60 protein-coding genes (2 of these 60 running past the window's edge) are annotated in these 57671 nt (G+C 44.8%); 3 read left to right on the top strand and 57 right to left on the bottom strand.

All coding sequences use genetic code 11. The features are described from left to right. The 9 genes from msrB to ACDJ59_RS13655 all read right to left on the bottom strand — a co-directional run. On the bottom strand, positions 1–153 hold the beginning of the coding sequence (msrB, locus tag ACDJ59_RS13615) for a peptide-methionine (R)-S-oxide reductase MsrB (protein WP_413409433.1). The gene continues 930 nt to the left of window position 1, outside the view; 153 of the gene's 1083 nt are visible here — the first part of the coding sequence; the start codon lies at positions 151–153; its stop codon lies off the left edge, out of view. Between the two features lie 16 nt (positions 154–169). Beyond that, entirely contained in the window at positions 170–751 is a 582-nt protein-coding gene (locus tag ACDJ59_RS13620; RefSeq protein WP_413409434.1) for a redoxin family protein, read from the bottom strand. Between the two features lie 18 nt (positions 752–769). Further along, complete coding sequence (locus ACDJ59_RS13625; RefSeq protein ID WP_413409435.1) at positions 770–1495, bottom strand: cytochrome c biogenesis CcdA family protein; 726 nt, start codon at positions 1493–1495, stop codon at positions 770–772. 34 nt (positions 1496–1529) lie between these two features. Further along, positions 1530–2570 carry a sensor histidine kinase gene (locus tag ACDJ59_RS13630; protein WP_413409437.1) on the bottom strand — a complete coding sequence of 347 codons (1041 nt, stop codon included), beginning with the start codon at positions 2568–2570 and terminating at the stop codon, positions 1530–1532. After that, positions 2567–3271 (bottom strand): response regulator transcription factor, encoded by a 705-nt coding sequence (locus ACDJ59_RS13635; RefSeq protein ID WP_074094715.1) that lies wholly within the window; start codon positions 3269–3271, stop codon positions 2567–2569. Before ACDJ59_RS13635 ends, ACDJ59_RS13630 begins: the two co-directional genes overlap by 4 nt. Positions 3272–3348: 77 nt before the next feature. After that, positions 3349–3828, bottom strand: coding sequence for a hypothetical protein (locus ACDJ59_RS13640; protein ID WP_413409438.1), 480 nt, complete (start codon positions 3826–3828; stop codon positions 3349–3351). A gap of 166 nt (positions 3829–3994) precedes the next feature. After that, a complete protein-coding gene (locus ACDJ59_RS13645) occupies positions 3995–6544 on the bottom strand; it encodes a beta-mannosidase (protein WP_413409439.1) in 2550 nt (849 codons plus the stop codon). Between the two features lie 247 nt (positions 6545–6791). Next, entirely contained in the window at positions 6792–7823 is a 1032-nt protein-coding gene (locus ACDJ59_RS13650) for a LacI family DNA-binding transcriptional regulator (protein WP_413409441.1), read from the bottom strand. Between the two features lie 189 nt (positions 7824–8012). Then, positions 8013–8960 carry a DMT family transporter gene (locus ACDJ59_RS13655; protein ID WP_413409442.1) on the bottom strand — a complete coding sequence of 316 codons (948 nt, stop codon included), beginning with the start codon at positions 8958–8960 and terminating at the stop codon, positions 8013–8015. A 164-nt stretch (positions 8961–9124) separates the two neighbouring features. On the opposite strand from ACDJ59_RS13655, the gene ACDJ59_RS13660 reads away from it, so the two are divergent. Beyond that, positions 9125–10000: a LysR family transcriptional regulator gene (locus ACDJ59_RS13660; RefSeq protein ID WP_413409808.1), complete on the top strand. Its 876-nt coding sequence runs from the start codon at positions 9125–9127 to the stop codon at positions 9998–10000. A gap of 42 nt (positions 10001–10042) precedes the next feature. Here ACDJ59_RS13660 and ACDJ59_RS13665 read toward each other — a convergent pair whose 3' ends face one another. The 5 genes from ACDJ59_RS13665 to ACDJ59_RS13685 all read right to left on the bottom strand — a co-directional run bounded on the left by ACDJ59_RS13665 (position 10043) and on the right by ACDJ59_RS13685 (position 13770). Continuing rightward, positions 10043–10240, bottom strand: coding sequence for a hypothetical protein (locus tag ACDJ59_RS13665; protein WP_340032744.1), 198 nt, complete (start codon positions 10238–10240; stop codon positions 10043–10045). Between the two features lie 30 nt (positions 10241–10270). Continuing rightward, a complete protein-coding gene (locus ACDJ59_RS13670) occupies positions 10271–10753 on the bottom strand; it encodes a tetratricopeptide repeat protein (protein WP_413409443.1) in 483 nt (160 codons plus the stop codon). Between the two features lie 426 nt (positions 10754–11179). Further along, positions 11180–12037 (bottom strand): heme o synthase, encoded by an 858-nt coding sequence (gene cyoE, locus ACDJ59_RS13675; protein WP_413409444.1) that lies wholly within the window; start codon positions 12035–12037, stop codon positions 11180–11182. A 156-nt stretch (positions 12038–12193) separates the two neighbouring features. Further along, the gene (locus ACDJ59_RS13680) at positions 12194–12760 is read right to left on the bottom strand and encodes a hypothetical protein (protein WP_036609022.1); all 567 of its coding nucleotides are present in this window, start codon (positions 12758–12760) and stop codon (positions 12194–12196) included. Positions 12761–13416: 656 nt separating this feature from the next. After that, positions 13417–13770, bottom strand: coding sequence for a DUF3243 domain-containing protein (locus tag ACDJ59_RS13685; RefSeq protein WP_036609024.1), 354 nt, complete (start codon positions 13768–13770; stop codon positions 13417–13419). A 246-nt stretch (positions 13771–14016) separates the two neighbouring features. Here ACDJ59_RS13685 and ACDJ59_RS13690 point away from each other — a divergent pair, with 246 nt between their 5' ends. Next, the gene (locus tag ACDJ59_RS13690; protein ID WP_076216209.1) at positions 14017–14232 is read left to right on the top strand and encodes a hypothetical protein; all 216 of its coding nucleotides are present in this window, start codon (positions 14017–14019) and stop codon (positions 14230–14232) included. 115 nt (positions 14233–14347) lie between these two features. On the opposite strand, the gene ACDJ59_RS13695 is transcribed toward ACDJ59_RS13690, so the two are convergent. The 13 genes from ACDJ59_RS13695 to ACDJ59_RS13755 all read right to left on the bottom strand — a co-directional run bounded on the left by ACDJ59_RS13695 (position 14348) and on the right by ACDJ59_RS13755 (position 30183). After that, complete coding sequence (locus tag ACDJ59_RS13695) at positions 14348–15265, bottom strand: NAD(P)/FAD-dependent oxidoreductase (RefSeq protein ID WP_413409446.1); 918 nt, start codon at positions 15263–15265, stop codon at positions 14348–14350. A 387-nt stretch (positions 15266–15652) separates the two neighbouring features. Next, positions 15653–17284, bottom strand: a complete 1632-nt coding sequence (locus ACDJ59_RS13700) for an S-layer homology domain-containing protein (RefSeq protein ID WP_413409448.1) — start codon at positions 17282–17284, stop codon at positions 15653–15655. A gap of 94 nt (positions 17285–17378) precedes the next feature. After that, positions 17379–17978, bottom strand: coding sequence for a nitroreductase family protein (locus ACDJ59_RS13705; RefSeq protein WP_017688964.1), 600 nt, complete (start codon positions 17976–17978; stop codon positions 17379–17381). Between the two features lie 148 nt (positions 17979–18126). After that, positions 18127–18381 (bottom strand): hypothetical protein, encoded by a 255-nt coding sequence (locus ACDJ59_RS13710; protein WP_413409449.1) that lies wholly within the window; start codon positions 18379–18381, stop codon positions 18127–18129. 136 nt (positions 18382–18517) lie between these two features. Then, complete coding sequence (locus ACDJ59_RS13715) at positions 18518–19366, bottom strand: AraC family transcriptional regulator (protein WP_413409809.1); 849 nt, start codon at positions 19364–19366, stop codon at positions 18518–18520. 80 nt (positions 19367–19446) lie between these two features. After that, a complete protein-coding gene (locus ACDJ59_RS13720) occupies positions 19447–19995 on the bottom strand; it encodes a glutathione peroxidase (protein ID WP_076216217.1) in 549 nt (182 codons plus the stop codon). Positions 19996–20182: 187 nt separating this feature from the next. Further along, positions 20183–21079 carry a carbohydrate ABC transporter permease gene (locus ACDJ59_RS13725; protein ID WP_017688969.1) on the bottom strand — a complete coding sequence of 299 codons (897 nt, stop codon included), beginning with the start codon at positions 21077–21079 and terminating at the stop codon, positions 20183–20185. A 17-nt stretch (positions 21080–21096) separates the two neighbouring features. Then, positions 21097–21978, bottom strand: a complete 882-nt coding sequence (locus tag ACDJ59_RS13730) for a carbohydrate ABC transporter permease (RefSeq protein WP_036670532.1) — start codon at positions 21976–21978, stop codon at positions 21097–21099. A gap of 208 nt (positions 21979–22186) precedes the next feature. Next, on the bottom strand, positions 22187–23500 hold the full coding sequence (locus ACDJ59_RS13735; protein ID WP_413409452.1) for an ABC transporter substrate-binding protein: 1314 nt from the start codon (positions 23498–23500) through the stop codon (positions 22187–22189). A 164-nt stretch (positions 23501–23664) separates the two neighbouring features. Continuing rightward, the gene (locus tag ACDJ59_RS13740) at positions 23665–24516 is read right to left on the bottom strand and encodes a response regulator transcription factor (protein ID WP_413409453.1); all 852 of its coding nucleotides are present in this window, start codon (positions 24514–24516) and stop codon (positions 23665–23667) included. Between the two features lie 184 nt (positions 24517–24700). Further along, positions 24701–26521 carry a cache domain-containing sensor histidine kinase gene (locus ACDJ59_RS13745; protein ID WP_413409454.1) on the bottom strand — a complete coding sequence of 607 codons (1821 nt, stop codon included), beginning with the start codon at positions 26519–26521 and terminating at the stop codon, positions 24701–24703. Positions 26522–26719: 198 nt separating this feature from the next. Further along, positions 26720–29053: an endo-1,4-beta-xylanase gene (locus ACDJ59_RS13750; RefSeq protein ID WP_413409455.1), complete on the bottom strand. Its 2334-nt coding sequence runs from the start codon at positions 29051–29053 to the stop codon at positions 26720–26722. Between the two features lie 362 nt (positions 29054–29415). Next, positions 29416–30183 (bottom strand): helix-turn-helix domain-containing protein, encoded by a 768-nt coding sequence (locus ACDJ59_RS13755; protein WP_036609049.1) that lies wholly within the window; start codon positions 30181–30183, stop codon positions 29416–29418. A 146-nt stretch (positions 30184–30329) separates the two neighbouring features. Between ACDJ59_RS13755 and ACDJ59_RS13760 the strand changes: the two genes are divergently transcribed. Then, entirely contained in the window at positions 30330–32579 is a 2250-nt protein-coding gene (locus ACDJ59_RS13760; protein ID WP_413409457.1) for an FAD-dependent oxidoreductase, read from the top strand. Between the two features lie 60 nt (positions 32580–32639). On the opposite strand, the gene ACDJ59_RS13765 is transcribed toward ACDJ59_RS13760, so the two are convergent. The 30 genes from ACDJ59_RS13765 to ACDJ59_RS13910 all read right to left on the bottom strand — a co-directional run. After that, on the bottom strand, positions 32640–33710 hold the full coding sequence (locus ACDJ59_RS13765) for a glycoside hydrolase family 88/105 protein (protein ID WP_413409459.1): 1071 nt from the start codon (positions 33708–33710) through the stop codon (positions 32640–32642). 35 nt (positions 33711–33745) lie between these two features. After that, complete coding sequence (locus ACDJ59_RS13770) at positions 33746–36253, bottom strand: hypothetical protein (protein WP_413409460.1); 2508 nt, start codon at positions 36251–36253, stop codon at positions 33746–33748. Positions 36254–36306: 53 nt separating this feature from the next. Then, entirely contained in the window at positions 36307–37131 is an 825-nt protein-coding gene (locus ACDJ59_RS13775) for a carbohydrate ABC transporter permease (protein WP_017688979.1), read from the bottom strand. Further along, positions 37131–38036 carry a carbohydrate ABC transporter permease gene (locus ACDJ59_RS13780; protein WP_413409462.1) on the bottom strand — a complete coding sequence of 302 codons (906 nt, stop codon included), beginning with the start codon at positions 38034–38036 and terminating at the stop codon, positions 37131–37133. The genes ACDJ59_RS13775 and ACDJ59_RS13780 overlap by 1 nt, the downstream gene beginning before the upstream one ends. 92 nt (positions 38037–38128) lie before the next feature. Continuing rightward, positions 38129–39400 carry an ABC transporter substrate-binding protein gene (locus tag ACDJ59_RS13785; RefSeq protein WP_413409464.1) on the bottom strand — a complete coding sequence of 424 codons (1272 nt, stop codon included), beginning with the start codon at positions 39398–39400 and terminating at the stop codon, positions 38129–38131. A 22-nt stretch (positions 39401–39422) separates the two neighbouring features. Beyond that, complete coding sequence (locus ACDJ59_RS13790) at positions 39423–40304, bottom strand: helix-turn-helix domain-containing protein (RefSeq protein WP_413409465.1); 882 nt, start codon at positions 40302–40304, stop codon at positions 39423–39425. A 237-nt stretch (positions 40305–40541) separates the two neighbouring features. Continuing rightward, the gene (locus ACDJ59_RS13795) at positions 40542–41342 is read right to left on the bottom strand and encodes a phosphotransferase (protein WP_413409466.1); all 801 of its coding nucleotides are present in this window, start codon (positions 41340–41342) and stop codon (positions 40542–40544) included. Between the two features lie 11 nt (positions 41343–41353). Next, positions 41354–41629 carry a hypothetical protein gene (locus ACDJ59_RS13800; protein ID WP_413409468.1) on the bottom strand — a complete coding sequence of 92 codons (276 nt, stop codon included), beginning with the start codon at positions 41627–41629 and terminating at the stop codon, positions 41354–41356. Between the two features lie 102 nt (positions 41630–41731). Next, a complete protein-coding gene (locus ACDJ59_RS13805; protein WP_413409469.1) occupies positions 41732–42271 on the bottom strand; it encodes a GNAT family N-acetyltransferase in 540 nt (179 codons plus the stop codon). A 204-nt stretch (positions 42272–42475) separates the two neighbouring features. After that, a complete protein-coding gene (locus ACDJ59_RS13810) occupies positions 42476–43663 on the bottom strand; it encodes a glycoside hydrolase family 5 protein (protein WP_413409471.1) in 1188 nt (395 codons plus the stop codon). Positions 43664–43870: 207 nt separating this feature from the next. Continuing rightward, positions 43871–44287 (bottom strand): hypothetical protein, encoded by a 417-nt coding sequence (locus tag ACDJ59_RS13815; protein WP_413409473.1) that lies wholly within the window; start codon positions 44285–44287, stop codon positions 43871–43873. A gap of 26 nt (positions 44288–44313) precedes the next feature. Continuing rightward, on the bottom strand, positions 44314–45342 hold the full coding sequence (locus ACDJ59_RS13820) for an alpha/beta fold hydrolase (protein WP_413409474.1): 1029 nt from the start codon (positions 45340–45342) through the stop codon (positions 44314–44316). A gap of 164 nt (positions 45343–45506) precedes the next feature. Beyond that, a complete protein-coding gene (locus ACDJ59_RS13825; RefSeq protein ID WP_413409476.1) occupies positions 45507–46052 on the bottom strand; it encodes a GNAT family N-acetyltransferase in 546 nt (181 codons plus the stop codon). Positions 46053–46080: 28 nt separating this feature from the next. Then, positions 46081–46350 carry a hypothetical protein gene (locus ACDJ59_RS13830; protein WP_036670508.1) on the bottom strand — a complete coding sequence of 90 codons (270 nt, stop codon included), beginning with the start codon at positions 46348–46350 and terminating at the stop codon, positions 46081–46083. Positions 46351–46400: 50 nt separating this feature from the next. Then, positions 46401–46868, bottom strand: a complete 468-nt coding sequence (locus ACDJ59_RS13835) for an NUDIX domain-containing protein (RefSeq protein WP_413409478.1) — start codon at positions 46866–46868, stop codon at positions 46401–46403. Between the two features lie 155 nt (positions 46869–47023). Then, complete coding sequence (locus ACDJ59_RS13840; protein ID WP_413409482.1) at positions 47024–47482, bottom strand: GNAT family N-acetyltransferase; 459 nt, start codon at positions 47480–47482, stop codon at positions 47024–47026. Continuing rightward, a complete protein-coding gene (locus ACDJ59_RS13845) occupies positions 47479–48048 on the bottom strand; it encodes a hypothetical protein (RefSeq protein ID WP_413409483.1) in 570 nt (189 codons plus the stop codon). Before ACDJ59_RS13845 ends, ACDJ59_RS13840 begins: the two co-directional genes overlap by 4 nt. A 40-nt stretch (positions 48049–48088) precedes the next feature. Next, positions 48089–48649: a GNAT family N-acetyltransferase gene (locus ACDJ59_RS13850; RefSeq protein ID WP_413409485.1), complete on the bottom strand. Its 561-nt coding sequence runs from the start codon at positions 48647–48649 to the stop codon at positions 48089–48091. Positions 48650–48651: 2 nt separating this feature from the next. Next, a complete protein-coding gene (locus tag ACDJ59_RS13855; protein ID WP_413409487.1) occupies positions 48652–49149 on the bottom strand; it encodes a GNAT family N-acetyltransferase in 498 nt (165 codons plus the stop codon). 396 nt (positions 49150–49545) lie between these two features. Next, entirely contained in the window at positions 49546–50013 is a 468-nt protein-coding gene (locus ACDJ59_RS13860; RefSeq protein ID WP_413409488.1) for a DUF2691 family protein, read from the bottom strand. A 133-nt stretch (positions 50014–50146) separates the two neighbouring features. Further along, positions 50147–50689 carry a GNAT family N-acetyltransferase gene (locus ACDJ59_RS13865; protein ID WP_413409810.1) on the bottom strand — a complete coding sequence of 181 codons (543 nt, stop codon included), beginning with the start codon at positions 50687–50689 and terminating at the stop codon, positions 50147–50149. Between the two features lie 128 nt (positions 50690–50817). After that, on the bottom strand, positions 50818–51348 hold the full coding sequence (locus tag ACDJ59_RS13870) for an AAA family ATPase (protein WP_413409490.1): 531 nt from the start codon (positions 51346–51348) through the stop codon (positions 50818–50820). Between the two features lie 12 nt (positions 51349–51360). After that, positions 51361–51846, bottom strand: coding sequence for an N-acetyltransferase family protein (locus tag ACDJ59_RS13875; protein ID WP_413409811.1), 486 nt, complete (start codon positions 51844–51846; stop codon positions 51361–51363). 5 nt (positions 51847–51851) lie between these two features. After that, the gene (locus ACDJ59_RS13880; protein ID WP_413409813.1) at positions 51852–52013 is read right to left on the bottom strand and encodes a DUF952 domain-containing protein; all 162 of its coding nucleotides are present in this window, start codon (positions 52011–52013) and stop codon (positions 51852–51854) included. Then, positions 51986–52510: an AAA family ATPase gene (locus ACDJ59_RS13885; protein WP_413409491.1), complete on the bottom strand. Its 525-nt coding sequence runs from the start codon at positions 52508–52510 to the stop codon at positions 51986–51988. Before ACDJ59_RS13885 ends, ACDJ59_RS13880 begins: the two co-directional genes overlap by 28 nt. 198 nt (positions 52511–52708) lie before the next feature. Continuing rightward, positions 52709–53773: a polysaccharide deacetylase family protein gene (locus tag ACDJ59_RS13890; protein WP_413409493.1), complete on the bottom strand. Its 1065-nt coding sequence runs from the start codon at positions 53771–53773 to the stop codon at positions 52709–52711. A gap of 219 nt (positions 53774–53992) precedes the next feature. Further along, positions 53993–55045 carry an ABC transporter substrate-binding protein gene (locus ACDJ59_RS13895; RefSeq protein ID WP_413409494.1) on the bottom strand — a complete coding sequence of 351 codons (1053 nt, stop codon included), beginning with the start codon at positions 55043–55045 and terminating at the stop codon, positions 53993–53995. Positions 55046–55153: 108 nt separating this feature from the next. Next, positions 55154–56128, bottom strand: a complete 975-nt coding sequence (yjfF, locus tag ACDJ59_RS13900) for a galactofuranose ABC transporter, permease protein YjfF (RefSeq protein ID WP_074094671.1) — start codon at positions 56126–56128, stop codon at positions 55154–55156. Continuing rightward, positions 56118–57161: an ABC transporter permease gene (locus ACDJ59_RS13905; RefSeq protein ID WP_017689007.1), complete on the bottom strand. Its 1044-nt coding sequence runs from the start codon at positions 57159–57161 to the stop codon at positions 56118–56120. Before ACDJ59_RS13905 ends, yjfF begins: the two co-directional genes overlap by 11 nt. A gap of 4 nt (positions 57162–57165) precedes the next feature. Then, positions 57166–57671: the 3' portion of a sugar ABC transporter ATP-binding protein gene (locus ACDJ59_RS13910; protein ID WP_413409497.1), read on the bottom strand. 1006 nt of this gene lie beyond the right edge of the window; the window shows 506 of its 1512 coding nt (coding positions 1007–1512); its start codon lies off the right edge, out of view; its stop codon occupies positions 57166–57168.

Consider the following 57671-nt stretch of genomic DNA (forward strand, 5'->3'; position numbering starts at 1 on the left):
CAAGTACAGGTTACTCAGGTTTTCCTCGGAGACACTCGATGCCTTGACAGGTTGAGTGGATATCGAAGATGAATGGCTCTCAACCCTGTTTCCACAAGCAGACACAACTAATGCTATAACAAGGAGGCACAGGCCCAGCAGCGTCCTTTTCATGACACTTCCTCCCTTCTCACAAAATCTCTTGTAATGATTCCATGATCTGTTCATTGGATGCATGCCCTAGCTGCGATTTCGTTAAAATACCATCAGAGCCAATATAAAAGGAACTAGGATATGCTCTTACGCCAAATTTCTTGGCCCATACACCTTTCTCATCCAAAAGAACAGTTATGTTATCATACGGCTGTTGGTCAAACCATTCGGTAAACGCTTGGGAGGATTTCTCTCCTTTGTAGTCTGGCGTCACAATCGTAATGACTTGAAAATCATTGTTTTGACCAGCCAAATTATTTAGGTCTTCCAAACCCGCAAGACAGATGGAACACCAGGAAGCCCAGTATTTCACATACACTTTCTTGCCTTGAACATCAGAAAGTCCAACCGTGTTTCCTTTCAGATCACGCAATGAAAATTCAGGAGCCGTCTCTCCCTTGTTCATCATGGTTGACGAACTCATATCGGATGTTGATGCTGGGGTTGATGTTGACCCCATTTGTTTTGATTCAGTTTGCTGTGATCCACATGCGCTCAAGATCAACAGGGTTCCAGCAAATACGATTACAGATACCATCCATTTCCGTGCCATCTTCATACCAAATTCCTCCAATGATTATTGAAACCAGGTCACCAAGCTGTTTAGCCGGTCTGTCATTAACAAGAGTCCCATGACAATAAGAATACAGCCGGAAGTTATTTTGATGACACCCATGTACCTGTATAAACGACGTATCCGCTTCATAACATATTCCGAAAAAACAGACAGAATCAGAAAAGGAATCGCTAATCCAAGGGTATACAGGAACATGAGAAACCCGCCATACAGTGGCGAGCCTTCTCCTGCGGCGATACCAAGAATGGCCGCCAGCACAGGCCCGATACAAGGCGTCCAGCCAAAACTAAACGTCAGACCCAACAGGAACGCTCCGACATACCCTCCTCGTTTGGCTTGATCGTTTGACAGCTTTCTCTCCCGTTCCAGCCAGGATAGTCGGATCAACCCGGTTTGATAAATCCCAAAAAGCACCACGATGGCTCCGCAGATCGCAATAAACTCAGGACTTGAGATCAAATTACCAACGATGCCGGAACCAAAACCAAGTAAAACAAATACCAGGGACAGCCCAAGAACAAATAAAAAAGTCCGCAAAACAAGTGTGGACCGCAACCGAACCGAATTAGAGTCAGGCTGCTGCTGATTCGTACCGTTGACCATGCTTCCGGATAGATAAGACACATATACCGGGATCAGCGGCAGAATACATGGCGCAAAAAACGATAACAATCCTGCACCAAAAACGCCGAAAAGGAAAACTAAATCACTGGTCAAGTCATTCACCACCTGAATAAATACTGCGTTTGATTAACCAAGGTTAACGACTGACGTAGATCGGAAGCGTGAACCAGAAGCAGCTTCCTTCTCCTTTTGTACTCTGAACCCCGATCTCGCCACCATGGAGTTCCACAATCGATTGAGCGATAGCAAGGCCAAGCCCGGCCCCACCATTGCTCTTGCTACGTGATTTGTCAATTCGATAAAAACGTTCAAATATACGCGAAGTTTCCTCCGCTTCAATGCCTTCCCCTTCATCCGTAACTAAAATTCGTATAAACGGCCCCTTTTCTTCGGCAGCCAGAATGATTTTTCCTTCAATAGGAGAGTATTGAATGGCATTTTGCAGCAAATTGGAAAGGACCCGCTTCATTTGTGCAGGCATCATGACCGCGGCTGGTAATTTATCGGGCAAATCTATTTCAACGTCCAGCGTTTTCTCGGCGAGATGAAACGAAAAACTCTCCAACGTACTGAGCAGCAACTCATCGACGTGACAAGGCTGAGGGTCAAATACCTCCCCTTGCGCTTCCAGGCTGGATAATTCGAACAAATCTTGAATAAGCCCTCCCAAACGCTTCGTCTCAAGTCGTATCGTGTTCAGGTAACGTTGAAAGGTTTCTTTATCCTTAATGACATCATCCTCCAACGCTTCGACGAATGACTGAATGGATGCCAAGGGAGTCCGTAAATCATGGGAAACATTGGCGATCAACTCTCGTCTGGCGGTTTCTGAGTGATGCAGATGATCAAAGCTTTCCTTCAGCTTGGAACTCATTTCATTAAATTGCTGTGCCAGGAGCTTAAATTCCTGCGTACCGATGAGAGGGACTTCCGTATGGAAATCCCCTTCGGCAATTCGTATTGTCTGCTGTGTAATTCGCGCAATTGATTTCTCTAATGGTTTAGTCAGCAAATATTGAAGAATAAACGAAAGTAAGCCTACCCCTGCCGTTATAGCCGATAACCAATACAATTGTTCGATCGTAAGCAGCATTTTGGAATAACTGATGAACAAACAAATTAATAATACGCCAATGCCTGTGAGACTGGACAACACCAAGTATGTGCGAAGTTTCATGAACTACCACCCGCAAACTTGTAGCCTATACCCCAAACTGTTTTAATATATTTTGGATCAGAAGGATTCTGTTCGATCTTCTCTCGTAATCTTCGAACATGTACAGTCACCGTTGTTGTATCTCCCTCATAGCTAAAATCCCAAATCTTGCTTAACATCTGATTACGGGAGAACACCTGACCCGGGTGACTTGCCAGCAAATACAACATCTCAAACTCTGTAACGGTCAATTCAATGGCCTGCCCACTGATGTGCACTTCACGCTTGGTAAAATCAATCGTAAGCCCTTCATAATTGATCGTATATTCAGATGTTGTTACAGGTGATGCCTGCGCAGTTCGCATTCTCCGCAGGATTGCCTTTACACGTAAGACGAGTTCTCTCGGACTGAATGGTTTGGTAAGATAATCATCCGCCCCCATCGTCAGCCCCATCAGACGGTCCTGTTCCTCACCCCGGGCCGTCAGCATTACAATGGGCACATCCTCAGTTTGCCGAATCTCGTTGCAAACTTCCCAGCCATTCTTATGTGGCATCATCAGGTCGAGCACAATCAAGCTTGGCGTTTGGCTGTGCCACAGCTCTATAGCCTCCAAACCGTCCTTGGCCGTCACGACAAGATAACCTTCCCGTTCCAGATACCTGCGACAAACGTCCGTAATATTTGTATCATCATCGGCAACCAGTACACATTCATTCAAACGAACCCACCCCATATTCCAGAAATTACATTTGAGCCAATCATATCATATGGTGATGGCGATGCTTAGCCCTTAAATCACTTCATTCCCTTGACTGGCATCATGTATTGTTTAATTACAGACTCAGCCGCATACGAATTCCCTTCATGGATGACAGGCATCGATTTCAAGTTAACTTGCATACCGTCTACCATGATTTTTTTCGATCCTATCCACAATTTAATCGTTTTCCCCGCAGGCATCATTGTTTCTTCCATCATTTTGCCATCTTTCATCATTTTGTCGTTTTTCATCTTCATGTCGTCTTCCATCATGTTGTCGTCTTTCATCATCTTGTCGTCCATTTTGCCCATATACATCAAAGTTACAGATCTATCCTTGCTGTCCCACATAATGCTGTAATCATACATTTTCGCTGCCTGTCTCAATTGAACAAGCTCCATGCCATCCTTTTTAATCGTTTTCATATCTGCAGCACTTGCCAATCCAGAAAAGGCCATAGACATCATCAATACCGCTGCTACCATCGCTTTTTTGCTCTTATTTGTTTTCATCATTCTTATCACTCTCCATTCGTTTATTACTTACATGGATTACAATAAGCAAGACAGCTTACGATTCTCTAAGCGAAGTATTACGAAACCATTACGATATATAAATGGGGTCCGGTTTCAATAAAAAAACGGTTGAAATCTCTCTTAAGAGAGACTCCAACCGTTTCTTCTAGGTCAAACGAATAAAATCAATCATGGATCGAACCTCGATCGGTCCCGGATTTGATATCACATCATTAGACTGCAATCCCTCTCTGGAAGTGAACTGCACCTTCACCGGAATTCCAGGAATCAAGTCGAAGAAGTTATCTGAGAAGACACCCTCCACATCCGAAGATAACCATACCTGTTTAGCAAGCACGTCACTTTCCAGTACCAGATGAACGCCGTTCTCATCCGCTCCCCCGCTTACATTGATGTTTGCAGGCTGCAGAGCAAGGTCTTTGGACGGTACAAAATAGTGTTCCTGTACGACATTCGCCGCACCTTCCTGTTTCAGATCCAGACGCAGCAGCGTGTTAGCTGTATCATGACCTTCAAGCCATTCCGCGTTACGTAATGACAGCACTCGATCACCTGTATTAGGTTCCAAGGTCACGTCATGTGTTTCATCACGATGCACCGTTCCATCGAACCCGAGCAAACGAATCTGTAACTGCCCTTTTACAGGTTGTAATTGATCCGAGATGATATATATATCTGTTGTATCTTCTTTTGTTCCATCTACCGATACCAACACATCGCTGAAGCTGCGTTTCGCATAATATTGCAATGCTTTCCAACGACCAAGGTAGTCCATACCTGCCCATGAAGCCACTGGCCAGCAATCATTCATTTGCCAGTAAAGTGTGCCCATGCAAAATGGTTTGCGGCGACGGTGCGCTTCAATGGCTGTCTTCATTGCTTCCGCCTGAAGCACCTGACTCATATACAGGAACGATGGGAAGTCCTTCGATTCATGCATGTACATATCCATGTACTGTTTGATCAGACGATTGCCTGCCCCATTCTTTTGATGAGCCAACATGACTTCCGACTCCAGAGCCAGATCTTCTTCTTCCGCGTAAGTGCGTACTGACTTGTACTCCGGGAAAGACTGGAATCCGTATTCACTCATGAAACGACCCACATGCACGTTGTAGTTCTCGAACGGTTCTACATTGTGCCACACGCCCCAGTAGTGGATATCCCCTTCCGCTGTGGATGGGTGCGCATGTTGCGTCTCATCCCCTGTTAGGGATACCAGTGGTGAGGAAGGCCAGTAATCCACACCTGGCGCATACGCTTCAACGACTTCTGGCAGCAGATCATGGAAGATGGCTTCGTAATCGGCCCAGATGCTTTCACGCTGCTCGGCAGTAAATTCCTTTTTCCAACCCCAGCCACCATTCTCAACATAGTGAGCCCAAGCCGAATCAATCTCGTTGTTCCCACACCAGAGTGCAATACTTGGATGGTTGCGCAGACGTTTCACATTATCAATGGCTTCATGTCTTACACTGTTCAGGAACGCTTCATCTCCTGGATACATGCTGCATGCAAACATGAAGTCTTGCCATACCAGGATTCCGTATTCATCACACAGTTCGTAGAACACATCCTGCTCATAGATTCCGCCACCCCACACGCGTAGCATATTCATATTAGACTGGGCTGCGGATACGATCTCATGACGATAACGTTCATGAGTAATTTCAGTGATGAAGCTATCATTTGGAATGTGATTGGCCCCTTTGGCAAAGACCGCAACCCCGTTTAATTCAAAATAAAAGGATGCTCCCGCTTCATCTTTGTCACGTACCAGCCGAATGGAACGAAGCCCAGTCTTCACTGTAGATTCAGCCACAGCTCGCTCACCTTGAAGCACTTCGGTAAGGAAGGTGTACATATGCGGATCACCAAGTCCACGGCTCCACCACAGTTTCGGTTCATCAATAGAGATTGGAATCTCCACAGTCTGAGTTCCGGGTTGTAGCGATACGGATCTTTCCCATCTCTGTCCATCTGCGCCGATACGAATAATCGTATCTACCGCTTGTGATGTCTCGACTTCCACAACAGCAGTTAATGAAGCTGAGGTAGCGCTTACTTCATTTTGCTGGATATACACATCATTGATTCGTACCTGTGTCCAACCTTCAAGACGTGCTTCACGCCAGATCCCACTGGTTACAAAACGCGGCCCCCAGTCCCAACCATAGTGATACGGGGCTTTACGTGCAAAAATACTTACTCTCTTGTCGCCAAGTCCGCCAACATCGGACTGATCATTCGATGCAGGTAATGCATATCCGAGCTTCTCCAGCTTTGGCAGATCTTCCTGAATTGGTGACCGAAAACGTATTCGGAGAATGTTGCCGTTTCCCTTCAATACAGACTTTACATCTGCCTTCCATACCCGGAACATATTATCTGCTGATAACACATGCACCTCATTCACATACACATCAGCATATGTATCCAGACCATCAAACACCAGTTCCAGATGTTCCTGCGAGAACAACGCATCGGCAACGTCAAATTCCGTCTGATATTCCCAATCTATCTTATCAATCCATTGTACTTCCTTCTCGTTTGTTCCATAAAAAGGATCTGGAATCTTGCCCAGCTTCAGCAAATCTGTATGCACACAGCCGGGCACCTGAGCCGACATCCACTCTTGATCTTCGCAAGCCTTGAACGTCCAATTCTGAAAAACATGTGATTGTATTGTGCTCATGACAGCCTCCATTGTTGTTAGAGTTGGTAAACATTATTTTGTTAGGTTTTGTTATTATAAAAACAAATAACTTACAAAACAAAATTAACACGATATGCTTCTTATAGTCAATCTGTTTTGTAATTTAATTTGTTAAACAATCTCTGCATAACAAAAAGACATGAAGCTCTAACCTCCCCATGTCTTTCACCTGATTTCATTTACCCGTATGATCATTGTTAGAATGAGCCCGTAAGTTCATATCCCATTACTGTATACTGGCGTTATATTCATCACGAATAATTAATTCCGAATAGATCAGCTTGCGTTCATATGGTTCATCCAGGTGTTTGATCCGCCACAATAGCTGATCTACTGCTCTCGTTCCCAGATTCTCTTTGTTAATATGTACCGAAGCAAGAATGGGTTCATCCGTCTGCGTATTGTCAAATCCGGTTACGGCACAACGTTCGGGCACCTGAATGCCTCGACTTTGGAGTGCCTGAATGACAATGACAGCTGTATGGTCATTTGCACACACGATAACTTCAGGGATATCCTCCAGCTCCATTTCAGCAATGGATCTCCGGATCTGATCATACTCGGGTCCCAGCAAGCCGTCTTGCTGTTCCCCCTCCAACTGTTTCTCTTCCAGCACCATACGATATCCAAGCCAGCGTTCTCTAAAACTTGCTGCATCGGGCAGTTGCCCGGCAAACTGGAACCTTCTATACCCTTTACCAACAAGCATGAGAACCAGTTCTTTCATACATTTCATATTGTCCGTAAAAACCGAGTCTGCGTATATGGCAGGGTCTTCATGATCCACCATGACAAGCGGAATACGCAGTCTGTAAATCTCCAGCAATACCGATGTCGAGATGGTGCCCACTGTTATGACTCCGCTGATTGCTTCGGGATTAAGGACCGAGAACATTCGATCTGAAGAGGGTTCTGTCAGCGTTAAAATATCCATTCCCTTCTCATTCAACCTCTCAGAAATGCCATCAAATACAGGCCCCCAGTATAAGGAAGATCGATTCTGAGAACGAATGTTGGGAAACAAAATCAATATGGTGCCTTGTCGCTCCGCTTCTGGCTTCATCTCCGCTGATATCTGTGTCTCCCCCGGATAACGCTTAGGCTCAGTTCTGAAATACCCGAGCTGCCCCGCCGTTCTGACAATCATTTCGCGTGTATGCTCACTCACACCAGGCTTGCCCGTCAGCGCACGGGAGACTGCGAATTTGGACACCCCCGCAGCATCCGCAATTTGCTGCATCGTTACTCTTTTGGTCATCCTACTCACCCGTTTTTCCTAATTTTCCATTCAGTGTAGCATAAAAAACAAAAATCAACAAAACAAGGTTATGTTATTTTGTTTTTGTTAGGTAGTAGTTTATCTGTTTCACAAGGTGTACGACATAACCAAAAAAGGCCCTCTCCCCACCTTCCATAGAAGATGACGAAAGGACCCTTTGTCCCCCAATTATACGCCTGGTGCTCCCTGATCGCCGAGTTCCGACTGTAAAACCGGGCGTTTTCTGCGCCAGAAGATAGGCTGTGGAAGTTTGATCTCTGTGATCAGAACACCAACCAACATCAGCGTTGCTCCTGCATATCCTTGTAACGTTAGCGATTCCCCTTGAAAGGTAAATGCAAAGGCCGCTGCAAACAGTGGTTCGAGTGAAAAAATCAGACTTGTTCTTGTAGGAGAGGCATGACGCTGCGCGAGTGTCTGCAGAATATACCCCAAGCCGCTACACAAAACACCTAAGCCAAGAATGGCTGCCCAGGATTCAGCCGTATCGGGCATGCGTGGCGTTTCCATCATAAATGTAGCTGCAATTCCCCACATCGCTGCAACACCTAATTGAACTGTCCCCAATGTTAGTGGATCATGCTTCGGTGTGAACTTGCCAGCAATCATAATATAGATGGCATACACAAGTGCTGCTAGAATGCACAGAATATCTCCCGTGTGCAGACTAAGCTCATGTTGAAGCGTCAACAAGCCAAGCCCGGTAACGGCAACCAAGATACTGAGCGTTAATCGTTTATCCGGCATACGACGATGCTGGATCGTCGTCAGGATCGGTACAAAAATAACGGCCAAACTTATTAGGAATCCCGCTTGGGATGTCGTGGTTCGTTGCACACCATAGGTGATGAATACAAATGCAGCAAATAAAGCTGTCCCCATAATAGCGCCTGCCACAAGTGTTCTGCGATCCATGTTAAACAACCGCCGATGAAAAAGAAGTCCTGCCGCAATAAAGGCAATTCCAAAACGAAATGCGACCAGATTCAATTCTTGCATGGACTCCAGACCCGATTTCATAAACAGATAGGATGATCCCCATATAACCGTTGCGAGCAGCATCTGTATGTCCGCTCTTCTTGTTGCCTGACCTTGATTAACCTGTACACCATTCATCTTGCTTCAACCTTCATTCTATGTATTCTGATCTGTGTGATCGTGCGTCAAACTAACTCGCCTTGGCAAGTATAAACGATCTCTTTGCATTATAAAAATGAATATTTATAATATATATATGAAATAAATTCATGTATCAAAAATGGAAAGGAACGGAACCATTCATGTCACTGGTCAAATACGAAATATTGAATACCGTTGTGGAATATGGCAGTCTCACCAAAGCAGCAGAAGCATTGAATATCACCCAATCCGCAGTCAGTCATGCTATCGCCAGTCTGGAGACAGAATGTGGTTTTTCCCTGCTCCATCGCAGCCGCTCCGGTGTGCGGGTTACCGCTGAAGGGGAACGCATTCTGGGATACACACGGGAGATTCTGCGCTGGACGGAACTGATGAACCAGGAAATCTCCCTCATTCGCGGCGCGGAGATTGGTACGGTGCGTATTGGTACCTTCGCAAGTGTCTCCACACAATGGTTGCCGGGCATCCTGAAACAATTTCGCCTGCGTCATCCCGGAATTGAGATTAAGCTGTGGGAAGGCGATTATGCTGAGATTGAGGGCTGGCTAGCTGGAGGTGCCATCGATCTCGGATTTCTATCCCTCGGCGATTCATCACCTTTTGAGACGATCCCATTACAAAAAGACAGGATGATGTGCATCCTGCCTCTGGATCATCCTCTCGCCTCAGAGGAGTCTGTTTCGTTTGATGTTTTACTGGAGCAACCCTTTATTCTGCCCAAGTGGGGTGGAGATAACGAGATTGAACGACTGATCCGGCAGCATGCAGCCAAGCTTAATGTCGTCTATGAAGTCGCAGAAGATCAAGCCATCATGGCGATGGTCCGTAACGGCCTCGGCATCAGCCTGCTTCCGGAAATGGTTCTTCAAAATCATACCCATGCACTCGCGCTCGTTCCACTCTCTGGAGATCCTTATCGTACGATTGGCATGGCCTGCCCATCTTTGGGCAATCTATCGCCAGCTACGCGGCGTTTCATTGAAGAGGTACAACAGTGGCTCGGCCAGGTAATGTAAATTTGGAGAACTCACTACCTCTGTCGTTAAGATCGATTTCTCCTATCCGTTACTCACAAATTGGATAACGCCGAGGGTCAATATCAGTACAGATATAATCCCAATCGTGATGCCAAAACCAATCAGGAAGCGCACGCCAGGTGAGCGTTTGTTCTGATGGCTGCCTCCTAGGTTATCCAATTTTTGCTCAATTTGATCCAACCTTTCATTTACCTGTTTCAGATCTTGATTGGAGTTCATTCATCCATCTCCCTTTTCTGTGTATTCGATCTATTCCCACACCCGATCGAGCTGATCTGCGTAGTAACGGATGGCTCTGTTATAGTCATTGATTCTCTTGTCACTTGATGTGTCCGCAAGTTGCACGAGCAGTCGTTGCATCGCTTCTGCATGTTCACCCAGATTGTAGAGCACCATGGCATAAAAAACTTCAAATTCCCGGTACGCCGGGAATTCTTTCATCCCTTTTTCAAACCAAACCTTCGCCTGCTCATACTGCCCAAGCGTTCGATATGTGCTGCCCAACCCGAGTATCGCCCCTGCTCTGTCCTCACCAGAAAGACCAAGACTTAGTGCCTTCTCATAATACGGGACAGCTTCCCGCTCCAATCCAAGCGAATCATGTGCCCAAGCCAGCTGATACCAGACATTTGCATTCTCGGGTTCCTGGACTGTAATCTCTTGCAGTAGTTCAATCGCTTCCTGCACCTTACCTTCTTGTCTCCATCGCACGGCCTGTTCCAAATTACTCATGCTGTCACTTCCCATCTTGCATTATAATTTCCACTTATATAATTCAATTGTTTTATTATACCAAAAAAGCACCCTAGAGAATATGTTGTAACAACCAGAGGTTGTCCAAACGCTATTCCATCGTGTGCTTTTTCATTGGATGCAGCCTGTTATAAAAAATGGACTAAAGCATATTTCCACTGGACACTTCGATGACAGAACCACCTTCCGATCGCTGTTATCCCCGGATTTTTCGAATCATTTTAACAAAGGTGAAAATCCGGGGATAAGCGTATGCTTTCGATGCAGCTTTCTTTCAGAAAGCTTTTAGGCGAACGCTTTCGCTTCTTCAGGTTCTTTCTGTCCTCTCCGTTTTGTGTAAATGTTTAGTTCAATTTATATAGCTTAAGCTGAAATCTCTCTGAAAACGATCTGTTCATCGTTTAATTATGACCATACCGTATTCGCTACCATGACAATAAATACAATCATGAGATAGTTCACCGAGATCAGAAAGTTCACTTTTGCCCATTTCTCATCATCCTGTGTCTTCAGTCCGCTAAGTGTATGCACAAACCAGATCAGTCCACCGACCAAAGATACAATCAGAAATACCAGACCTACGTAGTCGTAATAATACAACAGAAATACAGCAGGAAGCAGCAGAAAAACATAAGGAATCATCTGAAACTTGGTGCGTTTCACCCCTTTAACCACTGGCAACAACGGGAAGCCCGCAGCACGATACTCCTCTACCCGACGAATACCCAATGACCAGAAGTGTGGTGGTTGCCACAAGAATAATAGTGCAAACAGCAACCAGGCTCCTGCATCAATCTCATTGGTTACAGACGTATAACCGATGACAGGCGGCATCGCTCCGGCAATTCCACCGAGCGACGTGCTCCACGTTGAACTTCGTTTCAACCACATCGTGTAAATCACGATGTAAGCGAACCACCCAAGCAGTGCCATCCACCCTGATAACGGATTCACCAGGAGATACAGTACTGCTAGTCCCACAACACCAAGAATAATGCCATAGCCAAGTACAACCCCTGGCTTCAGATGGTTAATGTAATCCATCCTTTTTTTGGTGCGCTCCATCTTTTGGTCCAATTCACGATCCCAATAATTGTTGATAACACAAGCTGAAGCAATAACCAAAGTTGATCCAATCACGACCATGAGCAGAGATAACCAGTTGATATCCCATTTTGAAGCTACCCAGAATCCTACCGCCACCGCAAACACATTTAACCTTAGAAGTCCGGGCTTAGTTAATGCAATCATGTCTTTAAGCATGAGGCTCCTCCTGAACTATGTAAAAACGCCATTCCAATAATGATACATGTACCTACCATTAATTACAATCGCTTTCATGAATTTGTCATAACCAAAAAGCATCCCTCACCGTTCCAATGAACAGGAGGAATGCTTGATGATGAATTTCATCTTATTTTATGGAATGTATTGTTGCACAATTTTAGTAACTTTTCCGTCCTGCACTGTCAGATGATACGGGAATACGGATAGATCAAGAATACGGGTATTCTCATACAACGATTCGAACTTGGATAATGTCACAGGTTCATTCCACTGAATATCTGCGCCCTGCATCGTACCATCCCGATCATACAACTGCATCAATACTTCAGCATTGGCACTAACCTCAACTTGTTCCTGCTCTTTGCTATCGTTGACAATATAGTAACCATCTGGAGCACCGTCTATACCTGCTTCCGGATTGCGCTGTGCAAAAATCGCATCGGCCTCTTCACCCTGATACCAGCCAATCTTGTCCACTGTCATAAACAATTTGCCGTCTTCTATATGCATACCTTCAACATAGGCTGTAAACATCTCGGAGTTTGCAACTTGAGCTTCTTTCGCAGAAGGTTGTTGAGCGTCCGTACTACCTTGAGCATTCGCAGGGGTAAGTAAATATGTAGTCAGCACAATCATGCCAAGTAAAGCAACAACTGCACCGATCATTCCTAGTTTCCATTGTTTTGTCGCGTTCTTCATAGGTAACATCTCTCCTTAATATGAACGTTACTATTCCTTAACCGGAAGTCTTGCTTCTCAAACGCTCATGTGAACTATCGATTCCAACGTTCTTTCTTTTCCTATCATACTTCGAACAGGGATTATAAAAGTATCAGCCAGATTAAAAATAGTTACAATGTGCGTCATCACTCCTGTCTGTAGTCTCCGTAAACGGCAATAACCCCTGAAGGCATCGCCATTCAGAGGTTATTAACTAGGGTGTGTCTTTTAAACTCAGGCAAGTGATACGTTGAAGGATGTCTGTGTCCCAAACATCTTGAAGTCCAAGCTACCTAGTCCTGACGAATGGTCCAGATAACTAAGGAATCGAGGACGTCTTATTTGGTCTTCTGGCGGTCCTTTTATTTTGTAAGGAACATGAGACACGTTATTTGCCAGAATTCCCTGAAAACACGCTATTAACGGCTGTTTGTACTAGTATAACGTGTGTCAGATTCCTTAGATTGCTGCGGGACTTCCAAACCCTTGAATAAGACGTCACAGGTTCGTTAGCGCTCCCTCTATCTGCCCTGATCCAGATATGTTCAAGAGTTACGCTCCAGCTTTTGGCAGGTATTTGGCAGGTTTGAAGACCAGCTCAAAGTATTTCTTATGCTTAGGCATAGACGCTAATCTTAATGATTGGGTGTGGAGCTTTGTGCCAAACGAACGAGCATATGAGCCAACATATGGCGTTCATCTTCCTTGCCAACATTCCACAGCTCCTGAAGCAGTTTTTCTTCACGATTACGGGGTTCCTCCCGAGCTGCCAGATAATCTGCTACTTTCTCAGCAATTTTGGCCATCTGCTCTTCGCTTAATCCGATCGACTCACCCATCGCAATTCGTTTACCCAAGTATTCTTTGAATGCATCAAAGTTCTGTAGGATCTGTTCTCTTTCTTCCGGCGCAATCTTCTCAATTGCATTGTCCACCTTGTCAGTTGAAACTTGGCCATCTTTATGGATTACATGATTTTCTTCATTCATCTGAATAACCTCCTGCATAATAGTTGTTTATTGGTTTCAAGCTTTAAACTTAATACTCATTGGTTATCTATAATATAAACGTATTGCTGAAGTTTAATCAGTACGTTCAATTCTGTATATATCTTCTAGATATGAGCAAGTACACGTTTCAAAAGAACTACAGCGGTTAATCGTTTACATATACGTATCGGTGTTTGGATATGTTAATGAACACCTTATACAATATCGAACCAGGAGGGATTCCCCATGCGTGATAAAACCAAACATGAGAAGACAAACGATGAACTTGAACCAGGAGTGAATACCGTTATCCATCCAGACAAAAATAATCCCGGACCAACCGATATGATCGAAGGCGTGGTTGGTGATATCGTGGACAACATTCGCAAAGATTTCTCCCATGACTCGAAGGACGAGAAGTCTTCCTCCAAGTCAACGGATTCATCAGATAAACAAGCGTAATCCTTTTCTCCCTAGCAAAAGATAGCTCAAAAAGTCCTCCTGCCACATGCATGGCTTGGGAGGACTTTTTGGTAATGAACAATTGAATAATCAACCTCATATCTGGAGGTGAAATTCATCGTGAATCCTTGGTCATCTGCTGTAACGCCTTATGAATCCAGATCGCGGCAATGGAACCTTCACCCATCGCAACGGTTGCTTGTTCTGCGTGCAGGCCCAGATCCCCGGCAATCCACACATTAGTCGCTGCCTGCAAGCTGCGCGGATCGGCTTCCACATGTTTATTATCTGCGATTACAGCTCCAAGCTGCTCCGCCAGTTCATAGTGTACCCGGTTGCCTCCAAATGCGATAAATCCACGCTCCGACTCAAAAATCTGTCCATCTTCGGTCAGAACACCGGTGATATGGCCATCCTCAATCTGTTGTACTTCCTGAACAGCCGCTTCCAGATAACGAACTCCCGCCTCTTTCATGCTCCGATGCAGCTCTGCAGATATGGGAGCCTGCTCATGATTGATATATAACAGATCATTCGTACGCTGAATTAAAATCATCGCCATATTGGCACCTGGTTCGCCAGATCCCAATAGTACCGTACGTTGATTCTGAATCTCATAACCATCGCAATCAGGGCAGACATACACTGTTCGGCCCAGCGTAGGGGTTAGACCCGGAATGTCCGGAACTCTATCCGTGAGCCCCGTTGCCAATAACACGGTTTTGCTCCTATATTCAGATCCGGAAGTACCGAATAATTGAATATGTTCTCCCTTACGTGCCGCTTTAATGATACGGTCTTTCTCAAAAGATACACCGGTCTGCTCTGCCTGCATCCTGCCTCGTTCTCTAAGCTCTTCACCGGATACCCCATCGGGGAAACCGAGGATATTATGATAAGTCCGGCACAACGTCGATCTGCCTTCTCCCGCGTCGATTACCAACACCTGATGAGCTGAATAACGTCCAAGCTGAATGGCTGCCTGAAGCCCTGCGAGCCCTCCACCTACTATTATGCAATCAACCTCTCGCATGCTCCTTCTCCTCCTGAACTATACACATTGAACTAAAGAATATTTACACTAATCACTCCGATGACAGAACAACCTTCCGATCGCTGTTATCCCCAGATTTTTTTAATACCTTTTACAAAGGGTAAATCCGGGGATAAGCGTATGCTTTCGATGCAGCTTTCTTTCAGAAAGCTTTTAGGCGAACACTTCGCTTCTTCAGATTCATTCTGCCCTCTCCGTTTTGTGTAAATGTTTAGCTCAATATATATATATTTTGTCCTTATATACATTAAACCGTTCAGCCAAGCTTAAACGATTCCTCATATTCCTTATCTTATACCAAAATAAACAGGCCCAAACCATCCGTAGGAATCACGGTGAGTTTGGGCCTATAAGATTTATGATTACTTAGAAGTTATAAGATTCAAATCGCGATGCATTCGAGATGGCGTTCCATACATCCGCTGTTTCGCCGCCCATATACCAGTAAGCCAGTCCAGCAATTTGCCGTTGCTCACTCATTAACACTTTGGCTGATAACGAACGACTGTCCTCTGCCCATATATATCTTGGCTTACCATTACTGTTGTACCCGATAATATATTGAACCAGACTTGCATCCCATCGTCTTACAGATCCCGTAGCATGCGCACGCATTCCCTGGTCTGCCAGTGTAATGTCCCAAGAACTGGTTGCCGGATTCACGGAAGACCAGTCTCGTGTATATAACGGAAGGGCCAAAATTGTTTTGGCACGTACCACCTCGGAGAGCATGGTATCCAAAGCCTTTTCTACCCATGGAAGAGACGCCACTGATCCTGCTTTCGGATCACCGTTCCAGTGTTCCTCGTATCCCATCAGCACCATATAATCCGATACAGCGCCCAGTTTGGCATAATCAAATGCATCCGTCCAATCAGTACCAAGGTCGGGCGAAACGTCCACGGACACCACAGCACCGAGTGCGTGCAACGTAGCCGTCAAAGAGGTCACAAATGCCGTCAGCCCTTCACGATCCGCAGGATCAACATTCTCGAAGTCCACATTAATGCCGTCCAATTTATAGGTTTTGACATAAGCGGCTACCTGTGAAATCACTGTCGCTCGGTTGGCCGAACTGGATAACATCTGATGTGTAATTGCCGAATCGGAACGATTACCGAGCAATGGCCATAGCTGCCTGTCGGTGGCGGATGCCCAGGAGATCAATGCCGGGTCCGCGTGATCTGTTACTTTCATACTGCTGTTCAGGAAAAACCAGCGTGGGACAAGTGTATTGACCTCAGACTGTTCCACTTGTTTCTTGAATTCAGTTGTAGTGGAGTTATATTGCCAGCCCAACTGAACACCAAGTTCATCCCCACGTTGTAACTGCTCAGACCATGTTTTCTTTTGTAAAATGGCATCGAGCATTACGGCTGCTTCTTCTCGCGTTACCTGGTCATGTGGTCGGAACACGCCTCCGCTTCCCCGCATTAGTCCAAGTTGATATACCGTCTGAACATAAGGACGTGCCCAGTCCGAGATATCCGCTGCGTCGAAATACGTTGAAGATAAGAGCGAGGTCTCTACGGGTTGTTGTTTTAACATTCGCACAAGGAGGGCAGCCGCTTCTTCGCGCGTAATGGAAGCATTAGGCTGGAACGTTCCCTGACCCTTTCCCTCCAAAATAAAAAGATTCGTCATGGCAGCAACGTTGCCGTAATACCAAGCATTCATGCTTATATCCTGATAGGGATTTATATTATTTTTAACGGGCTTCAAACCTAGCAATCTCACCGCAAACGTCGCAAATTCTGCACGAGTAACGGCTTTCTTCGGTTCAAACGTAGTCTCTGACGTACCTGCAGCAATGCCTTTGTCCACCAGATGTGTAATGGCATCCTTGGCATAACTGGTACGCGTATCCTGAAACTGTTGCTGCACGGTTGCAGCCTGAACGGTAGAGCCGTATCCAGCCACCGATCCAAGTGTTAATAAACCGCATAAAGCCATTTTCCATATCCGTTGGTTCGTTATGTCTTTTAATCTATTATTCACATCAAAAAGCCTCGCTTCATTGGATTACGATCAACTATCATCGTATCAAATTGAAGCGAGGCCGTATGTGGTTAAATGTTGGGAAATGCGAAGCTTACTTGTGTACTTTTACGCGCTCTTCAATGGGTTGGAATTCTTTCTCACCCGGTGCTGCCGTTGGTTTACCAAATGGCATCTGAGCGATCAATCTCCAGTTCTCAGGGATGTTCCATTCTTGCTTCACTTTCTCGTCAATCAACGGATTGTAGTGCTGCAAAGATGCACCCAGACCTTCTTGTTCCAGAGCAGTCCAGATTACCAGTTGCAACATACCGTTGGATTGGTTAGCCCAGATTGGGAAGTTATCTGCATAAGCTGCAAAATTTTGTTGAAGCTGTGCGATCGCATTGTTATCTTCGAAGAAGAGAACCGTACCATATCCGCTGCGGAATCCAGTCATTTTTTCTGCTGTGGATTTGAAGGCTTCTTCATTGCCTACGACTTCACGCAAAATGTCTTCTGTGTGATTCCACAATTTATCATGTTGTTCACCGAGCAATACAACGGCACGGGATGTTTGTGAGTTAAAGGAAGTTGGTGTATATTTCACCGCTTCTTCTACGATTTCCTGGATTTTAGCATCCGAAATTGTAGATTCCTTGCTGATTCCATAATAAGATCTTCTGTTTTTCAACGCATCAAAAAAAGTTGTCATTCTTATTCGCCTCCCAAATTTTTTTTTCAATTGCCAACACAGTAACTATAATATAGTAACATACATTAGTCAACAAACTAATTTATTTTCACTAAATATACATTCACTGAAAATATTTCAACAAGTTTGCCCAACACAGCAATTGGAATTATCCTTCGCCCGTCTTTTTGCGATAATCCGCCCGGTATTTCTCTTCCGTAGACGAGTTACTTTTTGTCTGATCTTTATTCTTCTCTTCCTGAGCTTCCATATTCAGATCTTCCATCGGAATTGGATCTACAGTCTGTTCTTCTTCATGTCGGTCAAGCAGACTTTCGTGCTCTGTCTTATATTGTTCAGGATTGTCATGGGATTGTTCCTGTTGGGTATCGTTGTTATTCTGATCCGGTGTGCGCTGTTTCATTCATATTCGCCTCCTCTGGGTTCATTACCTTTCTTTACCTGTTCTGCGTGTCCTCTAAACACAGTGGGATGCATTCCTCAAACGAAAATCAACAAAAAAAGCCAACCATACAAGCTGGTCAGCTCAAAGACGACTTCTATGATTGGCGATGCAATTGGGTACGGTACAGATCAGGCGAACATCCCACACTTTGTTTGAACATGCGACTAAAATGCGAAAGGCGCTTGAAACCGGACAATCGACTTGCTTCTGTCACGGTGATCTCAGGCTGAAACTGAAACAAAAGCTTCGCCTGATTGATACGACGGTCATACAGGTATTTGAATATCGTCAAACCTGTCATTTCCTTAAACATGCCTGCCAGATATGGCTTGGACAGATGTAACTCCAGTGCCAGATCATCCAGACCAATGTCCTTCATATAATGGGTATCCACATAACGAATAATGTGTTGGACATGTCGCTCCCTCTCCGATGAGGGAAGTTGTTCCTGGACATCACCCTGGCAGATCTCTGCTACAAAATACAACAGATCACACAGTCTGACATTCATTCGCTCTTGCCTGAAATTGCTCTGACTTTGAGACAGACGATGAAGATCATGCAATAGAGCTTCGAATTCAGAGCGGTTATCTCCCTTCAGATTGACCCGGCAATTTCTGAGTTCTTCAAATGGTCTCAGGACCTCAGCCATACGGTCCGGATGCAGGCTGCTGCGGATTGCAGACGGATCAAAATGCAGTGTGCTTCGCTCATAAGCACTGCCTGGCTTCGGATGTGGTCGATGAAGAGTCAAGCCATGCATTAACACCAGATCACCCGGCTCCAGGTTATATACCCGGTCTCCTATGATGTAGGTACTTTCTCCATCATGAAAATAATAAATCTCATAATGTGGATGTGAGTGGAATCCATCTGACTTGCCTGGGTTAAATATGCTGGTGGATCGGTAACTATACTCCAGTGAAGCACTAAATTGCATCATGCTCGGCACATTCATGCACCTCCTGTTCGGAAGAGGGAAACGATTTGTGTCATGCCCCTGTAGGATATATGAAAGTGAAATTATAGAAGCTGTTTAATACTCTCTTGAATCTCGTCGATGGAGTCGATCGGTTCGAAGCGTCTGACCACACGACCCTCTGCATCAATCAGGAATTTCGTGAAATTCCATTTGATTGCATCGCCGTGTAACCATTCTGGTGCCTTCTCAGCCACCATTAATTTCAATAATTTGGCCTGTATATCTGTTTCATCAAAGCCGGCAAAAGGCCCTGATCTTTTCAAAAAGTCGTAGAGCGGGTGCGCCGCTTCTCCATTCACATCCAGTTTGGAGAACATCGGAAATTTAACACCATAGTTAATCTGGCAAAACGATTCCGCTTCCGAACTGCTTCCAGGCTCTTGCTCTGCAAACTGGTTACACGGGAAACCAATAATCTGAAGTCCTTGATCCTTGTACTGGTCATACAGCTTCTGCATGTCATCGAACTGGTGCGTATATTTACATTTACTTGCCGTGTTTACGATGAGCACAGGTTTTCCTTCATATTGATAGAGCGGGAAACGCTCTCCACTGGTTCTGGTTACGGTAAAGTCGTAGATGGTTGGCATAAGTCTAGTGCACCTCGCGATAGTTATGTAGTCATACAGCATCATATGTCATTGTTAATTATATACGAAGTTTGAACTATTGTATCGGGGGAAGATTAATTCTCCCTTTTAACAGAAAACCCTTCTGCCGCGAAAATCTCTTCGTTCAGCAAAAGGGTTATTATATGGGATCACAATGACAGCAGCTTCAGCCCTTCACGGCACTTCCGGCCACGCCCTGGATAATATAATGCTGACCCACGAGGAAAACGATGATCATCGGAATAATGCCTGCCGTGGCAGCGGCCATCATGCCGTTGTAGTCCACATTGTTCTCCAGAATAAAGTTCTGCAGTCCGAGCGGCACAGTGTACAGGTCTTTGTCGATCAGGAACACGAGCGCATTCTCATAGTCATTCCAGTGCCAGGAGAAATCGATAATGGCCAGGGTAGCCAGTGCAGGCTTCGCCAAGGGCAGAATCAACCTGAAGAATATGCGCAGGTGACCGGCACCGTCGATGAACGCCGCTTCCGAGATCTCTGAAGGCACGGACAGGAAGAATTGCCGCAGCATAAACACCCCAAAGATCGTGAACATTCCAGGCAGGATCAATGCCCAATGCGTATTATATATGCCAACCCATTCAAACATCAGGAACTTCGGTACAAAGAGTACCTGCGGCGGCACCATCATCATCGAGAGATAGATCAGGAACAATGTCTCCCGGCCTTTGAATTGAATCCGTGCGAAGCCATAGGCTGCAAAAGCCGAGAGAAATACAGCTCCGATCGTGCTAATTAGCGATATTTTCAACGAGTTCAGATAATATGTGGCAAAGGTATCCGCTCCGCTCCAGACCTTAATGTGATGCTCCCAGTTGAGGCTGGAGGGTATCCACTGGATGGGATAGGTGAATACGTCCGCAGGAGATTTGAACGACGTGCTGATCATCCAGATGAACGGCATAATCATCAGCAGGGCAAACCCGGACATCAGAAGTGTCAGTATGATTTTTCGAATCTGCGTCAAGGACTCCATGCGGACTTTAACTTTAGGTGAATGTGGAGCTGTGGGCTTCGCATTCGCGGCAATTTGTTTCTCCATAACGATCCCTCCCCTCCTTAATAGTGAACCCAACGTTTCTGACCGAGCCACTGCAAAACAGTGAATATCATGATGATGGCAAAGAGTGCCCAGCTTATGGCGGCAGCGTATCCCATCTCGTAATATCGGAAGGCATTCTGGTAGATAAAAAGTGACAGCACGGTTGTACTGTTCCCCGGCCCACCCTGGGTAATTGCTTGAATGATACCAAAGTTTTTGATGGTCATAATCAGCCCGGTAATCAGCAGCAAAAAGGTCGTTGGACTCACAAGAGGCCAAATCACTTGGCGTATCGTCTGCCAAGGACGGGCTCCATCTATCCGTGCAGCCTCAACCAATTCCTCCGGAATTTCCTGCAAAGCGGCCAGATAAATAATCATGTTGTAACCCAACATGAACCAGATCCAGATGATATCAATCGCATACATGGACCATTCGGTTGTTGATAACCATCCGGGTGGATTCGTAATACCGATCCCCCGCAAGAAGCCATTAATGGGCCCCGATGTTGGCTGGAACAGCAGCATCCAGACAAAAGCGATGGCAACGCCGCTGGTGATATAGGGCATGAAATAGAGGGCACGCAGCGTTTTTTGCCAATACACCGACTTGTTCAGCGCCACCGCCACGATAAAAGCCAACCCCATTGATACCGGAACCGCTAACAGAAATACAAATGTATTTCGCAGCGCCACGCCAAACAGATCATCATTCAACATCCGGCGGATATTGTCCAGCCCGACGAAATTCGTCTCCGGGCTCATGAATTTGTAATCAGTGAACATGAGATAGAACGAATAGACAGCCGGTATAATAAAAAACAACAGCACGCCAATCATATTGGGCCCAATAAACAGATACCCGAGCCTGCTCTGCCGTTTCATCCAGGATTTATGCATATGCTCCCCCACTCCTTAACATCTGTTCTGGAATTAAGCATAACAAGATGTCCTCTAACATTTAAGGAACATAACCCTGTACCTGATATCACAGATATATGTATTTCGGCAGTGCCTTTCGGGAGAGAAATAACATGGAATTGTTCTATTGCTTATATAGAAAAAACCGCCCCATTGGGACGGCCTTTGGACTCATTGCTTTTGCAATCTATTGATTCTGCTTCAGCCAGTCATTATGGCGTTTGACCATGTTCTGTACCGTTACTTCGGCAGTCTGGTTACCGAGGAAGAACTTTTCATACTCCTGTGCACGCAGATCGACCACTTCCTGCGCAATGCTGCGGACAAACGTAGGTGTCTCGTCACCGTACAACACAAATTCCAGAGACTCTTTATCATAAGAATCGGCATAATCGCCCAGCAGATGATCGATCGCAGTCTGTTGATCAACCGCATTGGAGGAAGGCAGGCGTCCACCCGCAGCCATCGGCATCATTCCCCCATCGGCGTACCATTTCAGGAACTCCCATGCGGCTTCTTTATTTTTCGACTTGGAATTGATCGCAATAAAGTCACCAAGTCCTCCGCTCTTCACCATATCTTCTTGTGCAGCCAGTCTCGGTACAGGGGCAAAGGCAATTTTCCAATCCCGCGGGAACTCGGTCATATTGTTTGATGTGCGGATCAGCCATTCGCCGATATTAATCATGGCAGACTCACCGCCAAGGAACATGTTCTCCACCGGCATTTTGGAAGTCAGCTGCTCTCCGAGCGGAGGGGTGGTTGCATCCTCCTTCATCATTCCGTTCAAAGTCTCCAGCCATTTAGTGACGAGCGGATCATCTAGGTTGGAAGTGCCGTCTGCCTTAACATAACCGTTCTTCACCAGAACGGAATCGAGCGGGTCTACATAGGAAGCGGTATGCTGCACCAATCCGTACTTGAAGCCAGCCGTCTTCAGTTTGAGTGCATATTCACGGGCTTCATCCCAAGTCCAGGCTGCTGGTACACTCAGTCCCGCTTGATCAAGCGCTTTCATATTTAAAGCGAAGAAGGCAGCGTTTTTCTTGGTTGGCATCCCGTAATATTTGCCGTCCACTTTCCAGGAAGCCGCATCTTCACCCATTTTCTCATCAATGTTGTAATCGGTGAACTCGCCCAGATCCAGTGCTGTACCGCCCTTGATGCGTTTATCCAGATTCGTGAGGGTATAGTTGACATACAGGTCAACGTTTTGCCCGGTGGACAGCGCCGTATCCAGCTTCAGGTTGCCATCATCGTCATTCACAAACCGCACATATTCCACCTGAATATCAGGATGTTCCGCATTCCAGGTATCCACGACTTCCTGTGGACCATTCTCGGGCGGTACCGCGCCCCACATGGTGAGCTTCACTTTTCCGCCTGCCGCTCCACCTCCGTTATCTCCACCGTTCGTCTCATTTTTACCTACACAGCCGGCAAGCAAGCCCAGCATCAGCGCACCTACGATTAATCCCGTTAATCCTTTTTTGATTCTCATCTGGTCACATGACCTCCCTGAATTGAAGTGTACCTTCCGTTACATCGTAGCAGGGACCTTGCTGGGTTCATAAGATACATATCCATGATTCGGATTGAACAAAAATACGGATTTACTTGTGCTTACCGGAGCACTCGGTACACATATTCCTTCTACTCTGTGAGTCACGAACGATGGCGATACTGGCTGGGCGTGCAACCGGTCCAACGCTTGAATATTTTAATGAAATAATTATCACTTCCGAACCCTACCCGGTAACCAATCTCCTGTACGGGAAGGTCTGTCTCGCGCAAGTATTCCGCCGCTTTCTCCATCCGTACCCCATGCAAGTAATGAATCAGGGTATGGCCGGTTTTCTTTTTGAACAAAGCACTCACATAATTCTCGCCCATCATCACATATCGTGACATGGATTTGACGGTAATGTCCTGGTCGTAATGCTGTCCGATATACTGAATTATTTTGCTAATCTCCGGATGTTTCACAATCGGCTCACGAACAGGTGTAAATGGAAGATCCGTATCAGACGGAGGCGCAGAAGAGACCGTAAGAGAATCAGGCGAAACAGGCGTTGATGTGAGAACCGGTGTGGAAGGTGGCACTTGATGATGATCTTTCTCTGTCCGGGCTTCAGTCGAAGCTCCCAGTTCTGCACTTACTTTACGGAGTGTATCACGCAGTGAATTCACACTCATGGACAGTTTCAAAATATAATTGGAAGCCCCGTATTCCATTGCACGGCGTACATATTCGAACTCCCCCATACAGGTGAGCATGACAAATTTGGTTTTTAACCCGGCCTGACGGGTCTGTTTGAGTAATTCCAGACCATCCATACCTGGCATGACAATATCGGTCAGTACCAGATCCGGTGTATCCTGTATAATCATCGCCAGCGCTTCGGTCCCATTACCGGATTCCCCGATGACCGTGAAGCCCAGCTCTTCCCAGGAAATAATCTCTCGTACCGACTCACGTACGAATACCTCATCTTCTACAAGCAATACCTTCCACATGCCAGATTCCCCTCTCCAGTCGTGTAGGACGTGTCTCAAAACTCGCGAAGTGCATCTTTTACCGCCTTTTCGCCCCATGCTGCGTCACTTCCCCTTGACGTGCCCCGGCACGCCTGCGGAAAACTTCCTTGCTTGGAACGAAAATTCAGCAAAATCTGCTTCTTTCGGAGTTTTCAGACACGCCCTAGTCTGACCGCTTCTGTAAGTAAGGCGTCGACAATAAAAAAGGAATACTGAACCTTACTAATGTCCCCGGCTTGGTATCAATCACTTCAAGTTCACTTTGGCCTTTGAACAATAATCGCAATCGTTCCTTAAGGTTAGACAGGCCGATTCCCGGACGTGTGCGGGTCATCTGCTGACGCCGGGATTCCTCCATTCCAATTCCGTTGTCTGCCACCTCCAGCATCAGCTTTCCTGTGTCTTGCCTGTAAATTCCGATGCGGATCTGACCAAGCTGCTCCAGTGGCCCAACACCGTGGTGAATGGCATTCTCCACCAGTGGCTGCAAGCTCAGCTTGGGCACGAGCGCATATTCCAGTTTATCGTCAAATTCACAAGTTACCTCAAAGCTATCGCGGTAACGAATCCGCTGAATATGAAGGTAGGCTTGAACCAACTCGATTTCATCCTTCAGGTATACCAATTCGACCTGTGAATTCAGGCTGACCTCCAGTAATTTGCCCAAGGAAACACACATCTCGGAGATCTCTTCATTCCCGCTGCGGATCGCACTCCATTTCATTGTATTCAATGTATTCAGGAGAAAGTGCGGATTCATCTGGGCCAGGAGCATATGAAAATGTACCGCTTCCTTCTGGCGTTCTTCCGCCTTGAGTCTGGCGATCATCTGATTGGCATCATCCAGCATGGTATTGAACGTACGGGTCAGTTCCAGCACTTCTCCGCGGCTGCGGCCTTCAGGGATACGGACCTTGAGGTTTTTGCGTACAACCTCCTTCATCTGGTTCTGCAGATGTGATAAAGGCCGAGTGAACGTCGCCGAGATCATAAAGGCCATGAGCACAAATGCTGCTGTGAAGCCAAAAAACGTTAAAAAATAGCGCTGCTTAAGCCCCGATATCTCCGTAAACAACACAGCTAGTGGAATACGATTTACCATGTACCAGTCCAGTGACTCGATGTATACGTAGTTAATCAGCGTATCTGAATCATTATCCGTCAGATAGGCCTCTGCCGGATGAAGTGCAATTTCCCTGGTCACGTCTGGGGAAAGTACCGCTTTTTCGGACGAGCGGGCAATCGTTTCCCCATTGCCAGTAATCAGGAAATACTCCTGATTGCTCTGCGAATCCTTCAGCATAGACTGAAACCAGTACGAATAATCGATGCTGATCCGTGCCATTCCGTACCTTTTGCCGCCACTGTCCTTCATATACGCATAGAGGGACAACAGATACGGGCTGGAGGATAGCTCCCGCAGGACATGGTTGGTATCCCGGGCATCCCAGCGGTAGAGCAACTCTTCTGATGGAAACGAGTTTGAATCAGTGTTGCCCTTGATGAAGGTCATTTCTCCAAGATGCTTGCGAAATTGTTCCCGATAAGGGCCATAGGCCAGAGCTTTTTTGGGCAAATACGAAGTGTAAACGTTATCATGAAAATCTAACAGCGTGAAGTACACGGAAGGATTATATAGAAAAAAGCTGTTGTTGATCATCTTGAACTTCTCTTCCACCAACGACTTGTTCTCAAGCGGAGAACGATTGTCTGGAGAAGTCAGGACGTTTCTTACGGCTGAATCCTGTTCCAGAAAAATCAGGGTTTTGAATGCAATACTCATCTGGTCCTCCAGAGAACCATACATCTGCACCAGTTGCTCGTGGCTCTGTTCACTGATTTTTTGCTCAACCAGAGATTCGATCTGGCCATAGTTGTAAACATTAAGTACGCTGAATGGCAGCAGAATCAACACCACAAACGCACCAAACAGCCGATACCTGAGCTTATGCGGCAAAAAGGTCTTCCAGTCGGGCTTTGTCATCCCCTCAGCGCTCCCCCTGCAATTATTGAGATCATTATACCATCAGTTCCCCCGCTTCGGCCGGGGCCGGGCTCATTCGCATGGATATGTGATACCAGTTGCCAGGGACGGGATAGGGATACACAGATTTGTTCTATTGCATTAAAAAAACCGGAGATCTGGGATCTCCGGCTAGGCTAGATATAACGACTTAGCAAATTAGGATATAGGCTCCACTCCCCAGACAAGCTCGCTGTTCCGGTAAAGAGTTACCTTGGTCCAATCGGCAAAAGAGGTCTGCAGCGGGTTAAAGGAATAATCATCCCCTTCGCTGTAATTGGACCAGTCTGCTTTGTGCAACCGGGTATGTATCTCCCCAGAGGTTCCTCCGACCGGGATTACGCCTGCTCCGGTGCCGAACTTCAGTTCCAGATAATGGTCCGCTCCAGGAACAGGTGCAGGCAGTTTCACTATGCTGCCGCTGATCTGACTGCCTCCAAGCTGTGCATAATCACAGAAAAAGGATTGTTGTTTCTCCCCGTCCACTGTATACCAGTAACGAATTGTCAGTTCATTCAGGCTAACTGTGGAGGTACCGTTGTTGTGAATGACAAACTGCGGTTTCATTTGGTTATCGAGCAGATTTGTATCCCCTGCACGATAGGCTAGAGTCAGATGGCCAGCAGGCTCTGGCGGCCCTCCACCCTGGGCCTTTGCGGAAGCTTGAACGGAGTTCACACTCTTCCCAACGCTGTTAACCGCATTCACCACATAGTAGTAGGTGGTTCCAGCAGATACCGCCATATCCTTATAGCTTGTTCCCGATACAGCGGCCACAGATGTATACGGTCCGGCTGCTGTCAGCGACCTGTTTACCGTATAGGAGGTCGCACTTGCAGATGCACTCCAGCTTAAATTGATGCTGTTGTCGCTAACCGCAGTGGCGGTCAGATTCTGCGGAGCGGCTGGTACTGCCTCGACCTGGACCGTCTCTAATACGGACCAATAGGCTGGCTTGGACTGGAGTCGCTCGTCGAAAAGCAGCGGCCAGTTGTTGCGGGCGACTGGGAAGGTTCGTAGCCAGGTATTGGCATCATCCTTGCCCCACAAGGTAACATTTTTGACTGTGTCCGTATGCCTCAGGAAGATCTGGAACAGGGACTTGTACAGCGCTGCCTGCTGTGTCTTCAGTTCTTCTGGGAAGATATCATAAGATTGCGAATCATTGGAATATACACTTACATCAAGCTCAGTAATATGTGTTTCGAGGCCCAGCGCCTTAAATTTGACAATGGAACTCTCAATTTCCGAAAGGGATGGATAAAAGAGGCTGATGTGTGTTTGATGGCCGACTCCGTCAATAGGCACACCCTTGGCTTGAAGGCGAGTGATCAGATTGTAGAGGGCCTGGCTTTTGGCCGGCTCATGGGTATTGTAGTCATTAATAAACAACTTGGCATCCGGGTCGGCTGCATGGGCGAATTCAAATGCTTTCTCAATATATTCTTCCCCGGCAATCTGGTACCACAGACTGCGCCGCAGGCCATCCGGCTCGGAGGTATCAATGACTTCATTCACAACGTCCCAAGCGTAGATCTGGCCTTGATAACGCTCCATTACCGTCTCAATATGCTGCTGCATCCGTTCATACAGCACCGTTTTGCTCACCAGATTGCCGTTGGCATCGTGGAATACCCAATCCGGAGTTTGTGTATGCCAAACGAGGGTATGCCCACGTATCTCTTGTCCGTTCGCTGCTGCAAAAGCGACTGCGGCATCCGACCCGCTGAAATTATACATACCCTCTTGCGGCTCGGTACTGTCCCATTTCAGAACATTGCCTGGTGTCAGACTATCAAAATGCTTCGTAAGCAGCTGCTTGTCCGGTTCGGTCAGCAGTTCATTGTTCGTGAAGGCCGTCCCAATTCGAAACTTGCCCGCAAAAGCATCCTGTAGGGAAGGAATGTCTTCTTCGATCACAATGGGTCCGAGATCCGGCAACTTCTCCAATCGGAAATCATCCACATAAAAAGAAGCTGTGGCACGGTCTGGCACTTCAAAATAAACCGATAACTGATTTGCTGGTTCCAGCATTTTAAACTGTGCAGTAAGCTTGGTCCATCCGCCTGCGGATGCGGTACCGAATGTTAAATTTTCATAATGTGTTGTATCTGGCAGGGTACGTTGTAAAGACATATTGAGGTTTGTGCTGGACGCTCCCGCCGGAAGCTTCACCCAGCCTGTGAACACATACGTCTGTCCCACCTCCAAAAGTTCTGTCACATCCAGCGCTGGCCCATGCCATGTCATAGCACGCCCGCTCACTTCCAGTCCATAATCTCCGGTACGAGCTGCAACGGCGCTTGCATGAAGCGTTTCTACTTCACCGCGTCCGCTCCAGCTCTGGACCGTCCCATCTTCAAAATCATGACTCAGAATCAAGGTATTTTCCCCTTCTGCCGCATGGACAGATGGAGCCGCCCAATACAAAGGAACTAACAAAGTTATCATCAAAACAAATTTAAGCGCTTTCAAAAATATCATTTTTCTCATCGCTTCCATTCTCCTTTATCGAATATTAGGATGAATTCCTTATTCCAAAGGCTAAGGCCATATCCACCTCCTTGGTTTTAGTTATAAAATCAGAGTCCTCATTCAAACGGATACGGGGGGCATACGTTCGGATAAGGACTCCATATGGTAAATTATAGTATAAATTGTCTATGATCTACAACTGAAATGTACTTCCCCCTCTAATTTCGGTTAGAAATGCAGTATCCGTTGCTTCTGCACTCATTCACACCAGCTCCTCCATAATCTGACAACCCGTAACGAAGGTGTATACCTGGTGCTCCGCTGGCTTCAAAAGTTGTCTTTAAAGTAGTCTTCAAAGCTTTCTGCTTACTTCTTTCAGCCTACACCCTGTGTCTCCTGCGATACTCAGATGGACTTATGCCCAACGTTTTGGAGAACACTCTACTCAGATAAAAACCGTTCTCATATCCGCATCGCTCGGCAATTTGGTTAAGGGTCAGGCTGCTGTCAGCCAAGAGGTTCTGCGCTTTTTTCAGACGGACCCGTTTGAGATAGCCTGATGGCGTCTCCTGAAAAGCTTCCCGGAAACGCCTTGTCAACTGAACCGGACTCAAGGCCAGTCGCTGTGCCAATTCCTGAAGGCTGATCTCCTCTTCCGCCCGCTCCTCCAGCAGCGCTGCCGCTTCAGCCATTCGTGCGTCTTCGGTAAATCTCCGCTCCTTTAAGCGATTCTGTCTGCGTTCCACCTGATACAACTGCCACAAATCCATCATAAAATGTGTCTTCCAACGGGCAACTTCCCCCTTATTCTCCTCACTGTCCTGACGTAAATAAGCGTACGTCGAGGCTAACCGCTTCGTGTCATTAATCAGCGATTTTCCGGCTGGTGGCAGAAACTCCTCCTCCTCCTCCAAGCTACTGCTAAACTGTAAATAGTGAAATGTCAGCGGGGTAATGACTGTCCGCCGAAAAGGAACCGCCGGGGGGCACAGCACCAGATCGCCAAAACTCGCTTCTCCGATCTGACCCCCAATCTCATAATGGAATATTCCCTCTTCGACGGCAAAAGCCACCCAAGTCGTATAGATATCTTCCGTAAGAGCAAATTCCCCTTTTTGCTTCCAGTAGATGTGGTTAAGCAGCTCCATGACTTGACCACCCTTTCTGTGAAATAAAGTATATGTTTGATGATAGTATAGTGCATTTAAAAAGTGAATATATAAATCTAAGATGAAATTATAGATATGTAGTTGGAGTCAAGGTGGATCTAACTTCAGTTAAGGAGGTCACAGATATGAAACAAGAGCATGTACAATACGACATCACCGTCATCGGCGGAGGACTTGCTGGTGTATGCGCCGCGATAGCCGCTGCCCGCATGGGGCAGCAGGTGGCGCTGGTGCAGAACCGCCCCGTGCTTGGCGGCAATTCCAGCAGCGAGGTTCGGGTCTGGGTGTGCGGTGCCACCGCCCACGGGATTAACCGTTATGCCCGCGAGACGGGTATCATGGGAGAACTATTTGTAGAGAATCAGTATCGTAATCCGGAAGGCAATCCTTATCTCTGGGACTTGATCATTCTGGAAGCCGTTCGAGCTGAATCCAACATTAGCCTGTACCTGAACACGGATGTACATGAAGTCGAGGCCACTGGGGATGGAGATGAACGCATGATCACCTCTGTTACCGGGTGGATGATGGGTTCTGAGCGCAAAATCCGATTCGAAAGTCAGATCTATCTGGACTGTACGGGCGATGGATTGGTTGGCTTTCTGGCTGGAGCCAAGTTTGCACTCGGTCGGGAAGCCCGCAGCGAATATGGCGAAGAGTGGGCACCAGAGGTGGCTGATCAGATCACGCTGGGCAGTACACTTCTCTTTTATACCAAGGATGCTGGTGCGCCTGTCCGTTATATCCCGCCTTCTTTTGCCAAGGATATTACACAGACCAGCATTCCGATTCGCCGGGTCATTCGCAGCGGGGATTCCGGTTGTCATTACTGGTGGATTGAATGGGGCGGTGAACATGACACCGTTCATGACAATGAGCTGATCCGTGATGAACTGTGGTCCGTGATCTACGGGATCTGGGACTATATCAAGAACTCCGGCAAGTTTGATGCAGATCATATGACGCTGGAGTGGATTGGTTCGCTACCTGGCAAAAGGGAATACCGCCGCTTCACGGGTGACTATGTGCTCACCCAGAACGATATTATCAGCCAGCGGGAGTTCCCGGATGCCGTTGCCTTTGGCGGCTGGTCCATTGACCTGCATCCCCCGCAGGGCATGTACGCCGAAGCGAGTGGCTCGAAGCATATGCATGCCGATGGCGTATATCACGTGCCGTTCCGCTCGCTGTATTCCGCAAATGTGCGGAATATGCTCATGGCCGGGCGCGACATCAGTGCATCACATGTCGCCTTCGGCACAACGCGCGTCATGGCAACATGCGCGGTCATCGGCGAAGCCGCGGGTACGGGCGCGGCGCTCTGCGCGGCCATGGGGGTGTCGCCGCGCGAGCTGCACGCGAGGCATCTGGCGGTCCTGCAGCAGACGTTGCTGCGGCAGGACGCTTCCATCATCGGGGTGCGCAGCCACGATGAGCTGGATCTGGCCCGGCGTGCCAAGGCTACAGCCTCCAGCACGCTGACGGGCATCGTCCTTGAGCAGCCTGGCGAGACGTACCCGCTGGGTACGGATGTTGCCCTGCTGCTGCCTGTGTATCCAGTGCTCAGCGGCCTGGAGCTGCTGCTGGATGCATCCAGCGATACCGCGCTGACGGTAGAGCTGTGGGATACGGGGCGTAAGGAGAACTACGTCCCGCATTTGTTACAAGTTACGGCGACTGTTAACGTTACAACAGGAACTGCGCAGTGGGTGAAGCTGCCGCTCGAATGGCGACCGGAAGAACCGCAGAATGCTTTTATTATCATCCGCTCCAACAAAGCCGTCTCACTCTACCATTCGACAGAAGCACACAGCGGGGTGCTGATCTTCTTCAAAACAGAAGAAAACCACGTGTCCAAAAATCTGGAGGATCATGCCACGGATCAGCCTGTCGTATTATGGTCTATGCAGGGGTTGGCGCGTCAGCCATTCTGCTGTCGTACCCTCTCTGAGACTTCAGCCTATTCATCGGACAACACGATCAACGGTTATCATCGCCCTTACGGTGGGCCGCAACAGTGGATGTCGCAGCCAATGCAGTCTGGCAAGCCGGAATGGGTACAACTGACATGGGAAGAACCACAAACCTTGGCTGAGTTGCACTTGACGTTTAATGATGATGTGAACGAGGATCTGGTTAATTTACATCACCATCACACAACATTCCGTGTGATGCCTGAGCTGGTGCGTGATTATCACGTGGAGGTACTGACTCCGGCTGGCGAATGGACACAAGTCGCAAGCGTGCAAGAAAATCACAAAAGAAAAGTTGTTCATTCCCTGGATGTCCCTGTGTCAGCTCAGGCTCTGAGAATCATAATTGATGCCACAAATGGCAGCAATTATGCCGAATTAATCGAGATTCGAGCTTACTAAAACAAAAAGGAGGATACAGGAAACTGTATCCCCTATCCTCCACACAAAGTCCACCTTATTCTAGTCGGCGGTTGGAACCCGCAAGCCCTCAATCAGAATAAACAACGTAAGTGCTTGTCCATACCCCATCGGACTAATCGGTATATCTTTATAAAACTGAGCATCCTGCCCTACAGGAGTACCGTAAGACACCTGTTGTACAACTCCGTGATCATCAATTTGTTTCAACACCGCTTCAAGCGCTCTCAAGCCATTCTGGTGATAGGATTCATCCAGGTATCCATACCGGATTCCCTTGAGAATGCCGTATCCAATCGCTGCCGTTGCCGAGGTTTCTTTGTAAGAGGTTGGATCATCCAGCACAGTGTGCCACATGCCATCCTCACCCTGAAGCTTGCTCAGTGCTCTGACTTGAGCGGTTGCTGTATCCAATAGATAGGCCTTCAGCCCGTCTTCGATCGGAATGATATTCAGGAAATCCATAACTCCCGCCGTATACCATGCATTGCCCCTTCCCCAATGAACAGCACCATAGTTATGATTTTCATTGAAATCCCAGCCATGATAGAACAATCCGGTTTTCTTGTTATATAGATATTTGATATGCACAAGGAACTGTCGTTTGGCTTCTTCCACCATGTCGGGTTTCTTGAAGTATACCCCTGCCTTGGCCAAAAATAGCACCGTCATAAACAGGGTATCAATCAGAATTTGTCCATCATTGGCGTCTCCAGTGATCATATGCTGAAACGCACCATCTCCGGTTCGCAGCAGTCCATCCATGATCCAACTGCTCCACTCCTCACAAACATGTTCGTACTCTTTGTTTCCGGTCAGCTCGCATAATGAGATCAAAGTAAGGAGCGGAGCACAGGTGTTTACATTTTTTTCTGGTAATCCTTCCATCAGCCTTGCATTGTACCATGATTCCAGAAATTCCAGCACTTTAGGATCTTTCGTCGCCTCATGGAGCTGAAGCAAGCCGTATAGACCGACACCTTGCGGCCATTCCCATAGATGTATGTCGATTAGTCCGATGGGAAACTGTTCATTGATGCTTGTGTTTTTCATAGACTCCATCGCTTGAGATACCTTGCTTATTCTCTCCTGCAGCACCATTTGATTCAGCATGTTGGTTATCACTCCCTTGGTTTCTTGCACACGATTCAGCGCTCCATGTCCAGTAACTTCGATTGTCCCTTTACTCCATAACCTTCGTGTATAATTTCCTCTTCTTTAATAAGAAAAGGCTTGTTCATTCCCCATTGAATTGGACCATATACCGGGTCTGTTAGAGTGAGAGTTAAAGCTTGATTATCGAATTGCGGGTTTGCAGAACAAACTTGGTTGATAAAAGCGTCAAATGACCCGAATTGCTGCTCGCTTCCTGCTCTTATAATCCAGGCGTTACGCAAGCCAGGGGAAATAAGTTCACGCTCTCTTGTCACCCCGCTACTCTCCATACTCGTCCCGTTGGCCGCATATATAGCTGCATAACCCTTATCCAAACGAGCAAAATGCCAATTCTCATGCCTTACCCATTCCGTGAAGAAGTGAGTAGGAAAATAAGCATGTGTCCAGTCAGAGTTGTTATCCGCAGGTATATCAAACATCATCAAAGCGATCCCTTCATGTTGAACAACATCGGGCAATATTCCATTCCCAGCCCAGAAGCAAGGTCGACCATCCCCATGCTTGTATATTTCTGCCGGATGATTCACCCAGATCAGCGCCTCAGGTGACAGAGATAAATGCTGGACATGCTCCTGATAACCTGGCTTGCCTGGACGAAAGCGAATGATTGAGGATAAGGAGTATTCCCTGGTCCGACAATGATAGAGCTTGGCGTAACCTCCCTTGCCCTGCTGATTAGCGAACACCAACTGCTGATTGTCCCCGAGCAACAGATGCTCCTGATATGCTGCTGGAGGACTGTAATCGGATAAACTCAAGGCAACATTGCTTATTGAATAATTGTTTACATTGCCAACGCCATAAGCGATCCAGCACATTGAAGTGGTTCCCGCTGCATAACCACCCAGCAGTTCCTTTTCATAGCTGCGCCCAAACGTTGTGGACAAGACTCCTTGATGCATCTGAACGGTAATATAATAGAATAACAGGTCCATTGCCTTTTTGGCTTGCTGTCTGAGCTGTTCATTATGGGCAAATTCATAGATATGCAACAATCCAACCGCATCAATTGGAATGTATGCACTTGAATTCCATTCTGCCAATCCTTCATCCAAAAAGCGCTCAAACCATAATGCAAGCCTCTGCTCTGCTTTTTGACGGTGTACTTCACCGGATTCACCACTGTTGCTGAACATTTCATCCCCAAACAGCTGTCCGGCTAACAGTTCATTGGTATGGAACAACAAGGCATGGTTCTCACTGAAGAACCACATCACATCATCGCCAGGTTCATCTATCCAATACCGATAGCCCAGAATGCTTGCTTTTACCCGATCCCAGAACGATTCACTAAACAGACCGCTATTTCGCTCATCTCTCCAAAGACGGAACAGTCCCACCAGATAGAAGTCACTGCAATCCTTCCGTTGCTCGATCCCTTCCACACCCTCAAGCAAAATGTTCTCCGCTTCTTGCAGATTGCCTCCTGTTTTCAGCATGGCGATGGCCTTATGAATATTGGGACTGCCCTTCTCGGCAATGCATCGCAGAGCCAAGGATTTGCGGGCTTCAATATCCGCAGCTTGCTGAGCTGCCTCATCATAGCTCGTATCATAGGATTGGCAGCCAAACTTCTTGGTTAGTACAACATTTGAAACTGAAATGGCCAGCGTGAAATATACGTAATGATGACCGAGTTGATTCGTATGTGCCAGGACCAGGTCCGTTTCCTTTTCGGCGATGTGTATCGTCTTATTTTCGGTACCGTCAAAAAAATTGCCATACTGAATATCAACCTCTCTAACGATGTCCGGTAAGGAAATCGGCAGCTTGAGCTTAATCTGCTCACCTCTGAAGAGATCCGAAGGAAAATAAGCCTGTTCGAGGGCTTCCTCTGCGGATTTTACAGACTCCGCCAAATGAGGAGCAATAGGCAGGGAAATCACCAATTCTTCGTCTCCCAGGTATTCCACCGCGAAAGCATACATCGTATCCCGCTCAGCCAGATCCTCCCAGCAGGCATAGATCTCATTGATTCCAGCTACAAGTTCAGCTTTAATAACGATTTCCTGCTCCTTGTTACGCATGAGTGGCGCAAAATCCGTTACCATTTCCCCATTCACCCACAACGTCAGACTGCCATAGGTCTTAATCCGCAAAGAGGCGGTATGAGCAGTTGGAGAAATGAGTCTTGTCGCCGCGTAACTGCGCAGATGTGTCGGTACAAACCAAAATCCTGATTGCTCCACCCGTGGATTATTCCAAGGAGAATACAGTGCCCAAGGCATTCCGTTCTCTTCTCCAACGAAGTCGTCTCCCGGGCTAGGAAACTCGCTCCATTGATCAAAAAATCGGTTCACAGGCTGCGTTCTCCTATGTTCTACAAATTCCTTTCTGCATGGATTCTCATGAATGGCAAAACCATCGATAAGCCAATCATTAATATCTCCCTCCATCGTTGTTGGAACAAAGGCAACAGGCTTTGTATATATGCCGCTGATCATCCAATGATTAATGACCTGATTGTGACCTAATTTCATAGGTTTATAATTCAAGGTATCCATCCCACTCCGGGTGGTATCTGACATTCAACTCATCCTTTCATTCCTGAAGTAATCATACCGCTGACAAAATACCGCTGGAAAACCATAAAAACAATCAGTACCGGAAGCATCGTGATGACGGACATCGCAAGCAAACTTCCCCAATCCACGTTGTATTCACCAATAAAATTAGAGAGTGCAAGCTGAATCGTATATTTCGATGGATCACTAATCGCAATTAACGGCCATACAAAATCATCCCATCTCCACATGAAGGAGAAGATTGCGAGCACCGCAAGAATCGGCTTCGCTATCGGAAGAATAATGCTCCAGTAAATTTTCCATTCGCCCGCTCCATCCATCCGGGCAGCTTCCAACAGCTCGTCCGGTACGGACAACAAATACTGCCGCATAAGGAACACACCTGTTGGGGTTGCTGCTGGCGGGATAATAATCGCGAGTAGGCTATTATACAACCCCAGTGCACTCAGCACTTTGAATATAGGGATCATAATTACCTCAATCGGAATCATGAGTGTTGAGACAAAAGCAATTAATATGATCGCGCTTCCGCGGAAGCGATATTTCGCCAATGCAAAACCTGCCATGGAGTTAATCAATAACAGTAGCAGCGTTGAGCTTACAGTCACGATCGTACTATTCATAAAATACAAGCCAAAATCGCCTTTACTGAATGCCTCCTTGAAATGCTCGAAGGTGATTGGCTGCGGCCATAACTTGGGAGGGAAGCTGTACAGATCGCTATTCGTTTTCAAAGCAGAAATCACGACCCACAGGACAGGCAGGAGCCACACCACTGCGGCAACACTTAACAGACTGTAGATGAAGATTTTGACCATAGGCTTCATTACCATTACGTAGCCCCTCCTTTCGATAGACGGAATTGCAGAGCCGAGAATCCACCAATAAGAATAAACAGTATCACCGACATGGCACTGGCCAGACCGAGCTCCTGTCTGTTAAAGCCAATCTCATAAATATATTGAACAATATAGGTAGTATCTTTGCCCGGACCACCACCTGTAAGCGCAAACATAAGTGGAAATGCTTTGAACGCGTCAATCAGAGTCAGCATTACAACAAGCAAGCTTGTGGGCTTCAAAAGCGGGAGCGTGATATAGCGGAACACCTTCATTCCCGTTGCCCCGTCCAAGCGGGCAGCCTCATAATAATCCGTAGGTATAGCCTGCAAACCCGCGATAAAAATGACCATAAAAAATCCTGCACGTGACCACACTGTCGCGATGATTACTGCCGTATTTGCCCAAAAGGAAGAGGTTAAAAAGCCGACAGGTTCCACACCAACCACGGTTAACAGATGATTCAAGATGCCAAATGAATCTCCGAAAATCCACTTCCAGGTCAATCCTACGATAATGTAAGAAATCATGGTCGGCCAGTAAAATACGGCCCTGAAGAACCCGCGCATTCTAATCTCGCGCGCAAGCAGCAAAGCAATGCCTAACGCTGCTGCATATATTAGCGGGACAACAAACGCTGCATAAATCCCCGTTCGTCCGATGGTCGACCAAAATTCCCGATCCCCTATAATTTTGATATAATTATCCAGCCCGTTGAACTTCATTGGGTTCAATCCATCATAGACATGAAAGGAATAATAGAGGCCCAATAAAGAGGGAAATACGATAAAAGTTCCAAAGATCAGGAGGTTGGGTAGTATAAACAGATAAGGAGCAATAATGAGCTTCCTGTTCTGTTTTGCCAGCGTATTCCTGTTTAATCGTTGTCCTTCACTCATCTGCTTGCCCCTTCCTTATGCGTTATTCCAAAGGGAGGCTTTACAGGAATCGGTAAGCCTCCGTTATGTGAATTAACCAAATGGCTTTACGTTTATTGACTACCAATAGCCTCGTTAATCAGCTTGGCTGTTCGATCCAAAGCCTCCTGCGGAGTTGCCTTATCGGATAAAACCTCAACGATATTATTTTTCAGGTCCGTTGAAATTTTGGATATAATCGTCTGTCTGGACCAGTCATTAGCTGCAAGAGGCGAACTGTTCTTCAGTTCATCTGCGAAAATTTCAAACATCTCCTTGCCGAATTCATAATTCAATACAGAGCTGTCCTTCCTCGGACTCATAAACAATGATTCTTGGTTATATTTTGAATTCACTTCTTTGGACGTTAAGTATTCAATAAATTCTGCTGCCTCCTGCTCATATCCACTGCCTTTGAAAGCCATCAGAAACTTCCCGCCTGGTACTGAAGAACGTTGTGTTCCTTTTGGCATATAGGTGACTCCCCATTCAAAATCGGTGATATCCTTGTAATTGCTGATCATCCAGTTGCCAGCCCAGTGGGTAGCCACCGTCCCGGAACGGAACAGGTTGTTCGGATTTTCCCCTCCGAGCCATACGGATTCGGGCATGATCCCTTCTTGATGAAGCTGCTTGAACTGCTCCATGCTACGGATTCCGGCTTCATTGTTAATCGCTGCTGCAGTGCCATCCTCTGTTAAGATGCTTCCGCCATTCTGATACAAAAGAGTGGACCATCTATGCGGTGTGACATCCCATACCATGCCATAACGTGCTCCGCCTTTGTCCATAACCTCTTTTAACGCAGCTGTGTATTCATCCCACGTCCATACCTGGTCAGGAGAGGTCGGTACTTTGACGCCTGCTTTATCAAATAAGGTTTTGTTATAAATAAGCCCATTCGCTGTAACATCCATAGGCGCCGCTACCAGCTTGTCATTAATAACATAATAAGGTTTAAGTGAGTCAATAAATTGATCCTCGAATTGGTCCGCATTGTCCACGTAAGGTGTCAGATCAACCGCCTGATTAGCAAATGATCCGGTATCCGTGACCCGGCTCAGGGCAGGTGGCTTTCCACCGGATAACATTGTTTTTAATTTGGTTTGGATATCCTTGAAGCCAACTTCAATCAGGTTGATTTTAACCTTGGTATTGGTCTGCTCATAATCTTTAATGATTTCCTTGATGACTTCTCCTTCTTTTCCGTCAGAGAACCACAGGAAATCCAGGGTTGTTTGTTTTGGATTAGCATTGGTACCTGAATTTCCGCAAGCAGTCAATACGATGAATAACATGACCAATACCATGCTAGTGATGAGCTTAAACGTTGTTCTTCTTGTCATATCAACATCTCCTTGGAAGGTTCTAATGAATTTTGGCTTCGTTGAGCAATTCACTTTTACGGAATAACTGTGGTGATACACCCACATATTGTTTAAAGGCCCTGCTAAAATATACAGGTGTGTTAAAACCTAACGTCTCAGATATGGACAAAATCGGTGCATCCGTAGACAGCAACAATTTTTTGGCCTCTGCAACTCTTTTCCGTATAACATAGTTGCTTATGGTATATCCCGTCGTCTCTTTGAAAGAATGACAAATGTAGTATTTATTCAAATGGAGTGTTTTGGACAGTTCATCCAATGAAACATTCTCCGTATAGTTCTGGTTTAAATAATGAAGAACCCGGCTTACGCTTGTCTGCTTCTGGGAAGAACATAAGATAGGATTGGCGGATTGCTCACTGGTTGTTTTCCGGTAAATCCGCAGTAGCAATTGGGTAAGACTCAATTTGACCATTGTTTTGTACCCTGTATTTCCTGCCCCCATCTCCTCCTTGATTCCCTTAAATATAGCTGTGATATACTTACGCTCCTCCGGAGGCCAATGCACCAATAACCCATTGGGATGACGGAATATGGACATCAGATTCTCCAACTGACTGACAGCAAGCATGTCCAAAAGCAATAATTCCGTGAAATTGACAAAACTTCGCTTGTACACCATTTCTCTTGAAGGATTGATTCGGTGGGGCACACCGCCTCTGAATATAAACATATCTCCAGGCAGCGGTTTATATATTCGGTCACCGATTAAAAAGGTTGCATCTCCTTGAATAAAATAATGTATCTCATACCCATTATGCGTATGAACAGGCCATTCATCCTGAAAATTATCTGCTTCTGATCGCACATAAACTTCATTTTCCTGCAAAGCAATATTCGTCGGGGTGTGTATGGTTAGCATCAGTAAGATCTCCCTTCCCAGAATATAAAAAGCAATATAGTTTAATAATTTACAATGATAGCGCTTTACAATGAATTGTATCACAGTTATTTCGATCTAATCTGAACTATATTGCTGTATTATTGATCACAATTGTTGAAAATGATTAGAAAGGAATTTATAGGGATTTGAAAGATGAAAACAAAAAAAACCGCTGTCCAGCCCGTAGGCTATCACGCGGTCCATTAGCATTACCTTTCAAACCCATTCATCCCAATGGTTTTCAAGAAAAATGACTTCTTTCTCATAGTGGGCCAGATGACCCTCTTCGACCATCTTCATAAAAGCGACATCTCCATCAGCCGCACGATCAGTCAGTGTTTTACACATGAAACGGATACGGGATATGACCCAATCCTTCAAATCTGCTGGAACACTCAGCCCGTACGTTGCCATGAATAAGGCAATCCGTTCTTTTCGAACAGTTCCGTGTGCCTGGCTGACGTATGGCATTACACCCTTTCCGTCCATCTCTGGTGAGAAATTTGCGAGTGGAACGGATGTATACAAGACATAGGCGATATCCCACATTCGCGGACCTGGACCCGCCATATCAAAATCAATAATGCCTTGAGGACGGCCATCCTTGTACACCACATTATACGGCGCAAAATCGTTATGACATACAACTTCATCTTCTGTTATGCCTGGATATCTGTTCGTTGAAACTGATGTTGTTGTAAATCCAACGGTCGCATCATGGTAACTTCTCAACAGTTTCGCGACTTCAATCAAAGATTCGTCTGACCACATATACTCTTCTAGATCAGGGTAGTCATTGCCTGGAACGATGCCTTCGAGGTAAGAGAGCGTTTCTCTCCCCTGTTCATCTATTCCCAGAAATCGAGGGGCATGATCATAACCAACTTTTTCGAGATGTAAAAGCAGTTCAACCACATATAAATTTGGTTTCACATGCCGGCGAACCGTCTCACCTATTCTGACGACCTGATTCACATTACCTCCCGATAACACTTCCTCCTGTTGGGCCACTTTCATCCCTCCTCAAGCTAAACTTCCTTGTTATACCCATGATTACGATTTTTCTTATAACTCCCGGGGAATCCCGCCACCAATAGTATGAATCCAACAAAAAACATGAAGTATACGAGTAAACCTGTGGGATGCTCGTTCATCTGAGCAAACTGGGGTACGTTCGTCCCTCCTGACGCATATCCTGCTTCTACTATAGCGTCAGAGACTCGTATTGAAATTCTCTCCATCGTTGAAATAAACACACTGCCAAGCATGAGGACTACACCCAAAATCTTGTTAATATTATTCATTTCATGCCTCCTTGATTAACCGTCCACTTTTTATGTTGTTATCTACTTAATGTCTTTCGATTCTCTAGTCTATATTCCTGCATGTTATATTCACGGTATAAGTTACGTAGCTACCACTTGGTGCAGATCCATACTATTTTGAAAAAAGGCTGACCGTTCAACATAATACAGATCATACATCTGTTCATTCAAATTAATCCGTTGATATACATCTGGATACATATCATTGGCTAACTTCACATAAGGCAGTTTTTGTACTGCTTTTCTGGATCTTATATTCTGCTTGCGTATCTTCATAAATACCGTTTCAATCCCATGTTCCAGAAACAATTCAACAAAAAAGGCTGATTTGGCTTTTTGGCTATACCCATTTCCAAAAAACGGTGAACCAATCCATGTGGCTAAAAAACCGGTTTGATGCTCAATATGATATAGATCAATGGTTCCAATAGGCTGCCCTGTTTCATTCAAAATCGTTCGGGAAATCACCGTTTTTTGCTCTTCTTCGGCCATCAATTGTTTGGTCAGGAATAGATATCCCTCATACGATTGGCATGCATAACGAACGTAGGGAAAAACTGCGGGGTCCATCATTAAGCTGTACAGTGAATGGCATTCCTGCAAATCACGTTTTTTTAACATTCTGTCTACCACCTAGTCCTTTTAGTTCGCTATATCAAGCAAATTAAGTATATAAAAGCTAGTGTGGGATTTAATGAATTCTGTATGTGGCTTATGTAAAACTCATTGGTAAATGTTGTACGACTCCAACTCGGGTAACACAAAAAAACGGCATGTCCCTTTTACAGGAACACGCCGTTTACACGGATACAGCCAGACAGTTATTTATTGCATACCTTGCATGATGGCATTAATGATGTTTTGCTGCGTCACGGTTTTGTTTGAACGGTTAAACAATGCGAATCCATGTTGACCGTTATGCCCGTTATCCCAATAAACAGGAACCATTTTGTATTTTTTAGCTTTTGCGGTAACTGCTTTTGCGTATGCAGCACGATATACATTGTTGCTGGAATCGTAGGACGTTTTATCAATAGAACCGAACTCACCAATCACTACAGGATAGCCCTGAGTCACAAATTTGTCGTACATGGACTTGAACTGCGATTCAAGATAATCCTCTTGTCCCCAAGTAGACTTCTTGGCAGGATTCGTAGAAGTTGCACCCCACTGTGTGATATTACCGTTTTCCTCACCTGCAAAATCCCAAGGAGAGTAATAGTGTGCCGAGATCATGATTCTCTTCTGCGAACTAGGAATAGCCGAGGATCTGTAATTATCTGTCGGAAGAACAAAGCCATAATTACCAACAGTGTAGTCAATATTGGTATTCCAGCCTGGAATCAGCAACCATCTGGCATTGTTGTTGCCTCCAGTCTGACGAACCGTATCCACGAAGATTTGATTGTATGCGTTCAGATTGGCGTAATAGGCCGAGTTTGGATTGCCATAGTTACCATCGAATACTTCGTTCATGGATTCGAAAATAAGACGGTCATTGTAGTTGCTAAACTTGGTGGCAATCTGCTGCCACACCTTCTTATATTTTTCCTTAATGGCAGTCTGATTGCCACCATTCACGAGTAGCCATCCACCCTGTACGGAATTAAACCCATCACCATGAATATTGATGATCACATACAGACCTTCATTGTACGCATAGTCCACAACTTGCTGAATTCGATTCAGCCATGCCGCATTAATCGTATAATTGGGAGCGCTTCCAATGTTGTTCAAATAGGAAACGGGAATACGAATGGATTTGAATCCTGCCGCTTTTACCTTTTTGATTAACTCTGGAGTTACTGTAGGATTACCCCAAGCTGTCTCATTCGGTGTACCGTTCACCGCTGCTTCCAGCTGATTGCCGAGATTCCATCCTGCACCCATCTCAGCCACCACTTGCGAAGCGTCTGCTGCTGATGCTTTAGGGCTCCATCCGGTAAAGGCCACGGCAGCCACTAACACAAGCGCCAAGCTGCTGACGCCAAATCTCTTCCATTTTTTGAACATAACCATACCTCCGCTTATTCTATTATTTTTAACAAGCAGTGCAGTTAATCTATCCATACAGATTGAATGATTCGAGAATACGTGCCTCCTCTCTCTATCGATCAAACAAATGAATTCTTCGTCCACCACCAACATAATAACACATTTATGGAAAATAAAGCGATATCTTTATTGTTTTTTGTGACTATTTACTACAAAATAATCCATCTATCCGTTTAAGTGGATTGCTTGGATTTGTTCTCTATCAAAATCAATAATCATGATGTGATCGCGCAAAATATGATCGCCGCAAGATATTGTTGCGCCGTAGTCGGCTATACTGTTAAATGTGATATCCGCGCGATAGACTTCAATCTCATTAAACCAATTCTGATGTACTTTTTCCCGAAGTTCATTCTCATAATATTCTCGAAAGACAGTCTCACACGTTGAAAACCACTTAATGTAGTCTTCTATTTTATCAACAATTGAAACTAACGGTGTATTAGTGGACACAGATATTCGGACGTCATTTAAATCCTCATCTTGTATGCAATGTTTAAATATTTGTACTGTATTTGGCAGAGTGTAACACCGGTAACTCTCATCACTCTCTTCTTCAAGCTCAATGAATTCACTTAACAATATGATCTTACTCCTCTCAATGCATATTAAAATAGCTCATTTAACCACTTTACGAATTTTTCTTTCTCTTCAAACTGTGGGTAATGCGCCGACTCGTTGAATACAATGAAGTCTTTGATCGGTGCATCCAATACGTCAAAGTAATCACGTGCTGCATTCGCAGTGGTCATATAATCATATTTCCCCGTTACAAAATAGGTAGGAATCTCCAGATGATCAACAATATCAGGTAAATTTTGATCAAATGCTTCCTTCAGTAAGATGTCTTGTGAACTGAACATCCCTGAATAAAAGCGAATCATATCCAGCCCATTGTATTCGGGATTTAAAAGGAATCCTGAAATATAATCTCTATTCTCGTTGATGAGTCTGGCTGCACCACCGTACTTTTGCAACAAAATTCTAGGCGTAAGTTCCTTCCCTTGCTCGATCGAGCTGCGAATTAGCTCCAGTTTTTTAACGTCCTCTGCATTACCGGCTTGTTTCGCTTGCTCGTACGTGTACTCCAAACTTTCCAGTTCGCTCTGAAGTGTATTAGCCATCTGTCCAATGCCTATATAAGCGTGAAACTGAGTGGGTTCTTTAGCCGCAGCTTTCATCCCGATGTATGTACCAAATGAATGACCAATTAATATAACCGTCTCTTGACCTAACTCCTTAGATACGTAATCCCTTAACGCTAACAAATCATCTACTAATACATCTGTTGTCAGATTCGAGTAATCCTCAAAAAAGTGATAGGACTTCCCACTCCCACGTTGATCGTAATGCACCACCGTGAAGTGTTGCTCAAGCTCTTTCTGATACTTCCTTACGTATGGAATCTCCGAGCATCCCGGCCCGCCATGCACAAAAATCAGGATAGGGTTAGTCCGATCAACACCCCTGATCATGACTTCATGCCCTGTACCGTTAATTTCGACCTGCTCTAACATGCTGATACTGTTTTCACCTTTAATTTTGGGTGTCCATGTGGGAAATATCAGAGCTACTATAACCATTAAAATAATACTGAATATGCTGTACTTGAGTGTTTTATCTATTTTTTTGCGCATGTAATGCTCCTTAAATATAAGTTTCATTTGTAATTCTACCAACGGTTCCTTTATCGTAACGGATACAACAATTCAACGGGTTCTATCATCAGCTCTTCTTGAAAGATGTAATTGTGATCGGCTCCAACGATACATATGAATGGTTCCGAGTATCCCAACCGTTGTCATGTGCCCAGCTCCTTTATCATATGTATATCGTTCGGCTCTTTGTCATAAAGTTCTTGATCAATCTCGCTTGCAATCTGACTGCCCTGACTTTTATAAAAGGATACCGCTGATTTCGTCTCTGTGGAGGAGATATACAGATACTGTGCACCACGTTTCTTAGCCTCTTCACCTAACTCGTTTAGAATACGTTTACCAATACCTTGTCTTCTGTACCCGCGTGAGACATACATCAAGTCAACTTGTAATTGATTTCGTTCTTTTCCTCTATATTGATGTGCCAGCACACCAAATCCGATTAATTGATCGTCAGCAAACGCACCATATGCCATGCCACCTTGTTCTAATTCGTACACATATCGATTTTGAATCTCTTTCAAAAGCATCTCATCCCAGTTTGAGCATTCATTATTTTGTTCAAGTTCAACCAATCGATTCTCCCTCATTTCATAAATGAGATCAATATGTTCCGAATGATCTATTTCCTGCAACTGATTCACATCATCAAGGGTCAACGTTCTATACGTTATCATGGTCGTTGCCATCTCTCCTCTCCATGTTATTTCTAAGATCCTATGGCTTTATAGATCGAAGTCTGTATTTATCAAAAACTCTTTTATCGTACAAAATAGTGTATTCCTTGTTCTCTTCAATTAGTTTTGACATATCCATTGGAACGGCTATTGTTCTTTCAAGATTATTAAAATTAATTACAGTCATTTCATTTTCACTAATCTTTTGAACAGTAACTGCTTCAAAAATTGAAGTTCGAAAGGAATCCCATAACAAAATTAAAAGCAATAAAAGTAATAGTGACATGATGAGTCCCTTATTCTTATTCACTAGTTCTTTTCATCTCCTTTAGTTTCAAAACAGAGTTCCTCCAACTAAAACTAGCTTATTTTAATTTCAGGTAACTCATTCAAATGATTTATTTCGATAGTGTATTTCTTAAGCTTATGGTTCTCAAGTCCATCCCATCTATCCGAGAAATGATAAAACATATCTCCGAAGTTCATCCCTTCAGGTAATACATCCACAAGCTTTATTTCATCGATTTCAGACTCCGGTAAGTTCTCCAGCAATTTAACCTCAGCATAAGAAACCATACCAAAGCTCCCATTCCATTCATATACTCCATAAGGAGTTAATTCGAAGCGTACTGCCCCTGTCTCTTCATAGAGTTCTCGACTTGCCGTGTGTAAAATTGTTTCCCCTATTTCTTTGTTGCCTCCTGGGATCTCCCAACCTCCTCTTTTCCTATTTTTTATAATGATGAATTTATTATTGTATTTCGCGATCATAACTGCAAATTTGATTAACTCTGGATCAAATTCATCTAGATCAAACCAGTGGCTCATGTTATCTCTCCCATAAACAACTATTCTTTCAAAATATAATTGTTAAACCATTGAAGTGGTAACAAGCTATCATCGGATATAATCGTTGTGAATACCGCAACCAATCCTCGCTTTTGGTTAACAAAGATATATTGCCCTCTGAAATATTGAGTCTATCATTTTATTTCCAACCTGTAGATCACTTCATCATCTGAATTGGTTCTGTTCTCACTAATGAAGGACATGCTCTTATACAAATTCTGTGCTATTTCGTTATCCCGTTCAACCGTTACTGAAATAACCTTGCACAACGGATGCTGTTTTGTAATGTAATCTAGAATGGCTCTTATAGCGTTCTTTCCCATTCCTTTTCCTTGGTAAGATTGATCGATTTGAAAACCACCAATCCAGTAATTATCTGTACTATCGGGAGTGTAACTCAGATAAAAGAAACCAAATACCTTCCCATCAATCTCAAGTACGTAAGGATCAAATGCTTCATCCCACGGTTTTATATAGGCGTAAGCGATCCCCTCAATAACAGATGGAACTAATGAGACTTGGTGTTCATACAAAGAGATCTTCAGCGCCTCTTCCCAATTCTCTCGGGTGACTGGTTGTATTTTTATATTCACCACTGTATCTCCTCTTTCGATAATCTTTGATTACCTCTAAGGTTCTTTTCATTCTCACTTACAACCACTTTCAAATGATGTTCAATCAACTGTATCACTTGTTTTTTATTCTTCGTGATTGTTGCAGTCTTATGGTTTTCATTAATTGAACATATAACTTCTTCTATATTATATTGATGGTTCCATTTCACAATCATCTTGCATAAGTTCTTGAATGACTGCTTGTAATTCCACGGTTGCAAGCCCATTCTGGACAATACAAACCTCTTTATAATCCGATAATCTCTAATGAAAACATTTGGAGCTAATACAAAAATCAAATCCGCTTCCTGGATGGACTTTATTGTCCAATCTTTGCACTGTACTCCTTCTATGATCCAAGCCTCTGAACTGACAATAGATTGGACAGATTCATCCCTAACATGTTCAGGATATCTCAGATTTTCGGCACTTCTGTCCCAGATGAGATTGTCTAATTCATAAGAAGGAATACCGTATTTATCCGACAATTCTTTGGCTAATGTTGATTTCCCACTACCGCAAGATCCAATAATTCGTATTCTCATACATTCTCCTGGCGCTCTGTCGTCTTTGTTCATCAGTCTGTTAGCTTACATCCGTTTTTGACTTATATTCTTTCTTCAAAAATGCATAGATGACATTATCAACGAATCGATTTTTCCAATAATAATGTTCTTTCAATATGCCTTCTTCACTGAACCCAATTTTCTCAAGCAACTTCCTTGATCCCACGTTCTCTGGTTCGACAAATGCTTCAATTCTGTTTAATTCAAGGTTCTTGAATCCATATTCAACGATTTTCTGAGTTACCTCGGTCATGTAACCCTGCCGCCAGAACTCTGGTGCTAACTCATATCCCAACACAGCTTTATGATGTTGTTTCATCCAACCATGAAATCCGCATGTTCCAATAATTCTGTTGTCCGATTTCAAAGCAATTCCCCAGCGGATCACCTGACCATTTTCGAATCGTTCTTTCCATCTTTGTATGAGTTCTTCCGCTTGTTTGGTATTCGTAAAACTTTCTAAATCGTAGAATCTTGTAACTTCATCTGAAGAAAAAATATGAAATATGTCTTGGGAATCACTATGTTTAATCTCTCTTAACAGCAATCTTTTGGTTTCTAGCTCAGGAAATGGAGTCATATTCACTTCACCTCAATCGAGTATACTGCTACATTTTTCCCAATTATATCTACGTCCTTCTCGTGTTTCATGCCATTCTTTTGCGCGACTTTCATAGAACCCACATTGCCATGTTGAATTAACGATATTAATCTTTTCTGCTTCAAGTGATCCATGCCATATTCTTTCCACGCTTTTGCTTGTTCATAACCATAACCCATTCCCCAGTATTGCTCTACAACCCAGTAACCAACTTCAAGCTCATCATTGCCTTCAATGATTTGAGGAATCAGTCCAGAGGTTCCAATTAACTTGTTATCCTCTTTATTAAATGCGAGGAACAGCCCTTTATCATCTTTATTCCAGTTGATGAACTTTTCCAGGCTTTGCATGGTTTCTTCCTTGGTCCAGGGTCCTCCATGTCTTATAAATTTCATCATATTTGGCTCACAAGTCATCTCAAAAAGTAAATCAAAATCATTTTTGGTATATTTCCGAAATTTAATTCGTTCTGTCTCCATCTTTCTCTCAACTCCTTCTTCATTCATAAAGATGTAATCGTATTCATACACATTCAAATATCATGGGGGAAACGGACTAGAGTGTGTCTTCAAACTCAGGCAAGTAAACGGTGATGGGTGCCAGCTTACCGTCCGAAAATTGCTAAAGTTCAGGGTGGCTGATGCTGGCGCATGGTCAGGCAATTTTCTAAGGAACACAGGACATCTTATTCGGCCTTCAGGTCCTCTTTTAGAATTGTAAGGAACATGAGACATCTTATTTCTCAAATTCATCTGACAAAAACGCTACAAAAGGCTATTTTTTCTGGTATAGCGTGTCTCAGATTCCTTAGATTTCGGAGGGCGTATCAAATTCCCGAATAAGAGGTGTCAGGTAGTTAATCCCATGCTCCTTTATCACCAGACCGATAGTTTTGTCCTAGCATCATTCTCATCTGTTAAATATGCGAGAGATTCAAATCCCTGTCTATTTATATGATTATATAATTCCTCGACTTTCTCTAAATCTTTACAATAAACCGTGACGTAGGTACTATCGATTACAAGAAGAACCATCTGACAGTCACTCAACATATAATCTTCATAGGTGATAACATCTGTTATTTGTGTGCCTTTTGGAAATGCTTTTAAATTCGCAAATATTAAATAATACTCGTTGTTATCAATAAGCTTCTGTAATTCTTCTCCATTCATGCCCATAATCATATCCGGAAAAAGATCATCCCCTAACGTATCATCAACAACGAAATAGGACTCCTCCTCACCAATAAACCAATCGAAATTAGATACTTCCATTGGTTTTAAAATCTCCCCAAGAAAACGACCATAGGCATTTGGTATTTCAAAACGTATTCCTCTGTTCATCTGCTCACCCTTTTTATGCATATAGATTAGTACATTAATCTTTTGATTTTTTGGAAAACGTAATCGAAATTAATAAAGAATACAACTGAACAAAGCTATTGAGATTGACATTCCAATTTTATGCCTCTGGAGACTATGACTGCTCATATTCAGTTTTCAAAATACTCATGCAAACACTATCCCAATATTTCCCCTTTTTATATATCTTCTTTCTGTATCTTCCTTCTTCTTTAAAGCCGCATTTTAAATAACATTTGTAAGCAATCTCATTATACTCGTACACTTCAAGTTCTAATCTGTTTAAATTCAGCTCTTCGAAGACAAACTTCTGTAGTAAACGGATTGCTTCACTCCCATAACCTTTACCTAGAAATTCTTTTCTCCCTATTACAATTGCTAAACATGCAAAGCGGTTTTTATAATCAATTTTGTACAGATCGATCTGACCTATATAATCTAGCGAATCCTTTAACCCGATAATGAAACTTTTATTTGAAGACTTGCCTTCAACCATTGTCCTAAAAAAGACTTCTGTCTCATAACTCGAATGAGGATACAGAAAATTATCTGATAATGTCCCTGTGATTTCCGGGTCGTTCACCCATTGTTTGATGTAATCCAAATCAGAATCCTGGTATTCTCTTAACATAATTCGCTCTCCATATATACGAGACATCGATAATCCCCCCAGCGAATCTTTTTTCTTTTGCACCATTCTTAATAAAATCTAATGATTTTTTCTACCTCTTATTGGTTATTCAACGTTCGTGCATTTTTACAATTCGAAGCATAATAACAGTACAGTTATTTCAATCGATACTTCTCATTATTTATAATTCCACTTACTATTTCAGGTAATTGTTCTTCTGTAAAATGATTAGTATACAGCTTGTTGTCTACTCTCAGATCCGGATGATTTTCAAACTCATCCAGCAGAATTATACTTCTTTCTTTCATTTGATATTCTTCCGCTCTAAGACGGTCTCTACGAATAATCGTTTGACGATCAACCATGAGTACAACATAGATTATGCGAACATGATAGTCTGCCAATTCTGTCATTAATCCATCAATGTCTTCCGGAAGGGCCACATAGTCCAGCACTACATCGTATTTATAATCCAATAAGTTTTTCACTAGACTAGATATATTTTTCCAAGTTAAGTCGTTTGTATCCTTATCAAGCCAGGGTTTACCTCGCCCTTTAACCGGAAAGTGACTAACCGCATCTCCAGAAATGTAGGCACTTCTCTCTAAAGTCTGAACCAGTAGCTTGGAAGTTGTAGATTTCCCTACTCCAGGGGGGCCAGATATAATATATAGGTTTCTACTCATTTCGTATTCTCCTTACAATATCTTTTGGAAACTTCCAATATCCAGTTTTCTATCAAATTTATATCCAATCTCTTTGAACAGAGCACATTGTTCATAACCATTTCTCTCGAATAATGATTTACTTCTTGTATTCTCCATGCAAATCGTCGCAATTAAGGTATGGAATCCTTGTTCTTTTGCAATCTTCTCAATAAAACGTAATGCTTGTTTCCCCAAGCCTTTTCCCAAAATATCGGGCTTTAAATATATGGTGACTTCACCACAAATGTCATATGCCTGTTTACTCTTATACTGGGTTATCAAAACATAACCCATCATTTGATCGGTTTCAAGAATTACATAAGTTTTATACCGTGTATCCTTGTTCATCACAGAGGATTTAATCTGATCAAGATCTAATTCCTCCGTATGAAACGAAATCGTTGTATTCATTACATAATAGTTATAAATCTCTCTAATTTCAGGGAGGTGCTGTTCGGTTACCTCTTCAAAAGTCACAGTCGTCAATTAGGTTCCATCCTCTTCAGTTCATTTTCTTCAACATATGTATGAAATACCGCGTCTAGATTTAACTCACCGTAAATATGAGGATATTCCCTGCCTTCATTATACAGATCTTCCCATATAACTTCTGACTTTATTTTATGGATAGGACCTTCCTCAATATGAGTTCTATGATTTCACTAGTCTCCAGATGATCGGTAATAATGCGAGTTTGAAATTTTTCATCTTTGAAAGCTTCTACACACTTTGGTGCTTGTTGATACTGCCAGCCTCCATATTCATCTCCACGTTTAGCCAAACGATGATAAATCGTCTCTTCTGTAACCGTAAGGCAAAAATGATGAATGTCCTGATCGATCTCTTTCAACCCGCTATAGATGTAATTAAAGTTTTCCTCTTTATAGATGGTCATGGGGATAATTAAGTGTTTGTTGTATTTCTGCTTTACTTCTTTTGCCGTCTTTACGGTTAGAATTTTCCATAAATAGATATCTTGAAAATCATCCGTACGTTCCCTTTCCTCTCTACAATTCTCCGGAAGAAGTTTTCTCAGCATATATCCTATTTCTTCAGGATCGTAGATCATGCTGTTTGCAATTAAGGGCTGAAGTGCTTCAGCTGCAGAAGTTTTTCCCGAACCAAACGCTCCGTTAATCATAATAATCATTTGATCCTTTCACTCCCATTAATGAATTTTTTCAATTGAAACAATTCTTCTCATATACAATTTCATCCATTATAAATGTTTTCCTTCCACTTTTGTGTTACAAATTGGCAAAAAACATAATGAAATCCCATTGGGTCAACCCAACGGAATTTCATTATAGTGCATTATTTTTCAATCAACCTAAGCTTGTTAATGTATTTCCAAGTAATCGATATATATATCCCATGTCCCGTCATCGGCTGTTACAACCAACTCAATGACCTGATTTCCCGTCCCATGGCTGATATTATTCAGGGTATAAACCGCTGGAGCGCTTCCGCCAAAGTAAAAGGTTCCCTTCGTCTGTCCGCCAATCTTCAAATCAACTCTAGCCATGTTGGCATTGTTTGAAGCTCCACGAAGCGAGAAATTATGAGTGCTCGTTGCAAAATTCTGAGTGTATTTAACCAAATCATTGTTGGCATAAAGGACCACACCATTGAAAGGAGAACTGATATTGCCGGTGTATTGTCCACCTTTGGTCATGTTCTCAGCTTCCACTTTTGTTCCGTTACTCGGGGGATTGGTAGTACTATTATCGGGTGCGACTGCCCGACCGGTAGTTGATGAGATCATGCCGGAGCAAAGGCCACGATTCTTCAAATTTTGTGCAATCTGCGGAATGGCCTGAAGTGTCGTCTGGTACTGATCATGCATTAGTATGACGTCACCACTTTTCATCGTGTTCACAGCTGCCACAATCTGGGCTGCGCTGGCACCATTCCAGTCTTGGGAATCTACGTTCCACAGTACTTCCTTCAGACCGTTTTGGCTCACAACGGATTTCAAGGTCGCATTTGTCGCACCATAAGGAGGTCTGAACAGTTTAGGTGAACTTCCGGTAATAGACTGGATCGTCTGCTGTGTCCGAGTAATCTCTGATGACATCTGAGAACTGTTTAATGTAGTCATGTTTGGATGTGTATAGGAATGATTGCCAATCCACATACCAGCTGCTACTTGTGCAGAAACCAGAGATTTATTATTTTGTGCATTTTGTCCAACATTGAACATCGTTGCCCGTAAACCCGCCTGCTTCAACGCGTTAAGCATGTTTGTTGTATTTCCAGATGGGCCATCATCAAACGTCAGACCTACATAACCATTCGGACAACTTGCATCTGCAGCACGAGCATCGGGTACCCCCTGAATAGAAAACAAGGTACCGAAAAGTGCGAGAGATATTACCGCCTTTGCCAGCTTTACTTTGAACATAAAATTACCTCCTCATAATATATTCACAGCATAATACCTTCTACACTCCCTCTCTTTATCGACTTTCTGCCCTTGAAAAAAGCGCTTTCAAAAGTATGTAATCCGCTACATCCTTTCTCATAGAGAAGAGCTTTTAGTTCAAGGTGAGTTCAGTATAAACGATACGTTTATTTAAAGTAAATTGAATTTTATCCAAAATGTTCTATTTATTCGTGTATTCTAGAATCGCCTGTTGTACATCTCCCTTTTAGCACTCTCCTGTGTAAAAATGTCCTCCGGAGGCACCATGCGCTTCGGGAGTGTACGCCCTGCAATAATTTCTTTTGTAGCCTGCATAAGCTGAGGACCAAGCAGCGGGTTACATTCCACCACAGCGTTGATTTTCCCACTCGCCAAAATTTCAAGTGCTTTGCGGGAGCCGTCCACCGAGACAATGATAATGTCCTCTCCCGGCTTCAGCCCAACTTCTTCTATCGCTTGTATAGCGCCAAAAGCCATTTCATCATTATGGGCAAAAAGAACCTGCGGCCGTTTGTCTTCCGGGACCTGAAGGAATTCTTTCATGACTTGTTTCCCATTGTCCTCCGTAAAATCGGCAGGAGCACTTTGTGAGAAGATGATATCTGCTCTGGTTTCGAAAATGCTTCTAAATCCCTCGCCACGCTGGATAGAGGGTGTAGAACCACTCGTGCCTTGCAGTTCGGCAATCCGTATCAAACCCGGATGATTTCGCATCCGATCCTGGATGTACTTCCCGGCTTTCACACCTTCCTCATAAAAGTCCGATCCAATCGTTGTCACAAAAAGTGAAGTGTCTTTGACATCAACTGACCGGTCTACGATGATCACGGGTATGCCTGCATCCCTGGCCTCCTGAAGAATACCATCCCAGCCCGATTCCACGACCGGTGCAATGGCAATGACATCCACCTTTTGCCTGATGAACGACCGAACAGCCTCGAACTGTTTCGTCTGAGACTGTTCTGCATTTTTTATTACAAGGGAGATTCCCGATTCAGCCGCAGCATTCCGGATAGACGTGGAGTTTGCCAGACGCCAGGCACTCTCTCTGCCCAGTTGTGAAAAACCCAAGACAATCGGTTTCGTAGAGGTATCCCTTGCTACCGCTGATTCCATCCATTCCTCAACGGAGGGAAGAGTTTCGAAGTTGTTAGACGAGATGGGAGGAGGAACAGATTCAGACTCAGGGGTTGTGCAGCCGACAAGCAGCAGTAGAATGAACAAACACAACCAGTTCACATGTCTTCTCACTCACGTATCCCCCATCTCCATGTTACGCTCAGCATTCAGCAATGCAGAGCGCATATTGTTATATCATTTTGTCGGTATCCGTATTCAATATCATTTAATTCGATCAACTTAATGCAGTGATTTCGAGGATACTCGCCGCCCGCTAAGAAGTCGCTGGAACAAAATAAAAACAAACAGCATCAGGCCAATCACAATCTTGGTCCACCATGAGCTGAGCGTACCTTCGAAGCTAATTATAGTTTGGATAGCCCCCTGGATCAATACACCAATAAAGGTTCCCGCCACATACCCTACACCACCTGTTAACAAGGTGCCTCCTATTACAACAGCCGCGATGGTATCGAGTTCAAGACCCATGGCGTGTAATCCATAACCGGATAACATATAGAAGGTAAAGACAACACCGGCAAGCGCGGAGCACAAACCGCTGAACGTGTATACCAGGATTTTGGTACGTGCAACCGGCAGCCCCATGAGCAACGCGGATTGCTCGCTTCCGCCGATGGCGTAAACGTTGCGTCCAAACCGGGTGTAATGTGCCAGGAAGATCGCGAGCAGTACAATAACCAGTGCAATAATCACATTAATGGAGACAAAGCTGCCCCCTGGCAGAGAAATTTTCGCCTGCGCAACCTGTGTGTAAAATGGATTCGTAATGGTAATGGTGTCGAGACTGATGACATAACACAGCCCCCGCGCCAAAAACATGCCTGCAAGTGTCACGATGAAGGGCTGAATTTTAAAATAGTGGATGATAGCCCCCATGACTGTGCCAAACAACGCACCCATGACAAGCACCATAGGTATAACGATCGCAGGCGACCATCCTTGCTTCTCGACCAGACTTGCGCTAATGATGGTCGTCAGCGCAATGACAGATCCTACCGACAGGTCGATTCCTCCCGATACAATCACAAAAGTCATGCCAATTGCCGTGATAATCAGAAATGCGTTATCAATGAGAAGATTAAGCAGTACCTGTGTGGAAAAGAACCCCGTATACCGGAAAGAGCCTATGGCAAACATCACGGCCAGCAAACCGAAGGTGACAAAGACCGGGAGATACTTACGATTAAGAAACATGGCGGTTAACCCCCTGTTCGGCTGGAAACTTCCGTTTTTTCCAACGGATCACCATGGAATTGCGGAATGAATCGGATTGGATCAAACAAACGGCCAGTACAACAAAGGCTTTGACAACCAGCGTAACTTCTGGCGGGACTCCAATCATATAGATCGTCGTTGTTAAGGTTTGGATAATGAGTGCTCCAACGACGGTACCCATTAGATAGAAACGACCACCATTGAGCGAAGTACCCCCGATGACTACAGCAAGAATGGCATCAAGTTCATACCACAGACCTGCGTTATTGCCATCCGCACTGGATACATTCGAGCTGAGAATAAGCCCGGCAATGCCGGCACACAGACCACAGAAGACATATACCGTGAGAATAACTGTTTTTGAACGAATACCTGCCAGTTGGCTCGCGTTTGCGTTACTTCCAACCGATTCAATAAACAGTCCAAGTGCCGTTTTTCTCGTCAGCAATGAGGCAACAAGCAGCACAGTTAATACGATGAAGATGGAAAAAGGCAATGCTGCAAGCGAACCTGCCCCGATATAGGCATAGTTTGCGTTGGATACAGTAATAATCTGTCCACTCGTAATCAATTGCGCAATCCCACGTCCAGCTACCATCAGAATAAGCGTTGCAATAATGGGTTGGATTCGGGCGACCGAAACCAGCGCCCCGTTCCATATGCCCAAGATCAGTGAGAGACCTATAGATAATCCAAGTGCACCCAACATAAGCCCGAACGAACTCTGATCGACTCCTCTGCTGATGCTCATACAAGCCACGGCACCGGAGATCGCTACAATGGAGCCCACGGACAAATCGATACCTCCGGTCGCAATCACCAGTGTCATGCCGATCGATACCAGAATTAAGGGCGCTCCAAAATTGAGAATATCAATCAAGCTGCCATACAGATTCCCTTCACGCATGACGAGGGAGAAGAAATCCGGAGAGTACAGCAAATTAAAGATTAAAAGTAAACCAAGCATACATAACGGCCAAAACAAATGATGTTTACGCATCTTGCCCGCCATCTCTTTAACCTCCTGCCATTGCTTTCATGATTTGCTGTTGATGGATCTGATCCCCGCTAAGTTCTTGCACTTTTTTGCGGTCCCGGATTACGGCAATCCGGTGGCTGACACGAATCACTTCTTCCAGCTCGGACGAAATGAACAGCACGGCCATGCCCTGCTTCGACAGAGAGAGCACCAGCTTCTGTATCTCAGTCTTTGCACCGATATCAATTCCACGCGTAGGTTCATCGAGAATCAACAGATCGGGGTTCATCAGCAACCACCGTGCAAGCAACACCTTTTGCTGATTACCGCCGCTCAGATTTTTAATTAAATGCTCCGGGTTTTTCGGATGGATATTTAACAGGTTGATGTACTTTTCGGCGATCTCATCCTGTTTCTTGCGTGAGATGGGTTTGGACCAGCCTCGTGTCGCTTGTAAAGCCAGAATAATGTTCTCCCGAATGGTCAAATCATCGATTATGCCTTCGGTTTTACGGTTCTCGGAGCAAAAAGCAATATTCTGAT

Origin of the sequence: Paenibacillus amylolyticus (assembly GCF_047302515.1) — a bacterium.
Taxonomy (GTDB): domain Bacteria; phylum Bacillota; class Bacilli; order Paenibacillales; family Paenibacillaceae; genus Paenibacillus; species Paenibacillus amylolyticus_G.

Excerpts from the sequence above, each read along its gene's own strand:
- ACDJ59_RS13905 (WP_017689007.1), bottom strand. The coding sequence starts at position 57,161 with ATGGCGGGCAAGATGCGTAAACATCATTTGTTTTGGCCGTTATGTATG.
- ACDJ59_RS13630 (WP_413409437.1), bottom strand. The coding sequence starts at position 2,570 with ATGAAACTTCGCACATACTTGGTGTTGTCCAGTCTCACAGGCATTGGC.
- ACDJ59_RS13860 (WP_413409488.1), bottom strand. The coding sequence starts at position 50,013 with ATGAACAGAGGAATACGTTTTGAAATACCAAATGCCTATGGTCGTTTT.
- ACDJ59_RS13710 (WP_413409449.1), bottom strand. The coding sequence starts at position 18,381 with ATGAAACAGCGCACACCGGATCAGAATAACAACGATACCCAACAGGAA.
- ACDJ59_RS13640 (WP_413409438.1), bottom strand. The coding sequence starts at position 3,828 with ATGATGAAAACAAATAAGAGCAAAAAAGCGATGGTAGCAGCGGTATTG.
- ACDJ59_RS13825 (WP_413409476.1), bottom strand. The coding sequence starts at position 46,052 with ATGGCAACGACCATGATAACGTATAGAACGTTGACCCTTGATGATGTG.
- ACDJ59_RS13650 (WP_413409441.1), bottom strand. The coding sequence starts at position 7,823 with ATGACCAAAAGAGTAACGATGCAGCAAATTGCGGATGCTGCGGGGGTG.
- ACDJ59_RS13885 (WP_413409491.1), bottom strand. The coding sequence starts at position 52,510 with ATGATTAACGGAGCGTTTGGTTCGGGAAAAACTTCTGCAGCTGAAGCA.
- ACDJ59_RS13745 (WP_413409454.1), bottom strand. The coding sequence starts at position 26,521 with ATGACAAAGCCCGACTGGAAGACCTTTTTGCCGCATAAGCTCAGGTAT.
- ACDJ59_RS13850 (WP_413409485.1), bottom strand. The coding sequence starts at position 48,649 with ATGACTCCATTTCCTGAGCTAGAAACCAAAAGATTGCTGTTAAGAGAG.
- ACDJ59_RS13680 (WP_036609022.1), bottom strand. The coding sequence starts at position 12,760 with ATGAAGAACGCGACAAAACAATGGAAACTAGGAATGATCGGTGCAGTT.
- ACDJ59_RS13775 (WP_017688979.1), bottom strand. The coding sequence starts at position 37,131 with ATGGTAATGAAGCCTATGGTCAAAATCTTCATCTACAGTCTGTTAAGT.
- ACDJ59_RS13645 (WP_413409439.1), bottom strand. The coding sequence starts at position 6,544 with ATGAGCACAATACAATCACATGTTTTTCAGAATTGGACGTTCAAGGCT.
- ACDJ59_RS13810 (WP_413409471.1), bottom strand. The coding sequence starts at position 43,663 with ATGTTCAAAAAATGGAAGAGATTTGGCGTCAGCAGCTTGGCGCTTGTG.
- ACDJ59_RS13870 (WP_413409490.1), bottom strand. The coding sequence starts at position 51,348 with ATGAGTAGAAACCTATATATTATATCTGGCCCCCCTGGAGTAGGGAAA.
- ACDJ59_RS13620 (WP_413409434.1), bottom strand. The coding sequence starts at position 751 with ATGAAGATGGCACGGAAATGGATGGTATCTGTAATCGTATTTGCTGGA.
- yjfF (WP_074094671.1), bottom strand. The coding sequence starts at position 56,128 with ATGTTTCTTAATCGTAAGTATCTCCCGGTCTTTGTCACCTTCGGTTTG.
- ACDJ59_RS13780 (WP_413409462.1), bottom strand. The coding sequence starts at position 38,036 with ATGAGTGAAGGACAACGATTAAACAGGAATACGCTGGCAAAACAGAAC.
- ACDJ59_RS13725 (WP_017688969.1), bottom strand. The coding sequence starts at position 21,079 with ATGGAGAAACAAATTGCCGCGAATGCGAAGCCCACAGCTCCACATTCA.
- ACDJ59_RS13705 (WP_017688964.1), bottom strand. The coding sequence starts at position 17,978 with ATGACAACTTTTTTTGATGCGTTGAAAAACAGAAGATCTTATTATGGA.
- ACDJ59_RS13655 (WP_413409442.1), bottom strand. The coding sequence starts at position 8,960 with ATGAATGGTGTACAGGTTAATCAAGGTCAGGCAACAAGAAGAGCGGAC.
- ACDJ59_RS13740 (WP_413409453.1), bottom strand. The coding sequence starts at position 24,516 with ATGTGGAAGGTATTGCTTGTAGAAGATGAGGTATTCGTACGTGAGTCG.
- ACDJ59_RS13730 (WP_036670532.1), bottom strand. The coding sequence starts at position 21,978 with ATGCATAAATCCTGGATGAAACGGCAGAGCAGGCTCGGGTATCTGTTT.
- ACDJ59_RS13805 (WP_413409469.1), bottom strand. The coding sequence starts at position 42,271 with ATGTTAAAAAAACGTGATTTGCAGGAATGCCATTCACTGTACAGCTTA.
- ACDJ59_RS13715 (WP_413409809.1), bottom strand. The coding sequence starts at position 19,366 with ATGATGCAATTTAGTGCTTCACTGGAGTATAGTTACCGATCCACCAGC.
- ACDJ59_RS13760 (WP_413409457.1), top strand. The coding sequence starts at position 30,330 with ATGAAACAAGAGCATGTACAATACGACATCACCGTCATCGGCGGAGGA.
- ACDJ59_RS13665 (WP_340032744.1), bottom strand. The coding sequence starts at position 10,240 with ATGAACTCCAATCAAGATCTGAAACAGGTAAATGAAAGGTTGGATCAA.
- ACDJ59_RS13800 (WP_413409468.1), bottom strand. The coding sequence starts at position 41,629 with ATGAATAATATTAACAAGATTTTGGGTGTAGTCCTCATGCTTGGCAGT.
- cyoE (WP_413409444.1), bottom strand. The coding sequence starts at position 12,037 with ATGCTTAAAGACATGATTGCATTAACTAAGCCCGGACTTCTAAGGTTA.
- ACDJ59_RS13795 (WP_413409466.1), bottom strand. The coding sequence starts at position 41,342 with ATGAAAGTGGCCCAACAGGAGGAAGTGTTATCGGGAGGTAATGTGAAT.
- ACDJ59_RS13790 (WP_413409465.1), bottom strand. The coding sequence starts at position 40,304 with ATGCTAACCATACACACCCCGACGAATATTGCTTTGCAGGAAAATGAA.
- ACDJ59_RS13855 (WP_413409487.1), bottom strand. The coding sequence starts at position 49,149 with ATGGAGACAGAACGAATTAAATTTCGGAAATATACCAAAAATGATTTT.
- ACDJ59_RS13720 (WP_076216217.1), bottom strand. The coding sequence starts at position 19,995 with ATGCCAACCATCTACGACTTTACCGTAACCAGAACCAGTGGAGAGCGT.
- ACDJ59_RS13890 (WP_413409493.1), bottom strand. The coding sequence starts at position 53,773 with ATGTTCAAAGTAAAGCTGGCAAAGGCGGTAATATCTCTCGCACTTTTC.
- ACDJ59_RS13735 (WP_413409452.1), bottom strand. The coding sequence starts at position 23,500 with ATGAGAATCAAAAAAGGATTAACGGGATTAATCGTAGGTGCGCTGATG.
- ACDJ59_RS13670 (WP_413409443.1), bottom strand. The coding sequence starts at position 10,753 with ATGAGTAATTTGGAACAGGCCGTGCGATGGAGACAAGAAGGTAAGGTG.
- ACDJ59_RS13685 (WP_036609024.1), bottom strand. The coding sequence starts at position 13,770 with ATGAATGAAGAAAATCATGTAATCCATAAAGATGGCCAAGTTTCAACT.
- ACDJ59_RS13695 (WP_413409446.1), bottom strand. The coding sequence starts at position 15,265 with ATGCGAGAGGTTGATTGCATAATAGTAGGTGGAGGGCTCGCAGGGCTT.
- ACDJ59_RS13785 (WP_413409464.1), bottom strand. The coding sequence starts at position 39,400 with ATGACAAGAAGAACAACGTTTAAGCTCATCACTAGCATGGTATTGGTC.
- ACDJ59_RS13770 (WP_413409460.1), bottom strand. The coding sequence starts at position 36,253 with ATGAAATTAGGTCACAATCAGGTCATTAATCATTGGATGATCAGCGGC.
- ACDJ59_RS13845 (WP_413409483.1), bottom strand. The coding sequence starts at position 48,048 with ATGAGAATACGAATTATTGGATCTTGCGGTAGTGGGAAATCAACATTA.
- ACDJ59_RS13835 (WP_413409478.1), bottom strand. The coding sequence starts at position 46,868 with ATGAGCCACTGGTTTGATCTAGATGAATTTGATCCAGAGTTAATCAAA.
- ACDJ59_RS13750 (WP_413409455.1), bottom strand. The coding sequence starts at position 29,053 with ATGAGAAAAATGATATTTTTGAAAGCGCTTAAATTTGTTTTGATGATA.
- ACDJ59_RS13660 (WP_413409808.1), top strand. The coding sequence starts at position 9,125 with ATGTCACTGGTCAAATACGAAATATTGAATACCGTTGTGGAATATGGC.
- ACDJ59_RS13820 (WP_413409474.1), bottom strand. The coding sequence starts at position 45,342 with ATGCGCAAAAAAATAGATAAAACACTCAAGTACAGCATATTCAGTATT.
- ACDJ59_RS13690 (WP_076216209.1), top strand. The coding sequence starts at position 14,017 with ATGCGTGATAAAACCAAACATGAGAAGACAAACGATGAACTTGAACCA.
- ACDJ59_RS13765 (WP_413409459.1), bottom strand. The coding sequence starts at position 33,710 with ATGCTGAATCAAATGGTGCTGCAGGAGAGAATAAGCAAGGTATCTCAA.
- ACDJ59_RS13865 (WP_413409810.1), bottom strand. The coding sequence starts at position 50,689 with ATGTCTCGTATATATGGAGAGCGAATTATGTTAAGAGAATACCAGGAT.
- ACDJ59_RS13755 (WP_036609049.1), bottom strand. The coding sequence starts at position 30,183 with ATGGAGCTGCTTAACCACATCTACTGGAAGCAAAAAGGGGAATTTGCT.